General features: G+C 43.0%; 48 protein-coding genes and 1 tRNA gene (2 of these 49 running past the window's edge). 21 read left to right on the top strand and 28 right to left on the bottom strand.

Translation table 11 applies throughout. The features are described 5' to 3' along the window. Window positions 1-92, top strand: the final stretch of a protein-coding gene (locus LLW17_RS02245; protein ID WP_228228639.1) for a sulfatase. 1,585 nt of this gene lie to the left of the window's left edge; only the last 92 of its 1,677 coding nucleotides appear in the window; the start codon falls outside the window, past its left edge; it ends in the stop codon at window positions 90-92. Window positions 93-163: 71 nt separating this feature from the next. Here the strand turns inward: LLW17_RS02245 and LLW17_RS02240 are convergent, their stop codons facing one another. The 3 genes from LLW17_RS02240 to LLW17_RS02230 form a co-directional block, all read right to left on the bottom strand. Beyond that, window positions 164-1,678, bottom strand: a complete 1,515-nt coding sequence (locus LLW17_RS02240; protein WP_228228638.1) for a sulfatase family protein — start codon at window positions 1,676-1,678, stop codon at window positions 164-166. A 76-nt stretch (window positions 1,679-1,754) separates the two neighbouring features. Then, entirely contained in the window at window positions 1,755-3,245 is a 1,491-nt protein-coding gene (locus LLW17_RS02235; protein WP_228228637.1) for a RagB/SusD family nutrient uptake outer membrane protein, read from the bottom strand. 20 nt (window positions 3,246-3,265) lie between these two features. After that, window positions 3,266-6,337 (bottom strand): SusC/RagA family TonB-linked outer membrane protein, encoded by a 3,072-nt coding sequence (locus LLW17_RS02230; protein ID WP_228228636.1) that lies wholly within the window; start codon window positions 6,335-6,337, stop codon window positions 3,266-3,268. 288 nt (window positions 6,338-6,625) lie between these two features. Here LLW17_RS02230 and LLW17_RS02225 point away from each other — a divergent pair, with 288 nt between their 5' ends. The 7 genes from LLW17_RS02225 to LLW17_RS02195 are packed head-to-tail and all read left to right on the top strand — an operon-like array spanning window position 6,626 to window position 21,872. After that, complete coding sequence (locus tag LLW17_RS02225; protein WP_228228635.1) at window positions 6,626-8,002, top strand: sulfatase family protein; 1,377 nt, start codon at window positions 6,626-6,628, stop codon at window positions 8,000-8,002. A gap of 7 nt (window positions 8,003-8,009) precedes the next feature. Further along, window positions 8,010-11,297: a glycosyl hydrolase gene (locus tag LLW17_RS02220; protein WP_228228634.1), complete on the top strand. Its 3,288-nt coding sequence runs from the start codon at window positions 8,010-8,012 to the stop codon at window positions 11,295-11,297. Between the two features lie 25 nt (window positions 11,298-11,322). Beyond that, window positions 11,323-13,080 (top strand): alpha-L-rhamnosidase-related protein, encoded by a 1,758-nt coding sequence (locus LLW17_RS02215; RefSeq protein ID WP_228228633.1) that lies wholly within the window; start codon window positions 11,323-11,325, stop codon window positions 13,078-13,080. Continuing rightward, window positions 13,077-14,633: a sulfatase gene (locus LLW17_RS02210; protein WP_228228632.1), complete on the top strand. Its 1,557-nt coding sequence runs from the start codon at window positions 13,077-13,079 to the stop codon at window positions 14,631-14,633. The genes LLW17_RS02215 and LLW17_RS02210 overlap by 4 nt, the downstream gene beginning before the upstream one ends. Before the next feature lie 3 nt (window positions 14,634-14,636). Further along, the gene (locus tag LLW17_RS02205; protein WP_228228631.1) at window positions 14,637-16,115 is read left to right on the top strand and encodes a sulfatase family protein; all 1,479 of its coding nucleotides are present in this window, start codon (window positions 14,637-14,639) and stop codon (window positions 16,113-16,115) included. A gap of 2 nt (window positions 16,116-16,117) precedes the next feature. Further along, window positions 16,118-17,617: a sulfatase family protein gene (locus tag LLW17_RS02200; RefSeq protein WP_228228630.1), complete on the top strand. Its 1,500-nt coding sequence runs from the start codon at window positions 16,118-16,120 to the stop codon at window positions 17,615-17,617. A gap of 49 nt (window positions 17,618-17,666) precedes the next feature. Next, the gene (locus LLW17_RS02195; RefSeq protein WP_228228629.1) at window positions 17,667-21,872 is read left to right on the top strand and encodes a DUF5722 domain-containing protein; all 4,206 of its coding nucleotides are present in this window, start codon (window positions 17,667-17,669) and stop codon (window positions 21,870-21,872) included. A 1,636-nt stretch (window positions 21,873-23,508) separates the two neighbouring features. Here the strand turns inward: LLW17_RS02195 and LLW17_RS02190 are convergent. The 4 genes from LLW17_RS02190 to LLW17_RS02175 form a co-directional block, all read right to left on the bottom strand. Next, window positions 23,509-24,747, bottom strand: a complete 1,239-nt coding sequence (locus tag LLW17_RS02190) for a site-specific integrase (protein ID WP_228228628.1) — start codon at window positions 24,745-24,747, stop codon at window positions 23,509-23,511. A gap of 215 nt (window positions 24,748-24,962) precedes the next feature. Then, window positions 24,963-25,034, bottom strand: a tRNA-Arg gene (locus LLW17_RS02185). Window positions 25,035-25,126: 92 nt separating this feature from the next. Next, entirely contained in the window at window positions 25,127-26,263 is a 1,137-nt protein-coding gene (locus tag LLW17_RS02180; RefSeq protein WP_228228627.1) for a methionine aminotransferase, read from the bottom strand. Then, the gene (locus tag LLW17_RS02175) at window positions 26,253-26,834 is read right to left on the bottom strand and encodes a DUF3109 family protein (RefSeq protein WP_228228626.1); all 582 of its coding nucleotides are present in this window, start codon (window positions 26,832-26,834) and stop codon (window positions 26,253-26,255) included. Before LLW17_RS02175 ends, LLW17_RS02180 begins: the two co-directional genes overlap by 11 nt. Window positions 26,835-27,052: 218 nt before the next feature. On the opposite strand from LLW17_RS02175, the gene LLW17_RS02170 reads away from it, so the two are divergent. Together LLW17_RS02170 and LLW17_RS02165 are read left to right on the top strand one after the other, a co-directional pair. Then, complete coding sequence (locus tag LLW17_RS02170) at window positions 27,053-27,625, top strand: MarC family protein (RefSeq protein ID WP_228228625.1); 573 nt, start codon at window positions 27,053-27,055, stop codon at window positions 27,623-27,625. A gap of 59 nt (window positions 27,626-27,684) precedes the next feature. Continuing rightward, window positions 27,685-27,900, top strand: a complete 216-nt coding sequence (locus LLW17_RS02165; protein WP_228228624.1) for a hypothetical protein — start codon at window positions 27,685-27,687, stop codon at window positions 27,898-27,900. 6 nt (window positions 27,901-27,906) lie between these two features. Here LLW17_RS02165 and LLW17_RS02160 read toward each other — a convergent pair whose 3' ends face one another. The 4 genes from LLW17_RS02160 to LLW17_RS02145 all read right to left on the bottom strand — a co-directional run bounded on the left by LLW17_RS02160 (window position 27,907) and on the right by LLW17_RS02145 (window position 30,904). Continuing rightward, window positions 27,907-28,200 (bottom strand): hypothetical protein, encoded by a 294-nt coding sequence (locus LLW17_RS02160; protein WP_228228623.1) that lies wholly within the window; start codon window positions 28,198-28,200, stop codon window positions 27,907-27,909. Between the two features lies 1 nt (window position 28,201). After that, window positions 28,202-29,788, bottom strand: coding sequence for a S41 family peptidase (locus LLW17_RS02155; RefSeq protein ID WP_228228622.1), 1,587 nt, complete (start codon window positions 29,786-29,788; stop codon window positions 28,202-28,204). Then, complete coding sequence (locus LLW17_RS02150) at window positions 29,788-30,228, bottom strand: deoxycytidylate deaminase (protein ID WP_262908920.1); 441 nt, start codon at window positions 30,226-30,228, stop codon at window positions 29,788-29,790. Before LLW17_RS02150 ends, LLW17_RS02155 begins: the two co-directional genes overlap by 1 nt. Window positions 30,229-30,319: 91 nt before the next feature. Beyond that, window positions 30,320-30,904 (bottom strand): HupE/UreJ family protein, encoded by a 585-nt coding sequence (locus LLW17_RS02145; protein WP_228228621.1) that lies wholly within the window; start codon window positions 30,902-30,904, stop codon window positions 30,320-30,322. A gap of 133 nt (window positions 30,905-31,037) precedes the next feature. Here LLW17_RS02145 and LLW17_RS02140 point away from each other — a divergent pair, with 133 nt between their 5' ends. Together LLW17_RS02140 and LLW17_RS02135 are read left to right on the top strand one after the other, a co-directional pair. Further along, on the top strand, window positions 31,038-31,484 hold the full coding sequence (locus LLW17_RS02140; RefSeq protein WP_228228620.1) for a hypothetical protein: 447 nt from the start codon (window positions 31,038-31,040) through the stop codon (window positions 31,482-31,484). Beyond that, window positions 31,477-32,490, top strand: coding sequence for a YihY/virulence factor BrkB family protein (locus tag LLW17_RS02135; protein ID WP_228228619.1), 1,014 nt, complete (start codon window positions 31,477-31,479; stop codon window positions 32,488-32,490). Before LLW17_RS02140 ends, LLW17_RS02135 begins: the two co-directional genes overlap by 8 nt. On the opposite strand, the gene LLW17_RS02130 is transcribed toward LLW17_RS02135, so the two are convergent. Further along, window positions 32,480-33,541, bottom strand: a complete 1,062-nt coding sequence (locus LLW17_RS02130) for an endonuclease/exonuclease/phosphatase family protein (RefSeq protein WP_228228618.1) — start codon at window positions 33,539-33,541, stop codon at window positions 32,480-32,482. The genes LLW17_RS02135 and LLW17_RS02130 overlap by 11 nt on opposite strands. 86 nt (window positions 33,542-33,627) lie before the next feature. On the opposite strand from LLW17_RS02130, the gene LLW17_RS02125 reads away from it, so the two are divergent. The 8 genes from LLW17_RS02125 (at window position 33,628) to LLW17_RS02090 (ending at window position 43,695) form a co-directional block, all read left to right on the top strand. After that, window positions 33,628-36,465 carry a carboxypeptidase regulatory-like domain-containing protein gene (locus LLW17_RS02125; RefSeq protein ID WP_228228617.1) on the top strand — a complete coding sequence of 946 codons (2,838 nt, stop codon included), beginning with the start codon at window positions 33,628-33,630 and terminating at the stop codon, window positions 36,463-36,465. A 145-nt stretch (window positions 36,466-36,610) separates the two neighbouring features. Next, a complete protein-coding gene (locus LLW17_RS02120; RefSeq protein ID WP_228228616.1) occupies window positions 36,611-38,014 on the top strand; it encodes a DUF5689 domain-containing protein in 1,404 nt (467 codons plus the stop codon). 53 nt (window positions 38,015-38,067) lie between these two features. Then, window positions 38,068-38,727 (top strand): peptide deformylase, encoded by a 660-nt coding sequence (locus LLW17_RS02115; RefSeq protein WP_228228615.1) that lies wholly within the window; start codon window positions 38,068-38,070, stop codon window positions 38,725-38,727. 73 nt (window positions 38,728-38,800) lie between these two features. After that, window positions 38,801-39,340: a hypothetical protein gene (locus LLW17_RS02110; RefSeq protein ID WP_228228614.1), complete on the top strand. Its 540-nt coding sequence runs from the start codon at window positions 38,801-38,803 to the stop codon at window positions 39,338-39,340. After that, window positions 39,340-41,202 carry a sensor histidine kinase gene (locus tag LLW17_RS02105; protein ID WP_228228613.1) on the top strand — a complete coding sequence of 621 codons (1,863 nt, stop codon included), beginning with the start codon at window positions 39,340-39,342 and terminating at the stop codon, window positions 41,200-41,202. The genes LLW17_RS02110 and LLW17_RS02105 overlap by 1 nt, the downstream gene beginning before the upstream one ends. Then, the gene (locus tag LLW17_RS02100; protein WP_228228612.1) at window positions 41,199-41,825 is read left to right on the top strand and encodes a response regulator; all 627 of its coding nucleotides are present in this window, start codon (window positions 41,199-41,201) and stop codon (window positions 41,823-41,825) included. Before LLW17_RS02105 ends, LLW17_RS02100 begins: the two co-directional genes overlap by 4 nt. Before the next feature lie 87 nt (window positions 41,826-41,912). Next, entirely contained in the window at window positions 41,913-43,241 is a 1,329-nt protein-coding gene (locus LLW17_RS02095) for a DUF5723 family protein (protein ID WP_228228611.1), read from the top strand. A 133-nt stretch (window positions 43,242-43,374) separates the two neighbouring features. Beyond that, complete coding sequence (locus LLW17_RS02090; RefSeq protein ID WP_228228610.1) at window positions 43,375-43,695, top strand: DUF1456 family protein; 321 nt, start codon at window positions 43,375-43,377, stop codon at window positions 43,693-43,695. On the opposite strand, the gene LLW17_RS02085 is transcribed toward LLW17_RS02090, so the two are convergent. The 3 genes from LLW17_RS02085 to LLW17_RS02075 form a co-directional block, all read right to left on the bottom strand. Beyond that, window positions 43,692-44,639: an endonuclease/exonuclease/phosphatase family protein gene (locus LLW17_RS02085; RefSeq protein ID WP_228228609.1), complete on the bottom strand. Its 948-nt coding sequence runs from the start codon at window positions 44,637-44,639 to the stop codon at window positions 43,692-43,694. The two genes, LLW17_RS02090 and LLW17_RS02085, sit on opposite strands and share 4 nt — an antisense overlap. A gap of 839 nt (window positions 44,640-45,478) precedes the next feature. Continuing rightward, window positions 45,479-45,991 carry a hypothetical protein gene (locus LLW17_RS02080; protein WP_228228608.1) on the bottom strand — a complete coding sequence of 171 codons (513 nt, stop codon included), beginning with the start codon at window positions 45,989-45,991 and terminating at the stop codon, window positions 45,479-45,481. A 64-nt stretch (window positions 45,992-46,055) separates the two neighbouring features. Further along, window positions 46,056-46,373, bottom strand: a complete 318-nt coding sequence (locus tag LLW17_RS02075; RefSeq protein ID WP_228228607.1) for an endonuclease/exonuclease/phosphatase family protein — start codon at window positions 46,371-46,373, stop codon at window positions 46,056-46,058. A 76-nt stretch (window positions 46,374-46,449) separates the two neighbouring features. On the opposite strand from LLW17_RS02075, the gene hflX reads away from it, so the two are divergent. Continuing rightward, window positions 46,450-47,676, top strand: coding sequence for a GTPase HflX (gene hflX, locus LLW17_RS02070; protein WP_228228606.1), 1,227 nt, complete (start codon window positions 46,450-46,452; stop codon window positions 47,674-47,676). 69 nt (window positions 47,677-47,745) lie between these two features. Here hflX and LLW17_RS02065 read toward each other — a convergent pair whose 3' ends face one another. The 13 genes from LLW17_RS02065 to LLW17_RS02005 form a co-directional block, all read right to left on the bottom strand. Beyond that, window positions 47,746-48,693, bottom strand: coding sequence for a DUF3078 domain-containing protein (locus LLW17_RS02065; RefSeq protein ID WP_228228605.1), 948 nt, complete (start codon window positions 48,691-48,693; stop codon window positions 47,746-47,748). A gap of 71 nt (window positions 48,694-48,764) precedes the next feature. Next, complete coding sequence (locus tag LLW17_RS02060) at window positions 48,765-49,268, bottom strand: DUF2480 family protein (RefSeq protein ID WP_228228604.1); 504 nt, start codon at window positions 49,266-49,268, stop codon at window positions 48,765-48,767. A gap of 23 nt (window positions 49,269-49,291) precedes the next feature. Then, window positions 49,292-49,621 (bottom strand): DUF59 domain-containing protein, encoded by a 330-nt coding sequence (locus LLW17_RS02055; protein ID WP_228228603.1) that lies wholly within the window; start codon window positions 49,619-49,621, stop codon window positions 49,292-49,294. Continuing rightward, window positions 49,614-49,982 carry an SdpI family protein gene (locus tag LLW17_RS02050; protein WP_228228602.1) on the bottom strand — a complete coding sequence of 123 codons (369 nt, stop codon included), beginning with the start codon at window positions 49,980-49,982 and terminating at the stop codon, window positions 49,614-49,616. Before LLW17_RS02050 ends, LLW17_RS02055 begins: the two co-directional genes overlap by 8 nt. 2 nt (window positions 49,983-49,984) lie before the next feature. After that, window positions 49,985-50,416, bottom strand: coding sequence for a SufE family protein (locus tag LLW17_RS02045; RefSeq protein WP_228228601.1), 432 nt, complete (start codon window positions 50,414-50,416; stop codon window positions 49,985-49,987). A 36-nt stretch (window positions 50,417-50,452) separates the two neighbouring features. Then, complete coding sequence (locus tag LLW17_RS02040; RefSeq protein WP_228228600.1) at window positions 50,453-50,854, bottom strand: META domain-containing protein; 402 nt, start codon at window positions 50,852-50,854, stop codon at window positions 50,453-50,455. A gap of 64 nt (window positions 50,855-50,918) precedes the next feature. Beyond that, a complete protein-coding gene (locus LLW17_RS02035; protein WP_228228599.1) occupies window positions 50,919-52,157 on the bottom strand; it encodes an aminotransferase class V-fold PLP-dependent enzyme in 1,239 nt (412 codons plus the stop codon). Window positions 52,158-52,200: 43 nt separating this feature from the next. Next, window positions 52,201-53,514 carry a Fe-S cluster assembly protein SufD gene (gene sufD / locus LLW17_RS02030; RefSeq protein ID WP_228228598.1) on the bottom strand — a complete coding sequence of 438 codons (1,314 nt, stop codon included), beginning with the start codon at window positions 53,512-53,514 and terminating at the stop codon, window positions 52,201-52,203. Between the two features lie 37 nt (window positions 53,515-53,551). Continuing rightward, window positions 53,552-53,944 carry a four helix bundle protein gene (locus tag LLW17_RS02025; RefSeq protein ID WP_228228597.1) on the bottom strand — a complete coding sequence of 131 codons (393 nt, stop codon included), beginning with the start codon at window positions 53,942-53,944 and terminating at the stop codon, window positions 53,552-53,554. Window positions 53,945-53,980: 36 nt separating this feature from the next. Further along, window positions 53,981-54,733, bottom strand: coding sequence for a Fe-S cluster assembly ATPase SufC (gene sufC / locus LLW17_RS02020; RefSeq protein WP_228228596.1), 753 nt, complete (start codon window positions 54,731-54,733; stop codon window positions 53,981-53,983). 387 nt (window positions 54,734-55,120) lie between these two features. Then, window positions 55,121-56,005: an N-acyl homoserine lactonase family protein gene (locus tag LLW17_RS02015; RefSeq protein WP_228228595.1), complete on the bottom strand. Its 885-nt coding sequence runs from the start codon at window positions 56,003-56,005 to the stop codon at window positions 55,121-55,123. A 30-nt stretch (window positions 56,006-56,035) separates the two neighbouring features. Next, a complete protein-coding gene (sufB, locus tag LLW17_RS02010; protein WP_228228594.1) occupies window positions 56,036-57,481 on the bottom strand; it encodes a Fe-S cluster assembly protein SufB in 1,446 nt (481 codons plus the stop codon). A gap of 36 nt (window positions 57,482-57,517) precedes the next feature. After that, window positions 57,518-57,671, bottom strand: partial view of a HesB/IscA family protein gene (locus tag LLW17_RS02005; protein ID WP_228228593.1) — the 3' portion only. 176 nt of this gene lie beyond the right edge of the window; 154 of the gene's 330 nt are visible here — the last part of the coding sequence; its start codon lies beyond the right edge, outside the window; the stop codon is at window positions 57,518-57,520.

Raw genomic sequence — 57,671 nt, 5'->3', positions numbered from 1 at the left:
ATGTGGAGTCCAGATACCTTCCGCAGCTAAACCCAGATTATCAGCCCGATAAGGAAACGCGAAAAACACCTTTTAGAAATTTGATGAATTAGGCAGTCTTGAGGTTTTCGCCTTCAAACCGATATAAAAAAACCTGAAACATACATTTCAGGTTTTTTCTGGCTTAATTCATTGCCTGCTCTCGCTCGGCAAATAACTCGTACGGACTTTTAGTATAGTTGTACATCCAGGTTTCCGGTGGCCTGATCTCCGTAAATTCTTCCGCCCCATAAAAAGCATCATTATAGGTTTTCATCCAGCTACGGGTAAGTTGTTCAAGACTGTCGCGTTTTGCACGGTAGTTTTCGTCATAAAACAAATTATTGAGCTGATAGGGATCGTTGTTTCGGTCGTATAAAACATTGGTAAGCGGTATAGAGTCTTTACCTCGTCCCATCGCAAACGTAAAATCTTTGGTAACCACACCCCGCCAATTGTTGTTGTTGGCAACTCCCCTTCGGTACAACCATAAAGGCACATAGTCAACCACATCTTCCTTCCCGTTTACAAGAGCATCAGAATGATCCTTACCGTCATACTTCTGGTCTGTCTCAATATCCATAAGGCCCAAAATCGTTGGCATAATGTCCAATGCGCCAAAAAGCAGGTTGGTATCTGTACCGGCCCGTAGCTTTTTAGGAAAACGCATCAATAAAGGGATGTGATTGGAGTAATCGTGAGGATACTGCTTGGGTAAAATCGCATTGTGCGACTCCAGCATATCGCCGTGATCGGCAGAAAACAGCGTCAGGGTATTCTCGGCGATTCCCAACTCGTCAAGCTTGGCTGTTAATTGACCAAAGGCCTTATCTACGCCACTCACCATCGCCATATACCCGTGATACATACGTTTGCGGTCTGGAGTGGGTTCAATCCCGGGACGCATCTCAATACTGTCGCGATCGTAGAGAGCCATTAGTTCGTCCATCGTATCATAACGGTAATGCATTTTACCATCTTCTCCTTTAAACTTGCCCCAGTCGTGTGGAGGATGCCAGGATACAATCAACGCAAAGGGTTTAGACTTGTCTATACTGTCCAGATAAGCCAGCGCCTGGTCTGTCTGCCCATACACTTCCCATTTGTCAAAATATTCTTTCTCTCCCTGATTATTCCAGAAAAAGGCATGACCCGGTCTAAAATCTACATGGCAATTATTGGTCAGCAAGGTGTCAAAACCATAGCGCAGTTCGCCTTCCGGTACCGGCCGGTCGCGCTCACCACCCAGCAAATGCCACTTCCCTATATAGGCAGTTTGATAGCCCTGCTCCTTTAAGATTTGGGCTAAAAGTTTGGTCTTATTGGGTAACAAGGGAGCATCATTGATAAAGGCTCCGTTTTTAAGCGGTTGCATACCGCTCATAATCATCCCCCGAAAAGGCGTACAAACCGGCTGGTTTGAAAACGCATTATTAAAACGTATTCCTTCATTTGCAAAAGCATCCAGATTGGGGCTTTTGATCTGCCTGTTGCCGTAGGTTCCCAACATATCATACGAGTGTTGGTCTGACAACACAATCAACAAATTGGGCTTTTGAGCAGCAGTTGTTTCAGGGGATGGGGTTGCGTTTTGGTTTTTGCAACTCCAAACACCCACCAGGACCAAAAAAAAGAGAAAAATTCGATTCTTGAAATGCATACGATCCTATATAAAATTAAGGGGCAAGCCTCAAAAGCAATGCCCCCTGAAAATCAATAATTAGACTAAAGTTTTATTAATACCCGGGGTTTTGAGTTAAGTTAGGGTTATCATCAAGCTGACCCTGTGGAATGGGTAACAATTCCATCTTTGGATCGTAGGTGACACCAATGCGTCTTGATGCTGCATTATTAGCAATAGAAGCCTGAATATCTCCCCAGCGCTGTAAATCCCCATATTCCTGATACTCTCCTGCAAGTTCCCATTTGCGCTCCTGCTTAATTATTGCTCTTAAAGCAGCTCTATCTGTTGTAGAAACAACGGGCAAACCTGCACGATCCCTTACCAACTTTAAATAAGGAAGAGCCGCTGCTGCCTGATTGGATTCATTTAAAGCTTCTGCAAGCATCAGTAATATATCTGCATAACGCATATAAATAATATCATTATCGTGGGCAAACGGAGATACGTCATTTTGAGCATCTTTGAGTTTGCCTAAAGCCACACCACCCGGCTCTCTGTAACCTCCTTGAGGTAATTGCGGGTTGCTGGGGCTGTTATACGTGATCGACCTGCCATTAGCGTCGATATACGTGTACTGCATGGTTACATCGCGTCTCTTATCATCTGGACTAAATGAATTGTAAAAAGCAAGGGAGAAGCCAAACTGGTATTGCCCGTTTCTATTGGCAAATGGCGTGTTGGGTGGACCGGCAAAAAACGTAAGTACCGTTCCGGCAGCATCGTCTTCCACATTGGGTCTAACAAAAATCAACTCGTTATTTCGCTCATTTTCTAAAGTAAATATCGAACCAAAATCGGGCTGCAAGGCATAAACTCCAGAATCTACAACTTCCTTCAGCTTGGCCGCTGCAAGGGCATACTTATCGGTTTGTTCTAAAGGCTTACCTGCCATATGCAAGTACACTTTTCCTAGAAACCCTTTTGCTGCACCTGAAGTCGCACGACCAAAATTAGCCGCATCCCAAGTTGCAGGCAAACGCGTCTCTGCATATTGGAGATCTTCAATGATGGCTGCATAGACTTCTTCGGTAGTGTTTCTGGGCTTAAAAATTACTTCTTCAGAAAAATTGGTAGTCTCTTCCAAATAGAGGGGTACACCTCCAAACCATTTCACCAAATTAAAATAAAAGAAGGCCCGCTGAAAACGCGCTTCAGCAATTTTTTGCTCAGCAAGACTTTCTTCAAGACCTACTCCGGGTACATTGGCAATAACGGCGTTTGCTCTGTTAATACCTCTGTAAAAATTACTCCACCACACGCCGTGGGCAAGTGTGGGATTGAAGTTCAAACCTGCAAGAAAGAGTTGGTTTCCACCATTAAATCGGGTGGTTACACTCTCTCCGGGTCCTGATGTGGACATAAAGTACCATAAATCGTGATTGGCGGTATTTAATGAGGAATACACCCCAAACAGTGCCAAATCAACGTCGGCCTCGTTGCGATACAGGTTATCTGCCGAAAGAAAATCAAAAGGTGTTTCCTCTAAACTTTCACAAGCCGACAAGGTCAGAAGACCTATAAGTATTATAACTATATTTTTCATAATCGTTGTTTTTTCTTGTTCTAAAATCTAAAATTCACACCCATGGTATAACCTCTCTGTCTGGGATATACACCAAGATCTACCCCAGGAGCCAGTGTATTTCCTCCAAGCGAACTCACCTCAGGATCAATACCGCTATAATCTGTTATGGTAAACAAATTGGTTGCTGTGCCATACACCTCAATTCCAGAAAACGTATTGCTGTTTTCCATTGGAATATTATAACGCAGCGAAACGCTTTGTAAACGTATGTAACTACCATCCTCAACCATATAGTTTGCAACCGGTGGCGACTCACTATTTATAGAAGGGTATCTGATATCATTGGTAGGGTTGTCTGGTGTCCAGCGATTTAAATACCAGTCAACTGTCTGGTTTTTATAGGATTCGTTATTTTGAAATCCAGATCCCAAAACAGTACCTATGGTATTGTAAATATCATTTCCTACAGAACCCTGAATAAAAATATTGAGGTTAAAATTTTTGTAGTAGAAATCATTCACCCAGCCAAATGTATAATCAGGGTTTGGATTCCCTATAACCTGACGGTCTTCATTGGTTATAATCCCATCGGGAGCACCGTCTTCTCCTCCGCCAACGTCTTCAAACTTCCAGCTTCCCAATTGAGTTACGCCATTGCGTGGTGCAAAGAGTGGATTGCCATCAGCATCGAAATCACTTTCCTGAATAAGACCTACCGCCTTTAAACCATAGAATAGACCAAATTCTTCTCCCGGTCTGTATAAATGCCCATTGCCAAATACATTTTGTCCCAGTCCGGGCCCAAAACGATCAATGTCATTAAAAAGTTCGAGCACCGTATTTTTAATAAAGGTAACATTGAAATTACTACTCCAGCTGAAATTTTCGTTCTGAACAGGCGTAAAATCTATCGCAAATTCAAAACCTTTATTTTCAATACTACCGAAGTTTCCCTGATAAGATGGGTAACCCACCTGATCTGGCAATGGCACTACTGCAAGTAGGTCGAAGGTTTCCTTTTTAAAATAGTCTGCTGTGATGTTGACCCTGTTTTGAAACAAGCCCAGATCAATACCTATATCTGTTTGTCTTGTAGTCTCCCATTTGAGGTTAGGGTTTTCGACACTTACGGGGAATAATGCAAGATTTAAGGTCTGCCCGGTACCGTAAAAAGAGCTGCCGTAGCGAGCCAGAGACTGATAGGGAGGTAAAGATTGAGTACCTGTTTCCCCAATAGATGCTCTAAATTTTAAATTTGAAATGGTCTTGCTGTCTTTAAGAAATGCTTCTTCTGAAACTCTCCATCCCAATGCAGCCGATGGAAAATAACCCCATTTTTCGTTTTGAGCAAATCGTGATGAACCGTCTGCACGTATAGTAGCAGTTAACAAATAGCGGCTGTCAAAGGCATAATTCAATCTAAAGAAACCAGACTGAATTACACTTCTGTTGCGGCCACTTCCTATAGTAGGATCACCTGTTGCACTACCTACATCGTTAACACCTAAAGCCTCAATAGGAAAATTATTCACCCTGGAGTTGCTGGCAATATTATTGAATTCACTATACTCAACCCCTGCGGTAGCAGTGATATCATGATTTTCGGCAAAAAGATTTTTATAGGTCAAATAATTACTGGTAATGTAATCGTAGCTGCGATTTTGGCTCAATTGGGCCAAACCATTAAGATCAATACCAGCACCAACATTGGAAGGGGTATAAATATCCCGGTTATTGAAGGTAAAGTTTAAACCTCCATTAAAGGTATAGGTTAATTCTGGAGTGATTTTATAAGATAGTTCGGTACTGGCGAAAAGATCTGTTACATAATTACGGTCATCCTTGGCAGTAGCTTCCAGATACGGGTTAAAAAACTGTTGTCCTTCACCTGTAATTCCTGCATAATCTCGAGAAGGCACAATAGGCTCTGCCGTGTACGAATAGAATATAGGTCCTGCTCCTGCAGGGAAGGCTCTGGAGCTTGTGATAGCCCGGTTATTCTGAACGTGAGAACCGTTGAGACGCACTTTAATTCCCATTTTATCATTGAAAAGTTTAGTATCAAGATTGGTTCTAAAGGTACCTCTACGGTAATTGGAGCCTACTACAATACCTTTATCTTCCAAAAGGTTTGCTGAAACAAAATAACGGGTGCGCTCCTCGCCACCATTTACGTTAACGCCATATTCTGAGCGTATTCCGGTTCTAAGAATTTCATCCTGCCAATTGAAACCTGTACCGGCATATTGCTCTGGGTTGGGAAATGGTGGCGCATCATTGGGTCTTAGATCTGCAATAGCTTCATTTCTAAACTCCGCATATTGTTGTCCCTGTAAAACCTCATAGGTTTTGCGGGTTTCAGACAAAGTAATATTTTGATAAACACTCACGGTAGCTTTCCCAACCTGTCCTCTTTTGGTAGTAACCAAAATTACACCATTGGCACCTCGGGAACCGTAAATGGCTGTAGCCGAAGCATCTTTTAAAACTTCGAGGCTTTCAATGTCCTGCGGATTTAACTGAGGGGTTCCACTTAAAGGAATACCATCAACGACATATAAGGGCGAATTATCTGCTGAAAGTGAGTTGTTTCCACGAATTCGCACGCTGCTGTTAGCGCCCGGCTCTCCCGAAGAAGAAGTTACCTGAACCCCGGCACTTCTACCCTGTAGCAATTGATCAACAGTATTATAAACTGCCTTTTCAAGATCTTCGCCTTCCACAGAACTGACTGAGCCGGTTATGTCTGTACGTTTTTGAGCACCATAACCTACAACAACCACCTCCTGAAGGCTCTGCTCATCTGCGGTCATTGTGGCGTTTACAAGCTGTTGTCCATTTACAGGCAGCTCTAAAGTCTCAAAACCTACGAAAGAGAAAACCAATACGGCATTAGCTGACTGAGTCGTGATTTGATACTTACCATCAAAGTCTGTCACCACACCGTTGTTTGTCCCTTTTTCAACTACGTTTACTCCCGGAAGGACCTGGCCATCTGAAGTAGAAACCACTCCTGTAATCTGCGATTGCGCATACATGCCTGTTAAAGTGAAAGCAAAACACAAAAGCAGTGCATGCCTTGAGATTTTTTTAAGTTGTTTTAATTTCATGTTGATTGGTTTAAGAATTAACAAACCCGATTTTCAGTAGCGATAACGATTTCGGATTTTAAAACAATATTAACAACCTCGTTTACAACCTCTATCCTGTACTCTCCTGTTTGGTTTTACATTTTCTATAACAATCGATTGCATTAGCTGATTAAACTTCAACGGAAGTCTTATTTTATTTTAATTATTAAGGTATTTATAGTTCAGCCCTAAAAATGATACAGTACAGTACAGGATGATTCTTTCTGAAAAAAAGGTTCTTTTTGGACCGTATATAGTTTTTGTTTTATGAAAAAAGTTATTTCAGCCTTGCTTTTCGTTTTCCTATGCGGAATCCTAATGGCCTGCAAAACAGATTCTTTAGAAGAAAAAAAACGGCCAAATATTATCTTTCTGCTTACCGATGATCAACGCTGGGATGCTCTGGGCTTCGCCGGAAATAGCATCATTCAAACCCCACATCTCGATAGTCTGGCCAAACATGCGCTTTACTTTAAAAATGCATACGTCACCACGTCTATCTGTATGGTTAGCCGGGCAAGTATACTTACCGGGCAGTATTTGTCTAAGCACGGTATAGCTGATTTTAATACTTCCTTAGGAGCAAATGCCCTAGCCCAAACCTATCCCGCACTTCTTAAAGACTCAGGGTATTATCTGGGGTTTGTAGGCAAATTTGGTGTGGGTAATCCTAAAAAACATCCCGACACCCTATTTAATTACTGGGCAGGTTCTTCATTGAGTCAGCCCAAATATGAAATGTTTGATCAAGCAGGGGACTCCATTCATCACACAGACCTTGTGAATACGAAAATACAGGAATTTATTAAACAGGCTGCAGACAAACCTTTTTGTCTTTCGGTAAGTTTTAAAGCACCCCATGTTCAGGATGGTGATCCCAGACAATTCATTCCCAAAAAAGAATATCAGGATCTGTACAGTGCGGCACAGATTGCGTTACCTACTACCGCGGCTTCGCAGTATTACGACGCGTTGCCCTATTTTTTTAAAGACGAAAAAAACATTGCCCGGGAGCGTTGGAAACTGCGTTTTGATACCCCTGAAAAATTTCAGGAAAGTGTAAAAAATTATTACCGCCTTATAACCGGTGTTGACGATGTGGTAGGAGATCTCAATCGCCTGTTGAAAGAACAAAATCTGGAGGATAACACCATCATCATCTTTATGGGCGATAATGGGATGTATCTGGGAGAACATGGCCTTGCCGGCAAATGGTTTGCTCACGAGGAGTCTGTACGGGTCCCCTTGTTTATTTACGATCCCCGCAATGTGAATCGTGCTCAAAAGTCTGAAGATATAGCACTTAATATTGACATTGCCCCTACCATCCTGGAGTTAGCCGGTCTAAAAGTGCCTGATGCCATGCAGGGAATAAGTCTGCTTGATGCAGAAAAGCGACAATCACGCAAAGACTTTTACTATGAGCACAGTTTTATGGGTAGTCCTGCTTTACCTGTTACTACGGGTGTCCTGGATCCCAACATCAAGTACATCAAATATCCTGAATACGATTATGAAGAACTCTATGACCTAAGCATAGACCCTAACGAAACCAGCAATCAGATTAAAAATTCGGAATATGCCGATATGCTGAATGCCAAACGAAAACGATATCTTCAGCTTCAGGAAGCTGCAAAAAAATAAAATCATTATGAGAATACCCTTTGGTCAACATTCCTTTTTACGTTTTGCAGTGCTCTGCTTGATGGTACTCACGCTTCAGGCATGTGAGGATACAGCATCACCTGCTGAGGCTGAAAATTCAATAACCACCGCGCAATTGCTGCAGGATTTTAAGAATCCGCCTACAGACAAAAAGCCGTGGTTATACTGGTATTGGATAAACAATCACATTTCTGAAGAAGGAATCACCAAAGATCTGGAGGCCATGGCCGAGGTAGGTATAGGTGCTGCTTTAATTGGTAACATCTACTTGCCTAATGTAACTGAAGATGGCCAGGTCCCGGTGCTCAGCGAAGAATGGGAACGCCTTACCCGGCATGCTATCAGTGAAGGTGCTCGTCTGGGTGTTGACATTGGGTTATTTAACAGTCCGGGTTGGAGCCAGTCTGGCGGACCGTGGAACGATGCCCGTAATTCTATGCGCTATCTCAAGGCTGATGAAATTATTGTAACCGGCCCTGCTCGTTTCTCCCAAAAACTGCAAACCCCGGCTGATTTTCAGGATGTGAGCCTTTTGGCCTTTCCCAAAATGGAAACACCAGATCAGGCTCCGGTTGATTTTTCCATTTCAGCTACGCCTTCCATAACAAACCTTCAAAAAATTACAGATCGGAACACGACTACGGTCCTTTCACTTAAAGGCCTTAAAGCTTTAAACCTTGATTTTAGGTCAAAACAACCGGTCACCTTACGCAGTTTGAGCATTACACCCTCCCGCTCCACTTTTGTGATGCAGGCCAAATTGCTAGCGCAGGTTGCCGGTGATTGGGAAGAGGTGCGCAGCTTCCGCTTTGATCGTAGTAACGATATGGAAACCGTAGGTTTTATTGCATATCCACCCGTAAGCGTCTCGTTTCCGGCAGTTACCGCAACCCATTTTAAACTGGAATTGACCAATATCTCACCTACCCGAAATGCTCAGGAATACGGCATTGCTGAAGTCGCTTTACAAACACATCCGGTATTGGAATTTGCAATAGAAAAACAGCTGGGTAAAATGCACCAGACCCCGCTTCCACTAGATGATGCTTACCGTTGGCCTGCTCAGATAGAACCCGAAAGCGCATACGTTATTCAAACCATTCAGATACAGGATCTCAGCTCGAATCTGGCGTCAGACGGTACACTCACCTGGGATGTGCCCGAAGGTGAATGGACCATCCTGAGAATGGGAATGGTTCCCACAGGTGTTAAAAATGCCCCGGCTGCCGAAAATGCTTCGGGCTATGACGTAGATAAAATCAATAAAGCGGCATTAAAGCAGCATTTTGATGGCTTTATAGGCCGCATTTTAAAAGATCTGCCTGCCGCAGATAAGAAAGCCTTTAAATATGTGGTGGCAGACAGCTATGAAACCGGTGGTCAAAACTGGACCTATGATTTAGAAATTCCGTTTAAAGAAACCTATGGCTATGATCCCAAACCCTGGCTTCCGGTAATTACCGGTCGCATTGTCAATTCGGTAGAAGAATCCAATCGCTTTTTATGGGATTTAAGAAGACTGGTTGCAGACCGTGTTGCGTATGAATATGTAGGCGGAATGCGCGAACTTTGTGAAGAAAACGGCTTGCAACTGTGGCTTGAAAATTATGGCCATTGGGGTTTTCCTTCTGAATTTTTAACCTATGGCGGGCAATCGCATTTGATAGGTGGAGAATTTTGGGCGGAAGGTGACCTGGGGAGTATTGAATGTAAAGCAGCTTCCTCGGCAGCTCATATTTATGGAAAGAATCAGGTATCTGCAGAATCCTTTACCGCAGCTCAGCGCCCGTTTCAGCGGCATCCCGGCGAACTTAAAAAACGAGGAGACTGGAGTTATACCGAAGGTATAAACCACCGGGTATTCCACGTTTATATAGAACAGCCTTATCAAGACAGTATCCCCGGTGTAAACACGTGGTTTGGCACCGAATTTAACCGGCACAACACCTGGTTTACCCAATCAAAACCCTGGATTGATTATGAACGCCGGGCTCAGGTTATGCTGCAGCAAGGTTTGTATGTGGCAGATATCGCCTACTTTATTGGCGAGGACGCCCCTAAAATGACCGGCGTTACAGATCCTGAACTCCCCAAAGGCTACTCCTTTGACTACATCAATGCAGAGGTTTTGTTGCGCGATGCTACGGTAAAAGACGGGCGTATTACCTTACCCGATGGGATGTCTTACCGCATTTTGGTATTACCCAATCGCGAAACCATGCGACCTCAGCTTTTAGAAAAAATAAAGGAACTGGTTTCTCAGGGAGCCGTTATTATGGGCAATCCACCTGTAAAATCGCCAAGTCTTGAGAACTACGGTTCGGCAGATGAGCGCGTGCAGCAACTGGCCCAGGAGCTTTGGGGAAATACCGCGAATACAGATAATGCTCCCATCAGCTTTGGTAAAGGATCTGTCTTTAAAAGAGGCGATCTCGCCAGGGCTCTTCAGCAGATCAACACACCTCAGGATGTTGAACTTTCGGGCGATGTCCCGGTTTTATGGACGCACCGAACCTTGCCTGACCACGAGATTTATTTTCTTACCAATCAAAGCGATTCGACTCAAACATTCACGGCGTCTTTTCGCGTAAGCGATTTAAAACCGCAGTTTTGGGATTTGGTTACGGGTAATGCCCGCTACCTTACCCAATTCACACAGGAGGAGGGTCGTACTCAGGTGCAGCTAACTCTGGCACCAGCCGAAAGTGGATTTATCGTCTTTTCAAATGAAGAATTAGCCGCAATACAATCCCAATCCAATGCACCTGTTCAGGATATTTTAAGTCTTACCAATCCCTGGAATGTGGAGTTCAAAAATGAGAAAATAGGCATAGACACGCGTATCGAGATGGATTCTCTGGTTGACTGGACGCAACTGGAGCAGGACGATCTTCGGTATTTTTCGGGTACTGCAACCTATACGCAGACTTTTGAGTTGGATAGCCTTCCGCAATCTGGCAGCATCTTCCTAAGTCTCGAAAAAGCTGAAGTTTTTGCAAACATAAAAGTCAATGACATCTTTATCGGCGGACTGTGGACGGCGCCATGGGAATTAGATATCACAGACGCACTCAAAGCGGGAACTAACCGTCTTGAGATTGAAGTTACAAACCTTTGGGTAAACCAACTCATTGGTGACAGCCGCTTGGAAGCTGCAGACAAAAAAACCTGGACGCTAAACAATCCGTATTCTACAGCAAATAAATTGATGCCTTCCGGCCTTCAGGGACCCGTAAAACTCCGGTTGAAATACCCTAATTACCTCAAGCTCTAACAGGCCTTATTAATGCAAATTACTTATGAAACTACTCAAAATAATCCTTCCTGTTTATCTGATTTTGCTTTCGTGCAACGCACAAGCGCAACTTCCTCCTGTATTTGAAGAAGCCGCCAACACACGATTACGCACCAGCGAATTGTCTAAGGTGTATTTGACGCCCCAGCGCATAGTTTGGCAAACAGATACCACCGGCACGTATTTACAAAACACCCAACAGCTGCTGGTAAAGGGAAACGGACAGGTGGCGGTTAATGATCAAAATCTTACCCGGTTTATCAGCATAGACGATCACAAACCCGGAATTTTATTGGATTACGGCAAAGAAATTCACGGAGGGCTCAAAATCTCAATGGGCATCAGACCCGATAAGACTCCGCTGAAATTACGCGTGCGGTTTGGCGAATCGGTAGGTGAGGCCATGTCTGATATTGGTGGGGAGCAAAATGCCACCAACGAACATTCGCTGCGTGATTTTATCGTCGAGGTACCCTGGTTGGGAAGTATCGAGGTTGGTGAAACCGGTTTTCGTTTTGTAAGACTCGACGTGGTTGAAGGCGATCAAAATGCTCCAATTAAATCTATTGAAGCTGCTTTTGTATATAGAGACATTCCGTATCTGGGATCTTTTAACAGCAGTGACCCACGCCTTAATGAAATCTGGAAGGTAGGCGCATACACGGTTCACCTCAATATGCAAAGTTATCTGTGGGATGGTATAAAACGTGATCGTCTGGTTTGGGTAGGCGATATGCATCCCGAAGTGATGACTATTAATACCGTTTTTGGCCCCAATGAAGTGGTGCCCAAAAGTCTCGATCTTGCCCGGGATCAACATCCGCTACCGCAATGGATGAATACGATTAGTTCGTATTCGATGTGGTGGATTTTAATTCATAAAAACTGGTACGATTACCACGGCGACCTGGCCTACCTCAAGGAGCAGGAGACCTATATGATCAATTTGCTCGATCAGCTCAGCACGTTTATTGATGAAAATAATGCCGAAAAGCTGAACGGCGGTCGCTTTCTGGACTGGCCTACCAGCGTACAGCCCAAAGCGATTCACGCCGGGTTGCAGGCTATGATGGTAATGACTTTTGAAGCCGGAAGCGAAATCATGGAAATTTATGACAAACCCGATTTGGCTAAAAAATACACAAACGTAGCCCGGCGTCTTAAAAAACACATTCCGGAAGGAAACACCTCAAAGCAGGCTGCGGCACTGATGGCACTTGCAGATCTGGCAGATGCCAAAAAGACCAATACCGAAATTCTTAAAAAAGACGGCGTACAACGTATGTCAACCTTTTACGGGTATTATATTCTGGAAGCAATGGCAAAAGCCGAAGATTATGACGGTGCCCTTGATGTCATACGCACCTATTGGGGCGGCATGCTCGATCTGGGCGCTACCACGTTCTGGGAAGATTTTGACATTCTGGATGTAACAAACAGCAGCCGCATTGATGAGCTAACCCCGGCTGATGAAAATGATATTCACGGTGACTTTGGTGAGTTTTGTTATATAGGCTTCAGGCACAGTCTGGCTCACGGCTGGGCAAGCGGTCCCACTCCCTGGCTTACTCAATATGTCCTGGGCATACACGTGATGGATGGCGGAAACACCGTAAAAATTGAACCACACTTAGGTGATCTGGAATTTGCTGAAGGCACATTCCCGACCAAATTTGGCATTCTGCGTGTAAAACACACAGCAACCCCAGATGGAATTATCACAGACCTTGAAGCGCCAGACGGACTTAAAATTATAGAATGATGATCCCATTTCTAAAAAATACGATTCTTTCAATCTTCTTTTTTACAGCGCTGTGTTTACAGGCTCAGGCTCAGGAAAACAAACCCATGAACGTGGTTTTTATTCTAGCAGATGATCTGGGCTGGAGTGACACCACGCTTTATGGCACTACCAGTTTTTACCAGACGCCCAATATTGAAAGGCTGGCGGCAAGAGGCTTAACCTTTAATCGGGCTTATGCGGCATCGCCCTTATGCTCACCTACCCGAGCCAGTATACTCACCGGGCAAACCCCTGCGCGCAATGGTGTTACAGCCCCACAGGCGCATCTGCCTGAAGTTCGGCTCAAAGAAACCTATCCTGAAAAATCAGCTCCGGGTAAAAAAGTAATCATTCCGCAATCGGTCACAAGGCTGGATACGAGCCTGCCTACTTTAGGCAAACTGGTCAAATCAGCAGGTTATGCTACAGCTCATTTCGGAAAATGGCACTTAGGACTGGAGCCCTATACACCCCTTCAGCACGGTTTTGACCTGGACATCCCGCATTGGCAGGGACCTGGCCCGGCAGGGAGTTTTGTCGCTCCCTGGAAGTTTAAAGACTTTAAGGAAAATTATCCAAAAGAACACATCGAAGATCGCATGGCAGAAGAAGCGGTACACTGGATGCAAAAACAGGATCGTGACAAGCCTTTTTTTATGAATTATTGGCAATTTTCGGTACACGCGCCTTTTGATGCTAAAGAAACTTACATCGATTATTACCGCACTCAGGTTGATTTTGAAAACCTTCAGCATTCACCCACTTACGCGGCTATGGTTCATTCGCTTGATGATGCGGTAGGACGTTTACTGGACGAGATTGATCGTCTGGGAATAGCAGACAATACCATCATCATCTTTTTTAGTGATAATGGCGGCAATATGTACAACGGTATTGTGGAAAGCCTGCCTAACGGCGAAAAATTTCTGACTCCGCCTACCAGTAATACGCCACTCAAAGGAGGCAAAGCGACTATGTATGAAGGCGGGATACGCGTTCCCTGCGTGGTCGTATGGCCGGGCCTTACAAACCCCGGTACCACAACCGATGCGCTCATTCAATCTACCGACTTCTACCCGACGCTGGTTGAACATTTAGGCCTGGAAGTACCCGAAGATTATAGGATTGACGGCGTTAACCTTACACCGGTACTTAAAGGCGAAGCCTTTAAACGAAAGCCAGTAATCACCTACTTCCCTCACGATCCAGGAGTTCCAGACTGGTTACCACCATCTGTAGCTGTAAATGATGGAGATTGGAAGCTGATTCGCCTCTTTAAGAATGGAGCTGATTTTGAAGACGAATTTCTGCTCTTTAACCTCAAGTGGGATATCGGCGAAACCAATAACCTTGCCAGCACCTACCCGGAGAAAGTTGATGAACTCAACACCTACATCACAGAACATCTTACGGATGCCGGTACGATTATACCTCCCAAAAATCCCGCCTTCGATCCATCAATGTATGATAGTGGTTCGATCGGGAAACAAGATGGTGGCTTGCGTCATCCAACAAAAATTCAAATTGATTAGCAGATGCAGAACGGTAAATGCTTTTTCGTCTTGCTCATTTGGTTGCTGGTATTTCCCGGCATCCAAAACCCCTATCATGCGCAAGATACCCAGCCGTCCAAACCTTTAAATATCGTATTAATTCTTACAGACGACCAGAGTGCACACCTCTCGGTTTTAGGTACTCCGGGCATTAAAACTCCTCACGTGGATGCTTTGGCAAAAAAGAGTGTGCTTTTTACTAATGCTTTTGCGGTTGTGCCTTCCTGCTCTCCCAGTCGCAGCAGTATTATGACGGGGATGTATCCTCACGCAAACGGGCATTGGCGCAATACGATTACGCCCAGTCTGGCAGACCCTGATGTAGAATTTACCAAAGCCGGCACACACATTGACGAAGTAGGCATTCACGAATACCTCAAAACCCTTCCTGAAATACTACAGGAAAACGGCTACTATACCGCCATTACTCAAAAGTTTCATATGAGTCCGCCGTGGAAATTTCCCTACAACGGGCGCAGCGACGTGCATAACGATCCCGAAGCTTACAAGAGCGAAATACAAAATTTCATCACAGCCGCCGGTGGACAGCCCTTTTTCATTCAGGCGAATATTGCGGCTCCTCACAGGCCTTTTGGCTCGCATATGAAACGCTTTCCCGGGTTTTTACCCGATAAGAATGCTATCGCAGTTCCCGGGTTTCTGGCAGACACCCCGCTTATGCGTGAAGATTTACAACAGTATTACGGTTCTGTACAACTTGCAGATGCCTGCGCGGGTGCCATTTTAGAAACGCTAAAAAACAACAATCTGGATCAAAACACTTTGGTTATTTACACCAGCGATCAGGGGATGGCATATCACCGCGCTAAAGCTTCGGCATATTACGCCGGGCTTCACGTTCCCTTAATTGTAAGCGGCCCGGGAGTGATCCAAAACAAACAAACCGATGCACTGGTGTCGCTAATAGACCTTATGCCTACCCTTCTGGATTTTGCCGAACTACCCATCCCTAATCAGGTTCAGGGTAAGTCGTTATGGGGCATTTTAGCCGGAAAACAAAATGAAATCGAAGACCGGGAATATGTTTTTGGGGAACACAATTCCCACGGCCCTCCACGCGACGAGCACTATCCTAGTCGCGCGGCTTTTGATGGGCGGTACTATTACATTTTAAACCTGATGCCCGCTAAAGCCTATGTGCTTCCGGCAGACCTGAGACAGCAACAGGGCTGGGGAAATCTCAGTTATACAGCCACGCTTCAGGCAAAAGAAACCCATCCACAAGCCTATAAGCTGTTGCAAACTTTAGAATCAGGCAGACCGGCAGAAGAACTTTACGATATGCAAAATGATCCCTTTCAGCTAGAAAATCTGGCTGATTCCCAAGCCCATACTGCTATATTAAAACGCTTTCGCGAAAAAATGGCAACCTGGCGCAAAGAAACCGGAGATCTGGCAAACGACCCGCTCCAGATCAAAACCAGACAGCAAACCCGATAATTATGACGATACGCCTTTTTACCTATACCCTTCTTGCAGTAAGTCTTTTTTTCACCGGTTGTAAAGAGCAAACCACCACTCCTGCGAAAAACACAACTGCTCAATCCAAGCGTCCCAATATCATATTTATTATGGACGATCAACACCGCTGGGATGCGCTTGGGATTGTAGATTCAATTATAAAAACGCCCACGCTAGACAGTCTCGCTAAAAATGGTGTTTTCTTTCGCGAAGCGGTATGCCAGGCTCCTATGTGTGTGCCCAGCCGCAACAGCATTATGTTTGGCCTTTATCCCAATCAAACCGGGGTGTATCGCAACAGCGGTGGTGTGGCAGATTCATTATTGCCGGGTAAAACCATGGCCCAATATTTTAAAGATTCAGGATATGAAACTGCAGGTTTTGGTAAAACGCATTGGGGTAGGTACAAGACAGACACCCGTGGTTTTGAGACCCGTTATACTTCAGAAATCCCCGAAAAAGGAGGTAAAAGTATGGCCGAACTCAATCCTGAAGCTAAAGCGCGATACGACGCCGAGGTCGCCGCTATGGGGCCCGGAGAAGAAAACAATCTGGGATATCTGGGTTTTACCAGCAAACTCCCTGAGTCTGAACATCGCGATGGCTGGATCACAGACCGCGCGCTGGAGTATATTGAAAAACGGGAAGACGAGCGCCCCTTGTTTTTCTATCTGAGCTATATGAAGCCCCACGCCGGGCATAACGTACCTGAGGGTTACGAAGATTTATACGATCTTGACGAAATCACCTATGCCCAGCAACCCCCCTGGGATGAGGACTATTCTCCCCACGCTAAAGGTGTCAATCGCCGGGATCTGTATGAAGAGTACTGGAAAAATGCTACTGACGAAGATTGGAAACTTATGACCATGCGTTACTACGCCAATGTGACCTGGATAGATGATATGATGGGCAGGACCTTACGCGCTTTGCGAAAAAAAGGATTGCTGGACAACGCCATCATTGTTTATACATCAGACCACGGTGAAATGCTGGGAGAGCACTATTACCGTTTTAACAAATACAATTTATATGAAAGCAGTGTACGCGTTCCGCTTATTTTAGCCGGAAATGCCCTACCCGAAGCTGTACAAAAAGGCAGTGTTTCTAAACGCCCCACCGAAAATGTGGACATTTTACCCACCCTGCTTGAACTCGCCGGAATACCGCAAAACAAGCCATTACCGGGAAGTAATCTCCTCAAGGAGGCCACTAAACCGGCTAGTTTTTCGGCATTGCACGAGCGTGAGGGTGAAGCGGCATTTATGTGGCGTACCGAAAATCACAAACTCATTTTGGTTTTAGAACGAAAAGACAAAACCTCAGCCTACTCGCGGGACGCGATCATAACCGGTGAGTTCTATAACCTCGCTGAAGATCCCCGGGAATGGAATGACTTATACGGAAAAGCTTCGGTAACTGAATTACAGGAGCGCTATACCGATCAACTACTTACATTTCTGCAACAGATGAAACCCTAATTTGACCGCTTTGACTAATATGTTTAATTAACAAACCAAACCAATTTTTATGAAAAGACTTCTACATCTAATCCTGCTGTTTACTTTGGGTATTCCGGCAATGGTGAGCTCGCAAACGATATCGCTTGAGCTCAATCCTGGTTTGAAAAACCAGATGAACCTAACCGAGGTTTCTTCGGGAACCTATGAAATCACCACACAGGGAGCTGATCCCTGGGTGATCACCAGGCCTATTTCGGCCTACGATCCCAGCGCCGTCTATGTCATCAGTTTTGATTACATCGCTACCGAAGGTCTGGATAATTTTCAGATTTTTTACGGCAGACCCATCAGTCCGGCAACCCGTCGTATCGATTTTGGCAGCCTCGCTCCCACTACCGAGTTCACCACTTTTAAGGCTTTTATGAAGTATGAAGTGACCAACTGGGATACCTTTTACGACAGTTTACGACTCGATTTGGGGCGCAGTGCGGGGCAAACCATTACGATTACCAATCTGGTAATTCGGTCGGCTGAAGCCGGCGAAGTAGTGCCCGTGAGCCTCAATCCTGAGCAACGCAATCAAATGGCCATTACCGAAGATCCTGCAGAAACCTTCAGCATCAACACTTTAGGCAACGACCCTTACGTGTACACAGATCCCATCCCTGTTTACGATCCCGAGCAAACTGTGGTACTGAGTTTTGAATATACTTCATCCACCGGAATTGATTTTTTTGATTTGTTTTATGGCTTTCCTCCCAGCCCAGATCGACGCATTCAACTGGGATCCATTCCTGCCAGTAGCACGCCAAAAATTTATACCTTAATCCTACCTGTTGCGGCATCTGCATGGGATCAATATTACGATCAGTTGCGCTTTGATTTTGGGAGAAGCCCCGGGCAGAATATCACCGTGTCCAATCTGGTTTTACGCGAACCCACAAATGCCGAAAAACCTGCCTTAAAAGTTGAAGAACAATTTGCAATTGAACTGGATGTCAATCGTACCAGTCCGTTTTTAACTGCTACCGAATTGGCAGACGGCTCGTATCAACTCGACACCGAAGCAAATGATCCTTGGATTTTGAGCAAGCCGGTTGAAGTACGTTACGATATTGAAGAAACCTATATTCTTACTTTTGAGTATAAAGCCGAAGCTGCGTACAATGAACTTCAGGTATTCTTTGCACCTCCTTTAACCGGGCAGCAAAGCTTTACTGCAGACGTATTACCGGCAGCAGCAGACTGGACCCCCGTAACCATCAATCCCAGATTACTGGTTGACAACTTTCAGACTAAAAACTGGAACCAGTTTCGCTTTGATTTTGGGCGAAATGAAAACGAGGAAAAAAGCCTGTTTATTCGCAACATTACGCTAAGAAAGCCTACAGCCCAAGAGCTGGTTGAAGAACAAACCAGCGACAAATTTGTAAGTCGCGCCCTTGATGCAAGCTTTCAGGCGTATCTGGATACCACTTTTGAAAATGCAGTGACAGACGTTGTGATAACACAGGATCAGGTTATTGTAAGTGGTACAGCGGCTGGTACTTCGCCGCTCTTTCTTGCTGAAGCTACTGCAGATCTTTACGGCTTTGATGCCAAAGGATTGACCACGATTACGCCGGTCGAACTCGTTGACCAAACTTTTAAACTCGAGTTTCCGCGTTTTGAAGCCGCAGGTGATCATAATCGCGATCGCCTGTACTCCCGTTGGGTACTGGTTGACAGTGACGATGCTTCGGCTACCAACCTGGTTTCTAATTTAAAATGGCCGACCAATATAAGTGCTGCCGCGCTAAATAACCTTCCGGAGGACAAAGCTCGAAGCGTAAAGGGACTTGATGGTCTAACTCCCAACACCTTGCCTAATTTCTCAGACCTAACCGATCTGGATATTACCAGTATGAAAATCAATCTGCTGCTTAATGGTGTTTTCAGCCTTAATCCCAGTGCACTCACCCACGAGTTTAACGGCAAGGTTTACAACATCAACGCCAATTTTGTAGGCAATCTCGATTCAAGACTTAAGGCACTAAGTGATGCAGACATCAAAGCCTCTGTAGTTTTGCTGATTCCTATAAGTATTGCCAATCCAGATCTGGATCGCATTTTTACGCATCCTGATGCTTCACTGGGTCTTTACAGCATGGCCAACGTAACTACGCCCGAAGGAATAGAATATTACACGGCAATGATCGACTTTTTGGCACAGCGCTACAGCAGACCCGATAAGCAATTTGGCCGTCTGGATCAATGGATTATTCACAACGAGGTTGACGCGCATACCTCATGGACGCACGCCGGGCAAAAACCGGTTGATCTCTACACACAGATCTACGACAGATCGATGCGTATGGTACATTATACCATTCGCAAACACAATCCTGCAGCCAAAGTCTTCGGTTCGTACACCAAACACTTTAACAGTAAAGCGGTGAGCGATGCCAATTTTAGGTCAAAAGATGTTTTGGCAACTCTGGTTGAGCTTAGCCAAAAAGAAGGTGATTACGAGTGGGGAATAGGCTGGCATTCGTATCCTACCAATCTTTTTAATCCGTTGGTATGGAATGATGCTCCGGCGCAAACTCAGTTCAATTTTAATACCCCGCAAATCACGCCCCGCAACCTGGAGATGATTGATGCCTATGTACGTCAAAAAGAGGTGCTTTATAATGGTAAAAAGGTGCGCACTATTTTACTATCAGAAAATGGTTTTAGCTCAAATACCGAACGAAACGCTAATGCCAATGAGACCACACAGGCAGCTGCACTTGCTTATTTTTGGAAGAAAACAAATAACCGATTACCTGCCATTGAAAATATTCAATTACACCGCTGGGTAGATAACCCCAATGAAGCCGGACTTCTATTTGGCTTATGGACGGTACAGGAAGGTACTGTAGAAGGTTTTGATCAGAAAAAGGAAGGCTGGTATGTTTGGGAAGCTGCTGGCACAGCCAATGAAGACGCCTTTTTTGAACCCTATAAAGCCATTATTGGCATAGATGACTGGTCTGAAATTTACGACAGTGTAGCTACCGAAACTACACCGCATACAGTTACTATGCGTATTGAGGGTTGTAATGCTTCGCTCGATGCCCTTCTGGTTGCCTTTAACGGGGAATACAAAAAACCTCAGGAAGACGGTAGCCTTATCTTTTATAACGTAGCCTCTAATGTAGATCAGCCTTATCAAATACTGAAAGGCTCGGCTGTTCTCGATGAATCCGTGTTGCAGGTGACTAGTGATCTGGATTTAGTGATAAGTCTGGAAGCTTTTGCGGGAGTAGATTCTAGAGGAATTGCTCCAGATCAGATTGAAATAAGCTGGGCCAGCAATCTTGCCGAAACCAATGGCTATCAAATTGAAGTGAAAAGTGGCAACGATGACTTTAGCATTCTCGATCAGGTGGCTGCTGACGCAACCACTTATGTGCACCAGGGCGTACAACCGGGAACCCGTTATACGTATAGAGTTGCAGCCCTTCTGGATGATGGTCAACTTTCCTGCTATTCCGAAGAAACTGAGGTCGTGGCGCCTTTCATTATCGTGAATTACAGAGATGGAGATAAGGAAAAAACAGAAAGCAATAAGATACGCCCTCATCTCATACTTCAAAACGAATTGGATGCGTCTGTGAATATGGAACGCCTAAGCCTGCGTTATTGGTTTACAGCCGAGAACACAACGGGTATGGTATTTAAGGCTGAGCAAACCGGGATTTTCAATAAAAAAGACTTCTTCGGAAACTTTACCACACTTGCAGAAAATCGGGATGGTGCAGATCACTATCTGGAGTTGACATTTGGTGCAAATGCAAGCCTCCCTGCATTGGGTAACTCGCAGGAGCTGCGCATGAAAATCGAAAAAGAAAATCCGTCTCCATTTGATGAGCGAGACGATTATAGCTATGCAGACTTCAGCAGCTTCACACAAACCGATAAAATCACGGTATATTGGGATGGCGAGTTGATTTGGGGCGTAGAACCCGGTCCCGCAAACCCGGTAAGCAATGATGAGGATACTCAGGATTTGGGCCGAATAGCTCCAAACCCGGCCAGAGCTCAGACCATTTTGTATTGGGAAGAACCTATTGAGGCTTTTGGAGCATTTTCTATTCTGGATTATCAGGGTAATACTACTGAAGCTCAGGCTCTGCTTCAGGAAACTCAGGAATTGCAACTAAACCTGCCGGTACTTCAAACCGGTATTTACATCCTTAAAGGCTCTGTAAATGGAAAATCATTCTCCAAGCGCCTGATGATTGACTAGAATGTATGTTAAACTTAAGGCTGACAACAACTTGAAAATAGTCTGATACCGCCTTTTAATTCGAGTATAATAATAAAGATGTATATGTTTAATAAAATCTTGACTCTATTCTATGTTTTTTCTTTTCTGAATCTGCCTTTTCCTATATAGGCATATTCAATCCAATAGTATTTAGAAAAAAAACCTACAAAAGTTTAGCAGTATAGAAGAGAACTTGGAAATTTATTATATTAAATCTTTAAGAATAATTCTGGTCAAAGAATTTCAAAATGGGCTGCCTCGTATAAAAAATAATAGTATTTACGGATAAGGTAAAATTCTTTGGATAGCTGGATACGAGATTTTAGCTTTTTGAAATATCCGCAAAATCTGAAGAAATTATACAAATCTGCAATAAAGTAATATTTATAAGGTATTACAGTAAGGGCGTTTAGCATTCAGGGAGGTTAAAACTGTTTAAAAAATTAAGTCAGAGAGAATCATAGGAAATTGAATATTTCACCAAAATTTGGAGGAAGTTTAAATTCTTACTGAAAAAACTTTAAGACTACAATTGAACCGTTTAAGAAAGATTTGAAAAAGGACACTTTGAGAAACTAATAAAAAAAGTAGAGTTAACACTTTTATAGATTTAGCAAATGTTATCAGGATAGCTATTAAAATCATTCCGAACTTTGGAACACAATTTATCGGTAAAACTAAGGATTTGTTAAGTGACGAAACCCCTATTTAATGTAGGGGACTAAACCATTTACTTATTTCATCTTGAGCAAATCCTTTTTTGCTCAACTGAAATAGTATTGTAGATCAAAACGCATACAGGTTTTTGATGTTTCATTTACTTCCTCCAGAGCCGTCGCAATACCTTTTTTGATAGCTGTTACCCTCAGGATTTTAAATTAGAAAAGGGCTATAAATAGGAGGGCATAGCCGACCGGTTTATGCGCCCGACTAATTTAGAATCCTGTATTTTTTCTATCAAAAAAGGTATGCTGTAGTGAGTTTTTGAAATAGGAAATAAATCACGAAAGTTAAAGATTGTCCATTTATGGTTAGGATGTCCCGGCGAACTCAGGTCAAAAATGGCTAACATAATTTGATACAGTAAAATTGACCTTTTTGACCTGTGTTCAAGGCTTTCTGAACGAACCTCTTTCCCCGAAACTCAGTGCAGGGGAATGTGGTGAGGACTATCTAAATTTCCCTTCTTTATTCCTATTTAAATAAGATTTGTCGCAAAAATCTGCCTGTTTACAGGGCTTAAAAGTGGATTTGTCGCAAATTGTTGAAAAACAAGCAGAATTACCAAATATAAAGTGCTGAAATAAAATGAGTTATGCATCTGTAACATCGCGCAGCGTGTTACCCTCTTGCTACTCATTTTACATTCGCTACGCTACTTAAAATGGCAGCTTTTTACTTCGATGCTGTCAATTTTGTAGGAGTGATTTTAATTACCAATTCCTATTTTATTTGTGAACATATTTAATGTAGCATTTAAAAATAGTCTTTCAAATTTTACTGTACAGTTCAGGAGGTTGGCCTCCTAAACTCGTTGAAATGACACGAATGAAGCAGTCTAATTATCATCTTTTCTATGCCGGTTCCTTTATATTCTTTAAGACTCAAAAGCGCTTCAGTTTTTAGCTTCCACTCGTTCTATCTTAAGCTCTAAATAATCCATATCATCTCCTAATTTTCGCTCAACGACCTTAGCATAAATTTGTGTCGTCGATAATTTTTTATGCCCCAAAATCTTAGAAACGGTTTCTATGGGCATGCCGTTAGATAATGCTACTGTAGTAGCGAAAGTATGTCTGGCTAAATGAAAAGTAACATCCTGACTTATTTCACACAATTCAGCGATTTCTTTTAGATATTGATTAACCTTTTGATTCGAAATTTTAGGCAGTAAGGTTTGGGTGATTTCACACGCTATATCATTTTTGTATTTATCCAATATAGTAATGGCCTTCTTTAAAAGGGGAACTTTTACTGAATTGCCGTTTTTCATTCTCCGGGTTACAATCCATAGTTTTCCATTAACTCCTATTGTAAGATTATCAGACTTCAATAATACTAGATCACCATAACTTATTCCTGTATAACAACTGAAAATAAATAAATCCCTCACTCGTGAAAGTCGGTTAGATTTAAGATCAATCTTCTCAATTTTTTTAAAGTTTTCTGCCGATAAAAAAGTCCGCTCTCGAGGCTCGAGCGTAGACTTAAAATTAAGAAAGGGGTTTTTGTTGATCCATTCCAAACGATGTGCTAAAGAAACCATTTTCTTTAAACGTTGTATATGCTTCATTACCGCGTTATGCTGTAAATTTCTCTTATGAGTGTTTGATTTTGTCAACCTCAGGAAATTGTCGAACCTGATAACAAAGCTATAGTCCAATTCCTGCAGGTAATAATCTGTTCTATTGTATTCCTTTTTGATGAACCTGCGTACATAATTCTGGCTGGTTATATAGAGCCGTGAAGTATTAGGGCTTAGTTTGGAAAAGCAGGTGGTGTTGTGGTATTCAAATATATCTTCTAGGGAATAGAGTTTTCCTTCTTCTCCAAAGTATTTCTTTTTGATATTCTCAACTGTTCTAAGCTTGCCTTCAATACGTAATTCCTGATAGCATTGAAAGAGCCTTGAATATTCCTGATCCAAAAATTCATTTAATTCTAACGAAAAAGCATCTGTTCCTGTTAATCGCTGGGCCCGAGAATCCCACAAAGAGAGGATTACCTTTCGCTTTAAACTGATGTTCAGTTTCTTGTTATCAATAGATATACGGGCGTATACCGGAGCTTCTCCATTTTTGGCTCTTTGCTCATAGACCCAAAATAGGACTGAAAATGTTGAAGTAGTTCTCATGATTTGACGTGTTTAAATGAAACATGTTTGCGAAAGTCAAATCAGTGATATGTAGATAAAAGACTAAATCAATCGATAATTTTTGTTGACAAAATGTTGACGATCTGCGCGACGAAAAGCACAAATTCAATTAAAATCAAAAAATGTCAAAAAATATTAAAACGCTGTATATCATTATTTTAACGTTTATCTGATGTAGTCTAAAACCTACTTCGTAGCCTCACCAGGAATCGAACCTGGATCTAAAGTTTAGGAAACTTCTATTCTATCCGTTGAACTATGAGGCCAATTTGTATGTTACATTATTTCCCTAAAAATCTAAAGTTTAGGACCCCGACGCTTCGGGGCCTTTCTATCCATTGAACCACGAGGCCGTTTGCTAGATCGAATTTAGGATTTCTGCTGCTTTTAGCAAGTCTTTTTCTGCTTTTGCAAAACAAAACCGAAGCAAATGATCATCGCGGTGGTTTACATTAAATACCGAAACCGGTATACTCGCGAGTTTATGTTCGCGGGTTAGGCGTTTGGCAAAATCAACTGCGGGCTCATCGGTAATGGCGCTGTAATCCATGATCTGAAAGTACGCTCCTTCTGCCGGAGTATAAGTAAAACGGCTTTGATTTAATGCATTTAGAAACGTATCCCGCTTAGCCTGATAAAACTCAGATAAGCCCAAATAATGCTTCGGTTCTTCCAGGTATTGCGCCAAGGCAATTTGGGTAGGATGGTGAATGCTGAAAACCAGATTTTGATGTACTTTTCTAAATTCTCGCATCAAGTCTTTTGGCGCCAGACAATATCCCATTTTCCAACCCGTGGTGTGAAAGGTTTTTCCAAAAGAAGCCGTGATCAACGCCCGCTCGGCAATGCCGGGATAGGAAGCTGCACTCCGGTGAACTCTTCCGTCAAAAACCATATGCTCATATACCTCGTCGCTTAAAATCAAAATGTTAGTATCCCTAACAATCGCTTCTAACTGCTTTAAATCTGAATCTTTAAAGACCATTCCGCCTGGGTTATGCGGATTGTTGATGATGATCATTCGGGTTTTTGAGGTGACCGCATTGGCAACGGCATTCCAATCGATTTGTAGGTAAGGTGCTTCCAGCTGAACGGGAACCGGAGTAGCTCCCTGTAATTTGATGGTTGGTTCATAACAGTCAAAAGCAGGCTTGAGCACGATGACTTCATCTCCGGGATGTACAAATGCCGTAATCGCTACATAAAGAGCTTCCGAAGCACCTACTGTCAGATTGATTTCGTGTTCGGGATCGTAAATTTTTCCCCGTAAATCAGCAATAAGTTCGCTAATCTTTTCGCGTAAGCGTAAATGACCCGCAGGCGGCGCGTATTGATTGTAGCCGTCTCGCATAGCCTTACTCACCAAATCAATCAATACCGGGTCTGGTGAGAAACCCGGAAAACCCTGAGACAGGTTAAGCGCGTTATGCTCAACAGCAAGGCCGGTCATTTCGGCAAATATCGAAGCCTGATCGCCCGGAAGTTTACTCTGCATCCTCTTTTCTGAAATGGTCGGCCACCGCCTCAAGTTCCTCGTACCATGCTTCACCAAATTTACGGATCAGAGCATCTTTGGTAAACTTGTAAACCGGCACCTGCAGTTCTTTACCCAGTGTGCATGCATCGTCACAAATAGGCCATTTGTGGTAATTTACCGCGGTAAATCTGGAATACTCCTGCAAACGCACGGGGTATAAATGACAGGAAATGGGTTTTCTAAAATCTACCTCGCCGGCATTATACGCATCTTCGATACCGCAGGAAGCCACGCCATCTTTGGTAAAGGTAACGTAAGCGCACTCTGCACCGTTTACCAGCGGGGTCTCGAGTTCGTCAAGATCGGTTTTGATATGCGTACCCTGCTCTTCGATGGCTTTTATCCCTTCGGGTCTTAAAAACGGCTTCACCTTAGGGTAAATAGCTTTTAAAATAGCAACCTCATCGGGCTCGAGGGGCGCACCTGCTTCTCCGGCAATACAACATTCGCCTTTACAGGCTGAAAGATTACACACAAAATCCTTCTGTATGACTTCTTCTGAAACTATGGTTTTATCTATCTGAAACATGCCGCAAAGATACGTTTTAGGTGAGAATACTTATATTACTTAAGGCTTAAGTATAACCCGGTAAATACCACAACTTAACCCAAGTATAATTACCCGGAATTTATTTCAGTTTAAGTTTGACTTTACGAGACTAAGTATTTGTTAAATCTAAACCCAAAACTGATTAATATTCAAAGAAATAGCCGTAATTTTGCGCCCTCAAAAAAAGAAGCACAGGTATGAACTTCGACATTAAAGAAATCGCAACGGCAACCATGATTTTGTTTGCCATTATTGACATCATAGGCAGTATCCCTATTATCATTGGCTTACGCGAAAAAGTAGGCCACATTCAGAGTGAGAAGGCTTCTATTGTAGCGGCAGCACTTATGGTTATGTTTCTGTTTATCGGGAAAGAAATTCTGAATCTTATAGGTATTGATGTAAACTCATTTGCCGTTGCCGGGGCATTTATCATCTTCTTTATCGCCCTCGAAATGATTTTAGGAATTCAATTGTATAAAGATGATGCGCCCGAAACCGCCAGTGTGGTACCTCTGGCTTTTCCGCTTGTGGCAGGCGCAGGTACGATGACCTCCCTGCTTTCGCTTCGCGCTGAATACGAGGTTGAAAACATCATCGTTGCCATAATTATCAATATTTTATTTGTGTATCTGGTTCTGAAAGCTTCAGGAAAAATCGGAAAAATTCTGGGAAAACAGGGAATTAGCATCATACGCAAGATCTTTGGCGTAATTTTGCTGGCAATGGCGGTAAAGCTGTTTACCACAAATATTCAAGGACTATTCTAAAGATCTGAATATAAATAAGCCTTCAGCTCAACACCGCACGGAACCGCAATACGTTAACTATGAAAATTGCTCTTTATATCTTGCTGGGATTGGCCGGCGCGCTACTTATTTTTAACCTTACCAAAATTGACTATGCCGCACCCCTGGCGGGAGACAGTATGGTCGCTGTCATTTCGGTAGCAGCTTGCCTGTGTGCAGCTTTGTTACTGGTCATTTTGATGCTTTCGCGAAAAATTGCCGAAAAAAACAGAAAAGCACGTTCTGCAAAACGCTAATTGCGCCTACAGTAAGGAGACTAGTGTGGGATTGAAGAATTCATAAACAATCCCTACAACAAAAGTGGCTATAGCCAGAATAAGGAACAGCTTGTGCAGCCTTTGAAAAAAGAGGGTTCGCTTTAGCTTTCTGCGCAGTGACTTATCACTTATTTTTTTCATCTGTTCTTTTATCTCCCGTCTCGAGAGGTAAAACGGACTCACCGAAATCCCGTTTGAGATGAGGATGCCGGCACTGTTATCAAGCAAACGAAAAACAGCAGCGATGCAAAACACGAAAATAGATGCGATGATAATCATATCAACTACGGCTTAACTCCTTAATTTTAGCAATGGCAGGATCTTCATCGTTAATCAGCTTTTCATAAATAGTATTACCAAAAAGCTGTTGAGCCATCACGGCTTTAATATAACGCTTTAAATCGTTTTTGTAATCTTTTATCCGGATTTTTAAATTACGGTCATTGAGATATCCTACGAAAGCGGTCACATCTGCATCGGTAATATCGACGTCCTGCTCAAAAGTCGCATACGAAAGACTGTTGTAATACACGCGGCGTTTCTCAAGCAACTCAAAAACAAAACGCGACATAGCACCCGAGCGCAACGCGTAGATGATGGCTTCTTTCTCGTAATTGGTATCCTTCGGTATAAAAACATCAGGAATAATACCGCCGCCGCCGTACACCACTTTCCCTTTTGGGGTCACATACCTTAAACTGTCTGCCGTGCTGATGCTGTCTACACTTTGCATCTCCCCGTTTTTATAGCGTTTCAGGTAGTCTTCATAATACGCCTGATTACCTTCATCGTAAGGGCGCTGTATGCTTCTTCCGGTAGGCGTGTAATAACGGGCAATCGTAAGACGCACAGCGCTGCCGTCTCCAAGATCCATTTCACGCTGCACAAGCCCTTTACCAAAAGACCTTCTTCCCACAATAACACCGCGGTCGTTATCCTGCAGGGCACCGGCTACGATTTCACTGGCAGAGGCCGAGTTCTCGTTGATGAGTACATAAACCTGTCCCGTCTCAAAATCGCCCTCACCCGTTGCAAAGGTATTTTCAATCTTTCCGGTTTTATTTTTGGTAAATAAAATAAGCTTGTCATCTTCCAGAAATTCGTCTGCTACTTTTTCTGCTGCCGAAATATAACCTCCCGGGTTTCCGCGCAAATCAAGAACCAGTTCTTTGGCTCCCTTTCGTTTTAAATTCTGCAAGGCGGCGTGAAATTCGTCAGGCGTACTTTCCGCGAAGCGATTAACCTTGATATAGCCCAACGTATCGGTGAGCATATAGAACGCGTCAACACTCTTAAGCGGCACCACATCGCGTTTTACTTTAAAATTGAGCAGATTATCTGTTCCGGGTCTGAGCACGGTAAGATTTACAAGCGTGCCCGCCTTACCTTTGAGCTGGTTCACAACCGTATCGCTTATGACGGTTCGACCGGTAAGCGACTTCCCGTCGGCAGCTATGATGCGGTCTCCACCCCGAATGCCCACTTTTTCACTGGGACCACCGGGCAGCGCACGGGTAACGGTTATGGTATCGTTATAATCGTAAAAGCTTATACCTATACCTACAAAATCACCCTTCATACTTTCGGTGATTTCCTGAAGCTCGCTTGGAGGAATATAAACCGAGTGCGGATCGAGATTTTCTAATATTCCGTTTACCGTAACGTCAACAATACTATCTGTATTTATAGGATCTACATACTCATAATCGATGTAGTCAATGAGCCGGTTAAGCTTTTCCTTTTTTGAATTTCCGCCTAAAATCGTTGAAGATGCAGCGCCATAATTGAGTTTACTACCAATAGCGATGCCTATCACAACTGCGATGCAGAAAAAAATGGGCAGGTACTTTTTTTGATAGCCTCCCATTACGCGTCAATGTTTTCTATACACACCACATCTACTCCGGCTTTTCGTAAAAAATCAATTCCGCTGGGATCTTTATAGCCTACGTGATACACCACGCGTTTGATCCCGGCCTGATGCACCAGTTTGCTGCATTCGGGACAGGGCGAAAGCGTGATGTATAAGGTAGCTCCGTTACAGGATTGGGTGGAAGAGGCAACTTTTAAAATGGCATTTGCCTCGGCGTGAAGCACATACCATTTGGTATAGCCTTCGTCATCCTCGCAAATATTTTCAAAACCGGTAGGTGTACCGTTGTACCCGTCTGAAATGATCATTTTATCCTTTACAATAAGTGCCCCAACCTGCTTGCGCTGACAATAGGAAAGTTTAGCCCATTCCCGGGCCATACGTAAGTATGCAATATCGTATTTGAGCTGTTTGTCTTTTGTAATTGAAGGCATAAATATTTAGATACCTGCACTTCAGGTGTGCGATTCTTTGAGCTTGCGAAGATAAAAAACTTAGTCTGCTTCTCATCCCAAAAAACATAGTTTACCACGGATAATTCGCTATTAACATAGGTATTACCATCCCGATTACCACCGCTGAAATAAAAAGCATCCAGTCGCGTCTTGAAAACCGAAAAATCGTTTGTCCCAAAAATCCCAGGATAAGCACAATGAGTACAATGATAAGCTGAGCCGCTTCGATACCCAGTGCAAACTCGGCAAGCGGAAGCAATCGGCTTGATAAATGCGCGGTAAGCTGTACAAAAAACGAAGAGAATCCCAGACCGTGAATAAGGCCGAAGAACAGCGCGGTAATAAGTAACACGCCCAGTTTGTCTTTGTTGGCGCCCTTTCCGGCGGTAAACACGTTATATAATGCTGCCACAAAAATGGTGACCGGTATGAGGAACTCGATAATGTTTCGGTTTACGCTCACCACACCGTATGTTGCCAATAGTAAGGATACCGTATGACCCAGAGTAAACAGCGTTACCAGTAAAAACACACGCTTCCAGTCTTTAAATACATAAGGAACGGTGAGTACAATAAGGAAAAGCACGTGATCGTAGGCCTTGTAATCGAGTACGTGCTCGAGACCAATCTTAAAATAGAACCAGAAGTCTGACATTTAGGGGGTATTTTCAAGTTTGTCAAAACTACAATTATTTCTGAAAGTTGAACCCAAAAACGTTAAACTAAGCCTAAACGCCAGAAGTTGCTGCGGGTGCTTTCGTAATTTCGATACCTAATCTCTATACCTGGTGAGCACTCCAATACGATATTATTTCAGCCTTTTTATTCTGGTAATTTTTACCGGCTGTGGTGCCACGCCCGGATTTACCACAAGCAAAAAAACCTTACCCAACGCCCCCACCTATACCTACATAGATACGAAAGGCAACACCTACGCCATAAGCCAAAACAAATTTATTTACGATCCGGTTTCTGAAGACGATACTATTGATGGTCTTGATGATGAAGGCTACCATCAGGAAATCAACATCAGTCTCAATGATTATGCTAAAATCGCGGCAGCCTGTGATCGGCAATTTGAGGAAACTCAAAAAGAGCTTCCCGCAAATTACAACGGCAACGTGATCCCAACTCTGCTGCGCAGCTATCCTGATCGCACAGACGAACTCACGCTAAGCATCAAAGGTGTTGACGAGCTGGATTACATCTTAATACCTTACATCGGCAATGAGTAGTTTAACCGGCCGCATTACCAAAAACGCTAAAAGTCTTTTTAATTTTCTGAAGGAGACTTATGTAGCCTGGGACCGTAACGATCCTTTCGCCAAGAGCGCGATAATCGCCTATTACACGCTGTTTTCGCTGCCCTCGCTGCTGATGATTGTAACCACGATTGCCAGCACGTTTATTGGCGCCGAAGCCGTACAGGGACGTATTCACGATGAGATTGCGCGCTTTATTTCGCCCGAAGTCGCAAAATCTATTGAAGAAATCATCAGTAACGTGACCCTGCAAAACGACAACTGGATAACGCTCATCATCAGCATTGCTGCCTTAATTTACGGTGCTACCGGAGTATTCTTCCAGATGAAAAAAACGATGAATACCATCTGGAATGTGACCGAGAAAAAGCAAAACTTCAAACGTATGCTCATCAACCGGGCTATTGCTTTTGGGATGGTACTCGTTCTTGGCTTTATGTTGCTGGTCGCTTTTGTGGTCACCGTGCTGCTCAACATCTTTACCGAATACCTCAGCAACTTTGCCCCTCAGGTGACCGTGATTTTTGCTGATATTCTGAGGTTTTTGGTTTCGTTTATTTTTATCGCAAGCCTGTTTGCCGCGATGTTTAAAATTTTGCCCGATGTAAAAATGGGATATAAAACCACGATTTTAGGCGCAAGTATTACCGCAATCCTGTTTTTAATTGGTGAAAGTTTACTGGGTATTTACTTCTCGAGCAGCAATCCCGCATCGGTTTATGGGGGTGCCGCCTCTGTTGTACTGGTGTTGCTTTGGGTAAATTATACCTGTCTTATTTTGTTTTTTGGTGCCGAAATTACCGTGCAGTATGCCATCGTTAAAAAACACCGAATCGTTCCCAGTTCGCACGCCAAACTCGCCCATACCGAAGAGATGCAGGCTTTACGTAAAAAAGAAAAGCAACTGGAAGCCGATAAAAAAAAAGCGATCGAATTAGCCACCAATCCTGAAGAGGAGAAAACCAACGCTACTTCCTAACTTCCCTCACAAAACATGCATAAACCGGAAAATGATCGCTGTATCCGCCGGTATAGCTTCCGTTGGCGAAACTGCGAAAGGGATAACCTTTAAAAGGTCCCGATGGGGTTTGCAAGAATTTCCTGTTGAAAATTCCCGCTTTGTAGAAACTAAACCCGGAATAATCCTGCTCCAGCCAGGCCGCACTTATAATTATTTGGTCAAACAAATTCCAGCTGTCGCGGTAGGCCAGACTGCCCAGACCTTGTTTAGCCAATTCTTCCATCGGATTGTAAAGATCAAGCAGTCCGGTTTGCTTAATTTTACCTTTGGTTTTCAACACCTTTTTGAGGCTGGCATCTTTTGGATCGTCGTTTAGATCCCCTATACCTACAAGCTTCGCATAGGGCTCCACACTCAAAATCGAATCGATGATTTTTCGGTTTAAAGCTGCAGCAGCCTCCCTTCTGGGCCGGGTGCGCTCCTCGCCCCCACTTCGCGAAGGCCAGTGATTCACCAAAATATGCACGCGTTCGCCTGCCAAATCTCCGCTAACCAAAAGTTGGTCGCGGGTATATATACGTTTGTTGTTTTCTTCAGGATCGTAAAGCGGAAGCTCAAAAGCTTTGCTGCTTACAGGCTTAAAAAGACTTTTTCGATACAACAAAGCCACATCCACCCCACGCCGGTCGGGCGAATCGTAGTGCACAATCCCGTAATCAAAGGCTTTCAGGATGTTTTGAGTGACCAGCGCTTCCAGCACTTTTCGGTTTTCAATTTCGGCAACGCCAATAAGTGCGGGAGGATCTGTAGTCTCATCCGGACCTATTTGCCGCAGGACCTCAGCCATTTTAGCGAGTTTGTCGGCGTAGATTTCGGGTGTCCAGTGATCTTTCCCGTCAGGAGTACGGTCGTCGTCAAACGTGATCAGGTCATTTTCGGTATCAAAAAGGTTTTCCAGATTGTAGAAAGCAATCGTGACCAGTTGAAAATCGCGCTGTTCCTGGGCGTAAAGCACCTCAAAAAGGCTACAGCAAAGCAGGCTCAAAACACTTAATCGAATTTTTCGCATCGGCTAACTAAATAAGCCTTATGAAGTTACATTAATTTCTACTTTAGATTGTGTACGCCCCCGCTGAAAAATCTAATTTTTTCACTGTGTACAAATTTTTGGTTTTTGGCCTTTGTCTGTTGGGCGTTTTATGCGCTCAGGGGCAGGAATTTCGCATTCGCGGAAGTGTAAAAGATGCGACCAACGCTGCAGGAATTCCTGAAGTACGTGTGCAGCTTACCGGCACATCGATTGAAACCACAACCGATGCTTCCGGCAGTTTTGAACTTACGGGCGAATTGCCAGCGGGAGATTACAACCTAAGCTTTAGCGCTTCGGGCTATTTCAGTCTTCAGCTGCCGGTGACGCTCAATCCCGGGAGCAGTATCGAACTCGATTACATTCCGTTAGAGATCGACCTTGCTGAAGCCAATCAAAACCTCACCTTAATCAGTTTATCAGACCTGCAACTCAACAACGAAGAGCAGCGCGACGATATACTTTCGCCCCTGCTTAGCGCAACCAATGATGCCTTTGGTAATGCCGCCGCTTTTGATTTTAGCAGTACCTTTTTCAGACCGCGTGGCCTTGACAGTCAGTATAGCAGTGTGCTCATCAACGGGATTAAGCTCAACAAACTGAGCACCGGCAGACCGCAATGGAGCAACTGGGGCGGCCTTAACGATGTGATGCGCAACCGCGAATTCACTCCCGGCATCGCGCCCGGTGATTACAGTTTTGGCGGCCCGGCAGGTACGCTGCACTTTGATATGAACGCCACTTCTTTAGGTCGCGGTGGCCGGGTGTCTTATGCCCAAGCCAATCGCAGCTATACCGGGCGCATTATGGCCAGTTACAACAGCGGTTTGTCGCAAAACGGCTGGGCATATTCCACTTTGGCATCGCGCCGATTTGGTAACGAAGGGTATATTGAGGGAACGCTTTATGACGCCAATTCGTTTTTTGCAGCGGTTGAAAAACAGCTTTCCGAAAAGCACAGCCTTAACCTAACTGCCATTTACACCCCAAATCGCAGGGGTCGCAGCACAGCACTGACTCAGGAAGTGCTTGATCTCAAAGGCAATCAATACAATCCCAACTGGGGTTATCAGGATGGAAAAATACGCAATGCCCGCCTACGCGGAATTGACGAACCCCTCGTGATCCTTTCGCACCATTGGAAATTCAGTTCGCGTAATACCCTTACCACCAGTGTAGCGTATCAATGGGGAAAAACAAGCAATTCGCGTATTGACAACACCGGAAGCACCCTCGTCAAAACCGAAGACGGCACAGATACATTTCTGGGCGGTGCGCGCAACCCGGCACCCAATTATTATCAGAATCTACCCGGCTATTTCCTGCGCTTCTCCAATCCTACCGCAGCCAATTACCAGAATGCCTATCTCGCCCGCGAGGCATTTGTAGAGTATGGTCAGCTCGACTGGGATGCATTGTATCAGGCAAATCGTGTCGCTTCAGAAACCGGTCTTAATGCTGTTTACGCCATTCAGAATGATGTAAATCAGGATCAAATGCTGCAAATCGCTTCGATTTTAAATACCGATTTGTCCCAAAAGCTGAAACTCACCGGGCGGTTTTCGGCTACGCGATTAAAGAGTGAAAATTACGCCGAGCTCGACGATCTTCTAGGCGGAAGCATTTGGCTGGATATCGACAGCTTTGCCGAAGATGATGCCACAACCGGTGGAGACCTGGCGCAAAGCGACCTGCAAAACCGAAACCGTCTCGTGCAGGAAGGCGACCGCTACAAGTATAATTACAGGATACTGGCCAGCGAACTTCAGGCTTTTGTGCAACTGCAGGCCACCCTAAAACGAATAGACGCCTATGCCGCTATCGAGCTGCAACAAACCCGCTATCAACGCGAAGGCTTGTATGAAAACGGATACTATCCCGGCAACCGGTCTTTGGGCAAAAGTGATGCTGTGGCATTTTTCACGCCAAGTGCCAAGGCCGGACTTACCTATAAATTCAGTGGTAAGCACTTTGCCTTACTCAACGCCGGTTTGCTCACTCAGCCACTGCCTTATAATACCGTGTTTACCAATGCCCGGCAAAACAACGACATTATTGATGAGGCTTCCGCAGAGCAAATCACCAATCTTGATCTCAGCTACATCTACCGAAGTCCGTCGCTCAAACTCAGGCTCACCGGTTATCTCATCGATTTTAAACGGGGCAGCGAATTGTCTTTTTTCTACACAAGTTCGTTGCAGTCCCCGCAAATCGAGCAGGGAAATGCCCTCGTTCAGGAAATCACGACCGGCATCAACCGCCGCAATCTGGGAGCAGAGTTCGGAGTGGAGTTCAAAGCTTTACCCACGCTAACTTTTAAAGCTGTAGCCGCTTACGGAAACTATCAATACACTTCAGACCCACAGGTCTATTATACCACAACGCTTGCGCAGCAACCCGTCATTTTCGGCGATGGCAACGTCAAATTGAACAATTACCATGTCGCCGACGGCCCGGAGCAGGCCTATCAACTGGGGTTTGACTACCGCGATCCGGACTTTTGGTGGCTGGGCGCCAGCTTCAACCGCTTTGCAGATGCCTATATTGACGTGAGTTACTTACGGCGTTCAGACGCTTTTAGTACCGATTTTGACGGACTGCCCTTTAATGACTACGACCCCGCACAAGCCCGTGTTTTGCTTCAGCAGGAAAAAATACCACCGTACAATTTGGTAAATCTCGTGGGTGGCAAATCCTGGCGGGTGAAGGATTACACCATAGGGTTTTTCGGCCTGGTCAACAATCTTTTAAATACCCGTTATAAAACCGGCGGTTTTGAAGATTCGCGAGTGGGTGATTACCGCAGTCTGCTCGAGGAATCCAACCGGGAGTTGCCGCTTTTTGGCAACCGCTATTTTACGGGTTATGGAACCACTTTTTATGTCAATGTATATGTACGCTTTTGAAGTTTTGCTTTCGCGAAAGGCTAACAAACAAACTAAAACTTAGTAATGCTTATGAAAGCCCATAGTGGGCATTTGGCAAATAAGGGTCATTACCCGCCTAAATAATTAAATAACTGAACCCTAATTCCTGATAAAATTTAACTAGATGAAACCTATATTTTACCAGCTCATCACGCTACTTGCTTTTACGGCTTGTGTGGAAACCGAGTTTGAAGTGCCCGAATCTAACGAAAATGAAATCGTACCGGATGGTACGGCGGTGAGTATTGCCTCGGTTTTGAGCAATCTTGCGCAAAGCAGCGAACCGGTCATCAGCTATAGTGACACAGATACTTACATCACAGGCTATGTCACGAGCAGCGATGTGGCGGGAAATTTTTTTCGGGAACTCATCATTCAGGATGCTCCTGAAAATCCTACTGCCGGCATTACACTGCAGTTGAATCAAAACGCTTTGTATACCGTTTATGAACCGGGGCGAAAAGTCTACGTAAAGCTGGATGGTCTGGCGGTAGCCGAAGAAAATGGGGTGGTACAACTGGGCATTCGTGACGGGAACGGGATTACTGAAATTCCGGCTTCGCTGATTCCTAAAACGGTTTTTAGAAGTACCGAAGTTGCCGAATTGATTCCGTTGCCCGTTACAATTGCAAACTTTTCTGCCGATCTGGAAAATTTGTACATCAGCCTTGATGATGCACAGTTTAACCGTCGGGAAGTTTTGGGCGAAAGCCCTAAAACCTTTGCCGGTGATGCCAACGATGAATTTGACGGCATACGCCTGCTTGAAACCTGTGAGCCTCGCGGCACGACTTTAGTCAGCACCAGTACCTTTGCCAAATTTAAATCGGTCGCCCTTCCGGAAGGTCGCGGCAGCATCAGCGGCATTCTGTCCCGTGATTTTTACGATGATTTTTACATTTTGCGCATCAATACCGTGGAGGCGCTTTCGTTTTCCGGCGCAAACCGCTGCGACCCGGCGGAGTTGCAGTGCGGCCTCGCTGAAACCGAAGGCGGTACGGTGATCTTTAAAGACAACTTTCAGACGCAAACCCGCAATACGTTTATCACGGGCAACGGGTGGACGAACTTTATCGAATACGGCACGCAGGCCTGGGAAGCGTATACCGCGACAGGAACGAATGCCTCGCAGGGGATTTCAGCACGAATTGATTCGTATCAATCGGGCAACCCCTTGAGTGTGGGCTGGTTGATCACTCCGTCTATAGATCTTACTACATTTTCCGAAGTGCGTATCCGGTTTGAAACGAGCAGCAGTTTTGCCGATAACAGTGAGCTCGACGTACTCTTTAGCTCCGACTGGGACGGTACTACCGAGGGGATTACGCAGGCCACCTGGCTTGTATTGGAAGATGCTTTTGTGATACGCGATCAGGATTTTTTTGGCGACTGGTACAGTTCGGGGATTGTAAGGCTTTCGTGTGCAAGTGGCGAAACCGCTTACGTGGCTTTTAGATATACCGGTAGTGGTGCTGAAGCTTCAGACGGCACCTATCAGCTTGACAATATTAGCATTACGGCAGATTAAAAATCTGATACCGAGTAAAAGTGCTATTTTTAGGAAACTAAAACTCCCTGATTTTGACTAAAACTATACTCCTTTCGTTACTTATGGTTTGCTTTTTGGCCTGTGATACTAAAAAGCAACAACCTGAAATTCCGTCCCAATTCAATGCCGAACAGGTTAACCTGATTATGGCTGCAGATTCGCTTACGCCTATGCGTGTCTTTAAAATCACTAACGAAAGTGATTCCCTTTTGCTGCGCACCCCCAGCGAATATGTAAAGGTAGATCCCAAAGACACGGTGCTTCAAAACCTCATCGCCCGAATGTACGCCACGGTACGCGACAGCCTGTCTCTGGGTGCCGGCATTGCCGCGCCACAAGTGGGTGTTCTTAAAAATATCGCGTGGGTGCAGCGTTTTGATAAAGACGGTTTTCCGTTTGAAGTTATCATCAATCCCGTGATTAAACAATACTCCAGGAAAAAACAGGATTGCCCCGAAGGTTGTCTTTCTATCCCCGGCAGGCGCGATACACTTTCAAGCCGTGCCTATGCCATTATGGTAGAATACGACAAGCCTGATGCCACGCACGAAATTGAAATGGTTGAAGATTTTACCGCGGTGGTTTTTCAGCACGAAATAGATCATCTAAACGGAATCCTCTACCTCGATCACTTAAAACAGGAGGTCAAAGAGGCGCAGGGATTGATGACTATAGATACGCTGCAACATTAAATATACCGGGTATTGGGTATAGTCTCAAAAGCACCAGAATTCTATATTTCGAAAAACTATAAACCTTTCCACTATGGAAAAAATTAAAAACAACAAGAGCATTGTTTATCTAGGCGATAATTCTAACACTTTCAACCAGCTGGTTTACGCATCACAGCTCTACGGTACTTTTTTCGCCGTCTATGCAGTTATAGAAACTGAAGCTGGGACCCACAAGGAGGAACGAGAGATCAAAGATATCACCTGTCATATTATAAATTACAAGGGAGTACTCAATATAGGTCTGGAAGATGTTATCTATAATTCAGTTACAGGGCAGATTGATTTACACCTTAAAGCTTTGGGAAACATATCGAAGGAAATCAAATGTAAAAAACTGACTAAGTTTCGGAAATCGAAATCAGATACTTTAGTATTTAGACGCCGTTTAGAAAAACTTCCAAAAGGTATAAATCACGGAGTTTTTGAAATCGAAGGCTATTACCGCGATGGTCATTTTACAAAGCCGAGACCAGACTATGATGATTTGACCACTAAAGATTCTAAAACTAAAACCGCCCTATTCGCTCCTGGAGCGCGGTGTATGATGTCTGAGCTTGAAGTTTTGATCTAATGCGATTGTTGTTGCCCTGCTTTGTTATAGTTTTTAAGATCCTGACTGCGTCAGGGCAACAAACCAATCGGGATATATTAAATTCGTACTTTCAAAATCTTAAGGAGCTGGAATATGCTGCTGCGCTTTCTCAAATAGAACAGCTAGAAAACCCGGTTTATCAAACGGCTCTTGAGAATTTTGCAAATCTCACTTACGAAGGCTTTACCGGAAATGCTTCAGACTACCGTGAGATTGTTGAGTCTGCTGAAATTTCTGATCCTTTTCTGGAAAGCATGCGTCTTCTTACACGGGGTTATTATGCGTTCTATTTTGCTTCAGACCGCACTGCGGCCTATCCTTATTTTTATTCAGCCTTAAAACTGGCAGATCAAACCGGCTATAAGCCTTTACAACAACAGGTACTGCTCGCGATATTGCAGTATTTTCATCACGAAATCGCCCGAAATAACAATAACTACGACATTTTTTTAAATAGGTACCGCGATCTTATAGAAGATGTGCACGATACCGTTCTTCACAAAATCTATGAATTGATTTTTTACTCTTCGGAGATCGACATCAAGTCTGTTTATTATAAAAATGCTTCCGTTTTAGAGGAGTTTATCCCAAAGCTTGAGGCCAACTGCAAGTTATTGCCCAAACTATATCTTGAAATTGCATTGTACCATGAACTTCAGGAAAATTATCAAAAATCAGAATTCTACTATCAAAAAGTAATTGAAGCGTCGGGTGATTTGCCCTATTATCTGGATAGTCGGTTTTCTGCAATTACTAAACTGGCCTATTTAAAACACAGGCAGGGCAATTCTGCTTCCGCACTAGAAAAATTGAAAGAGGCTTCTTGCTGCTACAATCCGCAGGACTCACTGAAAAACAGGTTTTTTGTTGAATATTACCGCTCTCTCTTTTATGAAGGTATGGGTGAAGATTCTCTCGCTTTGGCACATTACAAAACCTACGTAGAAGCCGGACACAATATCAACTTCAGGGATAATTCGCTCGAGATTTCAAGACTTCAGGTAGAACTCGAAACCGAAAAAAAAGCGAATGATCTGATCATTGAAAAACAAAACAAAAAGCGCTTTCTATTCATTGCGATAACATTAGGCTCATTATTGCTTATTGCCCTGATAATTGGCTCCTTAATTCTTAAAAACAGTCAAAAGAAGCGCAAACTGGCAGAACAGCAAAAAGACCTGGAGCGGCAAAAAGTATCTAATCTGTTAAAAGATCAGGAACTCGCCAGTATAGACGCCATGATTGAAGGTCAGGAAATAGAACGCGCCCGTATAGCCGGTGAACTTCATGATGATCTTGGGGCTTTAATGACAAATGTACGTATGCACTTTGAAGCCCTTAAAAACGCTCCTTCAGAAGATCTGTATCAAAAAACCAATACACTGCTTGATGAGGCTTATGCTAAAGTACGCACCATTGCACACGCCAAGAACAGTGGGGTGATTGCCAATCAGGGATTACTTAAAGCCCTTAAAGATTTGGCGCACAAAATCTCGCAGTTAAACGGGCTTCAAATAGATGTACAGGCCCACGGAATGGACACCCGCCTCGAAAACAGTCTTGAATTAAGCCTCTTTCGCATCATCCAGGAACTTATCACTAATGTGATCAAACACGCTCAGGCCAAAACGCTCACCATACATCTTGTAAACCATGGCGACTCACTCAATATTATGGTTGAAGATGATGGCGTGGGCTTTGATCCCAGACAAATCAGCAAACGCAGTGAAGGTATGGGTATAAACGCCATTGATAAACGCGTAGCCCATCTCAACGGAACTTTAGAAATAGAATCTGAACCCGGTCAAGGAACTTCTGTAATTATAGACTTACCCTTATGATTAAATTAGCAATAGGAGAAGATCATCAATCGCTTATAGACGGCATCAGCTTACTACTGGCCGAGCAGGAAGAAATCAAGTTGGTTTGCACCGCAAATGACGGGGAGGATCTGGTTACTCAGGTACTTAAATACCAGCCAGATGTGGTCATAACCGATATCCGAATGCCAAAAATGGACGGCATTGAAGCCACAAAACATATTAAAAATCAACTTCCGGATACCGGTGTGATCGCCTTTAGCATGTTTGATCAGACCGAAGCCATTAAGCAAATGCTCGATGCCGGCGCTTCGGGCTATGTACTTAAAAATTCAAGCCTTGAAACCCTAAAACAGGCCATTCAAAGAGTAGCTTCAGGAGAAACCTATTTTGATTCTCAAATCGACCTAAGTCTTATTGAGGCTGAAAACAACGCTTCCGAAAAAGGCGGACTACTTACCAAACGCCAGGTTGAAATTCTGCGGTACATCGCCCTGGGTAAAACTTCCCGTGAAATTGCAGACGAACTTTTTATAGGTGTACACACTGTAGATACGCATCGTAAAAATATGATGCGCATTCTGGAGCTAAAGGGAAAGGGCGAACTTTTGCGCTATGCTCTGGAGCGCAAGTATGACTTTTAAAATTCTTAATATTATCCTAAAATACCAGATATTGGGTATTTTTAGCTCAGATACAAACCTTTAATTTTGAATTACATACCTAAGCTTATGAAACAAAAATTATTTTTTCTGGCGATTTTTAGTATTTTTTTATCTACAAACCTCATAGCGCAAAATTATATAGGCCACCGTATAGATAACTATTCGGGCATTCACGGGGTCATGTATAATCCTGCAAATGTATTTGATTCACGAATGCGTGCAGATATCAATTTAGTTTCGGCCGGGGTAAGCTTTGGCAACGATTATGCAGGCATCAGTTCAAGCAGCCTTAATGCAAACGACGATGGATTTGATTTTGAAGAAGATGCTGATTTAAATCCTACAAATTCTAACAATTTCTATTCAAATGTAGACGTAATGGGACCTTCGTTTATGTTTAACCTGAATCCAAAAAGTAGTATGGGTCTGATCACACGTGTACGTGGTATTTACAATTTACATAATGCAAACGGTGAACTTTTTCAACGCATCGCAGACGATTTTGATTCTGAAGAAGATTTTACTTTTGACCTTAACAACCTTAACGGAACATTGCACGCCTATGCCGAAGTAGGTTTAGTCTACGGAAGAGTATTAATGGACAAAGAATCTCACTTTCTTAAAGGAGGAGTAACTTTAAAGTATTTAGCCGGTGGTGGCGGTGCATTTTTTAATTCTTCAAATCTTACGGGCCAGTATTCCTCTACCAATGCAAATGTTACGGTAAACGGAAACGTAAACTACGGGCAAACAACAGATGAAGAGGATTTTGACTTTACAGATACCTCTTCAGGTTTTGGGGCAGATTTTGGAGTGGTTTATGAATGGCGACCCGATAACGCTAATCTGGGCAATCGTGGTCTCAATAAGTACAAACTTAAATTAGGGCTTTCGGTTACAGATTTAGGTTCTATAAATTATGATGAAAGCACTATAGGCAACTATTCTGCTACTAACGCAGTCATTACTGAAGCTGAGTTTAATGAGAAAGGTATTGATGAAATATTACGCGACAATTTTGATGGTCAGGAGACCGTAGAAACTGCACAAATCAGTTTGCCCACAGCAATGCATATTGCAGCAGATTACCATCTCAAAAATAAATTTTATTTGAACCTGCAAACCTCACTATCACTGGTTTCGCCTGAATCCCAACAAGCCAGTAGAATTGCTAATATAGCAACACTTTCGCCTCGTTTTGAAAGTAAATGGTTTAGTGCTTACATGCCATTAAGTATGAGACAGTATGATGGTTTTGCCTGGGGATTTGGGCTTAGAGCAGGGCCTTTGACTTTAGGCTCAAGTACGATTCTTACAAATTTAATTTCTGAAAGCTCTAAAGGAGCAGATGTATATGTAGGCCTTAAAGTGCCCATATATCAACGAAGCAGATAATCTCTATAAGCGTCTCTTCAAACAACCCGTATTTATTAGCCGACCTAAAAACTCCTCTGAAAATGAGGAGTTTTTTATTTCTACCTTTACCCGGTAATCTGAAATCGATAATACAAGCTAAATACATTAAGTCATGGCCTTATCTAACAATGATATTTTTAAAAAACTACGTGTCGCCCTTAAATTGCGGGATGATGATATTGTAAAAATTTGTGCCCTGGTTGATTTTGCGGTGACCAAAAGTGAACTTGGCGCTATTTTCAGAAATGAAAATCATCCCAAATACGTGGAATGTGGCGACCAGTTTTTACGGAATTTCCTTAATGGTCTCGTCATTCATATGCGTGGCCCGATGCCCGAAAAAAAACCAAAAGCCGATAAACCGACCCTTAAAAAAGACGGGGGCAAGAAAACACCATCAAAGAAAAAAAGCAACCCCAAGAAGGCAGATTAATTTTCTTTTTTGAACACCACATATACCGGAAAGTGGTCGCTTGCGCCGCCCAGATAATTATCACCGGCATAGGTGCGTAAGGGATTGCCTTTAAAACGGCCCTCCTGTTCCTTTAGATATTCGGGGTTGTAGATGACCGACTTTACATATTCCAAAGGGTTGTCGTATGCTTTCATCCAGTTGGGTGAAAGGATAATCTGGTCAAACAAATACCAGTCTCCGCGGTGGGTTAACGAACCTGCGTAGCGGGTAAGCAGGAAAATCATCGGATTGTAAAAATCAGTCGACACCAAATACTCGCGCACCGCTTCACTTTGTGGATCATCATTGAAATCACCCATAATCAGGATTCGGGCTTCAGGATGCCGCGCGTTGATTTCGGCTATAATTTCCCGGTTTCGTTTTGCAGCCGCGATGCGTTTGGGATTAGAAAGTTCAACCCCTTCCCGGCGGGACGGCCAGTGATTGACCAAAATAAAAACTTCGATGGCATCCAGCTTTCCGTGAACGTATAAAATATCACGGGTGTAATCGCGCAGACCCTCAACATTGGATATATGAAGGCTGTAGCTTCGGCTTTCAAAAACTTCAAAAACATCCTTCCGGTACAACAGCGCCGTATCAATACCCCGCTCGTCCGGCGAATTGTGATGTACAAAATTGTAATGCAGATGCTGTAAAGCTTCGGTAGTAACCAGATCGCGCAGAACTTTTTTATTTTCGACCTCTGCCACACCCAAAATAGCCGGTGCGCTGCCTGTTTCAGCCCTTCCAATTTTAGCAATAACCCGAGACAACTTAGTAAGCTTTTCCGCATAGCGCGAAGCATTCCAGCCTAATTCCCCTTTTGGAGTAAACGCATCATCCAAAATATTGGGATCGTTGATGGTATCAAACAGGTTTTCGAGGTTGTAAAAGGCGATACTGAGTTTATTTTGAGGCATAGCCCGAGACTAAAGTTTATAAGTTAATTTAAAAATAGGCGTTCTTGGCTGAATAAAGGTGCGCTGGTCTTTAATTAGAAAATGACGATATGTATTTTGTGAAAATATGCTAAAGATTAGGCTTAAACTCCAACTGACAGTGTAGTGTAGAAATCTTTGTATTTGGCGGTAATGGCGAAGATAAAAACGGTCGATTTCCGTAAGGAAATGAAGTATAATTCTAAATCAGCTCCTGAGGAGCTATGAAAGAGGTAAAACTTTTTCTAAAGCCAAAGCCTTTTATTTTTCACTTTTGAAAGCAATAAAATAGTATTTCATAAAAAAGGCTGAAGCTCACTTACCTTAAAGGAAAAATCGGCTAAATATTATTTTAATCTTATAATAAATACACACATAGTGGAGTATTATTGAGTAATTGGAAAAGTTCTGCTTATAATAACAGTTAAAATTGGTAATATAAATCCGATTGAAACTAGCCAATTAGTGAAAAAATGTTCGAAAAAATTAATTTTCCTTATACCTATATATCTAACTTCTAATATGATGAAAGTAAGATATGTCCAAAAATAAAAGTACATTAAGTAATAGGCTACCAGATGACCAAGATCATCAATCCTAAAAATTAACGCAAGGATTAGGGCTCCAAAGAAATTAATACCTCTAAAAAATTCGGTGATTTTAAATTTATTTGGGGTGCTTTCTTTCATTCTTATAACTCAGTATTTCTAATACCATTAATTCAAAAAATCGCTAATACCTATCACTTGTTAATCTATTTCCGAAAACGTGCTTTTTGCTATTGCCGGCACTAGCCAGCAAGCCTGTGGGTCTTCATAGCATTAAAGTATATAATAAAACTTTTTTTTAAATAGGAAACTTGCGTCTCCTATTGGTTTATTTATATAATGAAAACTATGATTCATTGCGGCAGTTAAAATTGCTTCGACCTCAGATGAGCTTAAAGAAACTAAATTAGTTGGAAAGCGTAAAGAACAAGACAATACAGTATTCCCTATTTGATCAATAATGTAAGTAATACTAAAACGACTCTGCCTCGATCTATTGTTTCTTAAAAAATTAAAAGTACTGCTAGTAAATGTTTGTTGAAAAGAACTTAAATTAAAACCACTCCCCGATTTATATTTAGTATCTGTATTAGAGTCAGAAATCATTCTCATCAAGCTATAAGGTTGATCTGAAAACTGGTTAAACATCTGATTATGATTACTTGTATTAAATATTGTGTAAGCTCCATCAGATATAGTTTCTATTGGTGTTTCCTGTGCATTAAAGCTTTGAGAATAGATTAGAACAAGAAATGACACAAGATTAGTGCAAAACGGTATTTTCATATTTCAGCTTTTTCTAAGCAATTGTTTTCTTTAGCTTTATTATATAACTTCAAAATAGCAATATCTATGTCCCATCCGGAGAATTGTAATGTACAAAATCATAATTCAGATGCTGTAAAGCTTCGGTAGTAACGAGATCGCGCAGTACTTTTCTATATTCGACCTCTGCTACCCCCAGAATAGCAGGCGCGCTACCGGTTTCAGCCTTTCCGATTTTAACAATAACCTGAGACAACTTATTGAGTTTTTCCGCGTAGCGCGAAGAATTCCAGCCCAATTCTCCTTTTGGAGTAAACGCATCATCCAGAATATTGGGATCGTTAATGGTATCAAACAGGTTTTCGAGGTTGTAAAAGGCGATACTGAGTTTATTTTGAGGCATTCGGTTCTTTTTTGAATGGCTTAATTTAAGAAACCCTTAGCTTCTAAATCCGTACCTTTGCAACTTACTTGCATATATGATTGAAGAAACTAATATAGAATACGAAAAGACCGTTCTCATAGGTCTGATCACCCAATACCAGGATGAGGAAAAGTCTAAAGAATATCTGGACGAACTCGAATTTTTGGCTTACACTGCCGGCGGGGAAGTGCTTAGACGCTTTACTCAAAAATTAGATACACCTAATCCCAAAACCTTTATTGGTACGGGTAAGATGGAAGAAGTGCGTGCGTATGTAGATCAATACGAAGTAGGCACGGCGATTTTTGATGACGAACTCAGCCCTGCGCAGCAAAAGAATATCGAAAAGATCCTCAAGTGTAAGGTTATTGATCGTACTAACCTGATCCTTGATATTTTCGCACAGCGGGCGCAAACCAGCTACGCACGCACACAGGTAGAACTGGCGCAGTATGAGTATTTGCTGCCTCGTTTGGCCGGTATGTGGACTCACCTGGAACGTCAGCGTGGGGGTATAGGGATGCGTGGTCCGGGTGAAACCGAGATCGAGACTGACCGCCGTATTGTACGCGACCGCATCTCGCTTTTAAAGAAGAAACTCGAAAAAATAGATAAGCAGCAGGCCATACAACGTGGTAATCGCGGGGCTTTGGTACGTGTAGCTTTGGTAGGTTATACCAATGTGGGTAAATCTACTTTGATGAACACTATAAGTAAGAGTGAAGTTTTTGCAGAAAACAAACTCTTCGCGACGCTTGATACCACCGTTAGAAAAGTGGTGATACGCAACTTGCCGTTCCTGTTGAGCGACACGGTAGGATTTATACGCAAGTTGCCTACGCAACTGGTAGAATCTTTTAAAAGTACGCTAGACGAAGTGCGTGAGGCTGATTTACTGTTACACGTGGTAGATATTTCGCATCCGCAGTTTGAAGACCATATCGCTTCGGTTAATCAAATTATGGATGAGATTGAAGGAGGCGACAAGCCTACACTAATGGTCTTTAATAAAATTGACGCCTTCACCCACAAAACTATTGAGGAAGACGATCTGGTGACCGAGCGTACCGAAGAACATTTTACACTTGAGGACTGGAAACAGACCTGGATGTCTCGAGCAAACGGAGATGCCATTTTTATTTCGGCCTTAAACAAAGACAATATGGATGCCTTTCGCAAGAAGGTTTACGAGCGGGTACGGGAGATACACATCACCCGGTTCCCGTATAACAATTTCCTGTATCCGGAATACGATTTGTATACTGGTGAAGAGGAGGAATAATTCCACACAAAATAAAAAAAGCCCGATAGTATTGACCTATCGGGCTTTTTCATTTTTATACAGTTTGTTTTAGAAGGAATACGTAAGTCCTAGCAAATAGTAGGATTGCAATTGTCTATCCAGATTATCAAAAGTGGGTTCTGTCCCAGCCATATCATTTTCCATCCAATTATCTCTTGCAAAATCCAGATTTTCCTGCTTGTTGCCACGCAGACCTACTTCAAAACCTACTCCAATCTGATTAAACAGTTTGTAGTTAAAACTGTTAATCCAGGTAAAGTTTGAGTAATCATTACTTTTATAGCTTTGAAAGGCTGAAAGGTTGGATTTAAAAGCAATTTTACCAATCTGACGGGTATAATCGGCTACTATTTTAGCACCCAGAGAAGACTCGTATACCGTTTCACCAGTGCTAAATACAAAGTTGTAGTTGAGCGGATGCACCACCACTACCAAATTCGTAATCGGTGTCCAGGTCATACCCACCCCAAGATCCAGATAACCGGGATCATTAAAATTATCTAAAATGGTTGTTCGATACTCACCTAAGGTAGACACCGCGAGCTTTTCGCTTAATTTATAACCGTAAAGCGAGGTGACATTAAAAACATCGGTCGCATTGCGGAAGCTGTCGTCGTCAGTCGGATCATCGCGATCGTCGTATTTTACCCAGCCGAGGTTAAGGTTTAGGGCATTTCGCCAAAAGTACTTAGCCTCTTTTTTGTTAGCAAACGCATTCATAGTCGCAGCGATATTGGCCGAAGAAACATTAGGCGTCCCTTGAGAATACCAGCTGTTGAAGCGGCTGAAGTTTGCCCCTACAGTACCGAAGGCACCAAATTTCCAGCCCGGAAGATTATCAATTTGTGACTGAAGCGCGCTGACTTCTTTCTGAAGTTTTGCGATCTCGGCCTTTTTAGGAGCCATCTCTTCACGCAATTCTTCTTCGGTTTTTTCCTGCGCCTGAGCATAGCCAAAGCTCAGTAGTGCCAGTGCAAATACAACTAGTCTTTTCATAAATTTTGAGTGTTGGTTTAAGAGGCAAATATAAATAAGCCCCATAAATTATGGGGCATTTACTTTAAAAGCTATTTAGACTTGTACAACGGCACTGAGGAGCAGGCCTCGCCAAACATGAGGCTCTTTACGATCCCCTGTAGTTTTTGGGTAAGTAATATGTATGCATTTTGGGGTACCGGCTTGTTTGAACATCCTTTTACTATGACATACTCATCCTGATAGGCGGTAACGTCCAGCGTCTGAATTTGCTCGGTATATAAAATGGTTTCCAATTCTTCAAGACTGCCTACAACCACTTTTTTAGCAACGGGTTGTAAATAGGTTGTAACCAGCATATAGGCCCAGGCGGGTACAATGGCATTGGTACTGCAATGCAACGCAACGTAAGCGTCGTTATAAGCAGACCAGTCGTAGTTTTTTAGGCTCTCGCGAAAGTCTTTCTCACGCAGAATAAATCCTTCGGTCAACCATTGGGAAATGTCTATTTGTTCACGTTTACCGGCAGGGTATAAATCCTCCAGATTGAAGGTTTTTAACTTGCTGTTGGCTACGCGGTTTACAATTTCTTCCATATCCGATTCCGGAATTTTTCAGATTAGAGTAAGCCCAATTCCAATTTGGCCTCGTCGCTCATCAAGTCCTGACTCCATGGTGGGTCAAAAGTGATTTCGACCTCACAATCTTTAACCATATCAATGGTTTTAACCTTCTCCTCTACTTCCACCGGAAGCGTTTCAGCCACGGGACAGTTAGGTGTGGTAAGGGTCATCAGGATTTTGGTCTCGTAATCTTCGTTTACAAAAACATCGTAAATCAATCCCAATTCATAAATATCTACCGGGATTTCAGGATCGTAGATAGTTTTAAGTACGCGCACGACTTTTTCGCCGAGTTCCTGTGTGTTTATTTCTTTAGCTTCACTCATGGTTATTGTCTTTAAATTTTTTGTCGATAGCTTTTTGAGTCCTTACGAAAAGGTAAATTACAGCAAGCAGTATAAAACCCAAACCCGCAAAAACAGCTTCTTTTCCGTAAGTATTAAAAATCCCGGCAAAGGCTGATATTCCTGCCAAAATAATCAAAAAAATACCCGCTTCAATCATTCGCAAAGCCGAAAATTTCTGGGCAAAATCCCAGTGCTGCTTACTTTTCATCGATTTTGCGGTTCGGTAGCCGTATAAATAATTGATATGTTTCGGCGGAAACCGGTATAGAACGACAGCTGTACTAACAAATACGAGTCCGCAAAGACCTGTAGTAAGTGTAAAGCCATTATCCCAATACATGTTTAACTGTTTTCGGCTTTAGCCTTATAGGCTACAGCATATAGTTTAATTTGTTTGATCATACTCACCAAACCGTTTGCACGGGTGGGTGATAAATGCTCTTTAAGCCCTATTTTATCAATAAACGAGGTGTCTGCATCTAAAATTTCCTGTGGCGGCTGACCGGAAAACGACCGGATTAAAATAGCAATAATACCTTTAGTTATAATGGCATCACTATCTGCGGTAAACTCAATTTTATCCTCATTGAGATCTGCATGAACCCACACTTTACTTTGGCAGCCTTTAATGATGTATTCGTCGGTCTTGTATTTTTCGTCTATAAGCGGGAGCGATTTGCCCAACTCGATCATGTACTCATAACGTTGCATCCAGTCGTCAAACATCTCAAACTCCTCAACTATTTCCTGTTGTATTTCGGGAATACTTTTCATTCTGTTTTTACTTAAAGATCTGTTTAATACAGATTATTAATCTTCGCTGGCCGAGAGTAAAACCTCTTCTTCAGCATTGTATAAGGTAAGCTTACCGCGTTTCAACGTATAGCTGCTGGCATTTTGCAAAGCCTGAAAAAAGTTATACTCAAGCGTGGTACCTTCGGGACACATCATTTTAGTGGACACAGCAGGCGAAAATTTGATATTCTTACCACTCACCACGTAAGTAGAGCTGTACGAGTTACAAACCCCTTTCCCATTAAGCTGTCCGTTTTCGGCATTAAAGTTAAGGGTGATTTCCTTAACCGCTACCGAATCCCTTTTGATGGTCTGAACCTCGAAACTGCCCTGTGGGCCTAAACTATTTTTATCGGTTGATTTACATGCAGCTATTACTGTGCATATTAGAATCAATGTTGGCCAAATTGCTTTCATACTAGATTGTTTTGTTACGAAATTACTCGTAATCATTTAAATAGTATACTTAGAAAACTTAAAATTATACCAACATATTGCGGGCACGCTCAACTCCGGCAATCAGAGTATCGATCTCATCTTTAGTGTTGTAAAAAGCAAATGACGCCCGTACCGTTCCGGGAATTTTATAAAAATCCATAATGGGCTGTGCACAATGATGCCCGGTACGTACCGCAATACCCAGTTTGTCGAGTATGGTTCCCATATCGTAAGGGTGTACGCCTTTAATATTAAAAGAAATGACCGCTGTTTTATTTGGAATATCCCCGTAAATACGCAAACCATCAATCGCCTTTAACCGGCTTGTAGCATACTCGAGCAACTCGTGCTCGTACTCTGCAATTTGATCGAAGCCTATCGCATTCATATAATCTAAAGCCGCACCAAACGCAATTCCTCCGCAAATATTGGGCGTACCGGCTTCAAATTTATGAGGCAGACCGGCATAAGTAGTTTTTTCAAAAGTAACCTGATCTATCATCTCACCGCCTCCCTGATAGGGCGGCAGTTTGGTAAGCCATTCCTCTTTTCCGTAAAGCATTCCCACTCCGGTGGGTCCACACATTTTATGAGCCGAAACCACATAAAAATCTACGTCAAGAGCCTGTAAATCTGCTTTGATATGCGGTGCTGCCTGAGCCCCGTCAACCAAAACGGCCCCTCCCACATTGTGGGTCTTGCTAATTAGTTCTTCAATGGGGTTTACAGTACCTAAAGCATTACTTACGTGATTGACAAAAACCAGTTTGGTCTTTTCTGAAAGTAATCTGTCAAAGGCCTGCATATCCAGTGTTCCATTTTCGAGCATTGGGATGACCTTAAGCTGCGCCCCGGTTTTTTCGCAAAGCATTTGCCAGGGTACAATATTAGAATGATGCTCCAATGCCGAAACGATCACCTCGTCTCCGGCTTCTAATATCGAAGCAAAGCCCGAAGCTACCATATTAATCCCGTGCGTAGTTCCCGAAGTAAACAGAGTCTGGTACGCATTAGGAATATTAAAATGCTTCTGAATCTTGATTCGCGCCTGTTCATAAGCATCTGTAGCCTCCTGAGACAGCGCGTGTACACCACGGTGAATATTGGCGTTATAGCGGCTGTAGTAATCTACAATAACATCTATAACCTGCTGTGGGGTTTGCGATGTTGCCGCATTATCAAAATAAACCAAAGGCTTATCGTTCACCTTTCGCTTCAGAATGGGAAAATCTGCTCTGATTTTTTCCACATCAAAATGTAAAGAGGTATCTACGGAAGCCATTTGAGTAGTTTTTATAGTTAAAAGCGATTCGGGTCTGGTTTATTTAGACCTCAAATCCCAGGTTTACTCCCAATTTGTTAGCGATAAGCTTGGTAATACGTGATTTTAACTGGGGGATTTTAACGCTCTCCAATACGTTATTGGCAAAGGCATACATCAACAATGCACGACCTTCTTTCTCGCCAATCCCGCGCGTTTTCATGTAAAACAACGCATCCTCGTCAAGCTGACCTATCGTACAACCGTGAGAACAACGCACATCATCAGCAAAAATCTCGAGCTGAGGCTTGGAATTGATCGAAGCTTTGTCGCTCACTAAAATATTATTGTTAGACTGATAAGCATTGATTTTTTGGGCGATCGAGTCAACGATTACTTTCCCATTAAAAACACCGGTAGATCTATCGTCAAAAATTCCCTTATAATCCTGATGACTCTCACAATTGGGCTGCTTGTGATGCACCAGTGTATTGTGATCCACGTGCTGCTTATCTTCTATGATCGTAACACCTTTAAGTATCGAATTGTTGTGCTCCCCGTTCTGATAGAAATTCAAGTTATTACGGGTGAGTTTTCCACCAAAAGAAAAGGTATGCACCGCCACCTCAGACGATGTCTGCTGGTCTATGTGCGTGTTGTCAATTAAAGACGCCTGTTCTTTATCGTTTTGAATTTTATAGTAATCTACTCGGGCATGATTGCCTGCGTAGATCTCTGTAACCGAATTGGTAAATACCGGGTTGCTGTTTAAGCTTTGATGACGCTCAATGATTTGAACTTCGGCATTTTCTTCAACCACAACCAGATTGCGCGGTTGCAACATCAGGTTTGACTCAACGCCGGTAGCAAAGTGTACAATCTGAATAGGTTTGCTTACCGCTTTACCTTTGGGTACATAGATGTAGGCACCTTCGCGGGCGAAAGCCGTGTTTAAGGAAGTAAGACTATCCTTTTTAAGGATTTTATCGAAATACTTGTCGATTACAGACTTGTACTTAGGCTTGGTAAGAGCAGCACTCAACAGGCATACATCTACACCATCGTGTGTGGTTTCTGATAAATACGAACTGTATTTACCATCTATAAACACGATTTTATACGTATCGATATCATTCAGAAAGAATTTCTTGACATCTCTAAACTCTACCGCATCATCATTGCGCCCCACCAGGCTGTAGTCTTCTTTTACCAGACTGTTGAGCGAAGTATATTTCCAATTTTCATCTTTCCGGGTAGGAAAACCTTTTTCTTCAAAAACTTTAATTGCAGCGTCCTTGATATCGTGAATGCTGTTATCAAAATCCTGATTTTCCTGAAAAGTCAGATAAGATGAAAGTAATTTATCTTTTAAACTCATGTTTCTTGATTCAATATTCAAAGTTCAAAATTTCAGATTAGCTCTGAAATTTAGTCCCTTTGAGTTCTGATTTGTTTAGATAAGCAATGAATCCAGCTATTTGCTTACTCAAGGATTCACACTTTAATGTCAATCTATTTAATTCTTGTTCCTCAATGTATTGCCAGTCAAAAACGCGATACAACTGAGATCTTGTTTCACCTGCGGAAGCTTTTGCAACAGATAGAAATTGTCTGAATTCCAAATTACCATTTCTCTCAAAACCTTCTGCTATGTTGTCCATAATACTTCCTGAAGAACCTACAATCTGATCTCTCAACTTGTAATTTTCCTTAAGGCCGGTAGTTTGGACAATTGAAACAATTTCTTTTGCTAAAACCCGAGCTTCCTGCCAAATTTGTAAATCTTCAAATCGCTTTACAGTTGCCATCACTCCAATTTTAGACTTTGAATTTTAAATTTTGAACTACACTGTGGTCTCCGCTTTTACCCAGTCGTAACCTTTTTCTTCAAGTTCAAGAGCCAGTTCCTTACCGCCGGATTTTACGATTTTACCGTTTACCAAAACGTGAACAAAATCGGGTACAATGTACTCCAGTAAACGCTGGTAGTGTGTAATCACGATTACCGCATTGTCGCTGCTGCGCAACTTATTTACTCCATTAGAAACAATACGCAGGGCATCGATATCCAGACCGGAATCGGTCTCATCCAGAATAGCCAGTTTAGGCTCTAGCATCGCCATTTGAAAAATCTCATTTCGCTTTTTCTCACCTCCCGAAAAACCTTCGTTTAAGGAACGTGATAAAAATTTGCGGTCAATCTCAAGTAATTCAGATTTCTCTCTGATTTTCTTAAGCATTTCGCTGGCAGGCATGTCTTCAAGACCCTTTGCTTTACGCGTCTGATTGATTGCAGTCTTGATAAAGTTGGTCACCGAAACGCCGGGAATTTCTACCGGATACTGAAAAGACAGGAACACCCCTTTATGAGCGCGCTCGTCTGCGTCCATTTCCAGAATAGATTCTCCTTCAAAAAGTATATCGCCATCGGTAACTTCGTATTCTTCCTTACCCGCAATAACCGAAGACAAGGTACTCTTACCGGAACCATTAGGTCCCATTATCGCGTGAACCTCACCGGCATTGACTTTAAGGTCTATACCGCGTAAAATATCTTTATCTTCTATACCTGCGTTTAGATTTTTTATCTCTAACATATTCTCAATTCTTTGGGCTAGAAAAGCCCGCGTTATTTACTTTACTATTTCAAGGCGCGGCAAACCCGACTTTTCGGGGTAGCTTACAGCCAGTATTTCTTTTACTTTGACCACCGTATCTCAAGCTTCCACTTTAGGTGTATTAGAAACAATGATCACTTTTAAAATCACCTGAACAAAATCTTCAGGATTTTCTTTATAGCTGATGCCTGTGTGATTAGCTCATTTAGCCTTTCATCCGGCACAACAGGCTAAATTGATTCTTCAACCTTCAGCAGTGCGGCATCTTCATAACAAATGAACTCCCGGCTACCTGTTATGATTTAAGCTTTTAAGAACAACTTACTACGCTTAAACTCAAAACAAACTCCGGAACACACTTCGCAATTACTTGAGCGATTGGGAAGCCGTGGTCATCGCATTAAAATCATCCAGGTCGTGCTGAATCCACACTTTGGCATTCTTCTCTTTCACAAAAGCTTCAAAAGCTTTGATTGTTTCTTCAGACTGCGGGATATCGTAGTTAAACTGAGGCACGATAGCATCTTCGCGATTTTGCTCAAAATGATAGGTGTCTCCGGTTAAAACTAAAGGTCCGGTCTCAGGTAAATCAACAAACAAAGCATTATGACCTGCGGTATGACCCGGCATGTATTTGATAACAACACTACCGTCTCCAAAGACGTCATAGTCTTTATTAGCAATGATTTCTTTATTTTTTAAAGCCGAAAATGTATCAGGATTGTAAAATGAATTCCCCTTAATTTCTTCACTATTCAGGAAATCATCTTCACTTTGCTGAATAAGCCATTTCGCACCTGCAAAATGATTAGCGGCACCGGTATGATCAAAATGAATGTGTGAAAATGCGATCATATCTACATCTTCCGCACTTAAACCAATACTTTTCAACTGCGTTGTGATGCTGTCTTTACGCGAGATCGTAAAAGCACCACCTTCCGGAGTGTAATCTCCCTGACCAACCAGCATTTCCGGAAGACCGCTATCCCATAACAAGATTCCGTTAGGGTGTTTGATCACGTAAAATGCATCTGCAAGCTGCTTGCTTTCGCCTTTATAGGTATCTCCCTGAGCAAAAAGATTCAGATTATTTGCCATGATACTACCACCGTCAAAAGCATAAAGCTCTACAGCCGGTTTTGCAGGTTCTTCAACAACTACCTCTTCGGTATTTTCTTCTTTCTTAGTTTCTTTACAACCAACGACTAATAAAGCAGCCAGTGCAAAAAATGTAATTTTCCTGATAAGCATATTTTTTGGTTTGTGGTTAATGTTTTGGTTTTAGCCTACTGAACCTTCCAGCGAAATCTCCAGAAGCTTTTGAGCTTCTACTGCAAATTCCATTGGCAGTTTGTTTAACACCTCTTTGCTAAAGCCATTTACAATCAGAGCGATTGCTTTTTCGGTATCTATACCCCGCTGGTTACAGTAGAAAATCTGGTCTTCGCCAATTTTACTGGTAGTCGCTTCGTGTTCTACCCGTGCCGATTTGTTATTGGCTTCAATATAGGGGAAGGTATGAGCCCCACATTTATTGCCCATAAGTAACGAGTCACATTGTGAAAAGTTACGGGCATTTTGTGCCCTGCTGTTGATCTGAACCAGACCGCGATAGCTGTTTTGACTTTGACCGGCAGAAATACCTTTGGAAATAATAGTACTTCGGGTGTTTTTACCCAGGTGCACCATTTTAGTACCGGTATCTGCCTGCTGAAAATTGTTGGTAACCGCAATGGAATAAAATTCGCCAATTGAGTTATCTCCTTTCAAAATACAGCTGGGGTATTTCCAGGTTACGGCACTACCCGTCTCAACCTGAGTCCAGGAAATTTTGGCATTCTTCTCGCAAAGTCCGCGTTTGGTCACAAAATTATAAACCCCTCCTTTACCCTGATCATTACCGGGATACCAGTTTTGAACAGTAGAATATTTAATCTCTGCTCCGTCAAGCGCAATAAGTTCTACAACCGCTGCGTGCAATTGATTCTCGTCTCGCGAAGGCGCTGTACAGCCCTCCAGATAACTCACATAACTATCCTCATCGGCTACCACGAGTGTACGCTCAAACTGACCGGTACCGGCCTGATTGATACGGAAATATGTAGAAAGCTCCATCGGGCAACGCACTCCTTTCGGGATGTAGCAGAACGAACCGTCACTAAATACCGCACTGTTTAAAGCCGCATAGAAATTATCTTTCTGCGGAACTACAGAGCCGATATACTTCTTAATCAATTCAGGATGCTCTTTTATCGCTTCAGAAATTGAGCAAAAGATAATTCCTTTTTCAGCCAGTGTTTTTTTGAAAGTTGTAGTTACCGAAACGGAGTCCATCACCACGTCAACCGCAACACCGGCAAGCTTTTTCTGCTCGTCCAGTGAGATCCCCAAACGCTTGAAGGTATCTAGCAACTCGGGATCAACCTCATCAAGGCTGTCGTATTTCGGTTTTTTTGAGGGTGCGGAATAGTACGAAATATCCTGAAAATTAGGTTTCGTGTAATGTACATTAGCCCACTCCGGCTCTTCCATTGTTTGCCAATACCTGAAAGCCTCCAGACGCCAGTTTGTCATCCATTCGGGCTCTCCTTTTTTTAAGGAAATAGCTTTTACAATTTCTTCATTAAGTCCCACGGGGAATGTATCAGACTCGATGTCTGTATAAAACCCGTACTTATATTCTTTGGTCGCTAATTCTTTTTCTAAGTCGTCTTCTGTATACGCCATATATCTTTTCTAAACTGTTGAAAACAGGTAAAACTATTAAAGTGAGAAACTTTCACCACAACCACAGGTGCGTTGTGCGTTGGGGTTATTAAAAACGAAACCTTTTCCGTTTAAACCACCACTATATTCGAGAGTAGTACCTATGAGATACAGAAAGCTGCGTTTGTCAACAATGAGTTTAACCCCGTTA

Source organism: Leeuwenhoekiella parthenopeia (assembly GCF_020782115.1).
Classification (GTDB): Bacteria; Bacteroidota; Bacteroidia; order Flavobacteriales; family Flavobacteriaceae; genus Leeuwenhoekiella; species Leeuwenhoekiella parthenopeia.
Note: the sequence above shows the minus strand (reverse complement) of the source record. Positions and strands in the feature narration are given on the sequence as shown.

Bases quoted from the DNA above. Each gene is read 5' to 3' on its own strand.
- LLW17_RS02165 (WP_228228624.1), top strand. From the start codon at position 27,685: ATGAAAATTGCTCTTTATATCTTGCTGGGATTGGCCGGCGCGCTACTT.
- LLW17_RS02175 (WP_228228626.1), bottom strand. From the start codon at position 26,834: ATGTTTCAGATAGATAAAACCATAGTTTCAGAAGAAGTCATACAGAAG.
- LLW17_RS02065 (WP_228228605.1), bottom strand. From the start codon at position 48,693: ATGAAAAGACTAGTTGTATTTGCACTGGCACTACTGAGCTTTGGCTAT.
- LLW17_RS02085 (WP_228228609.1), bottom strand. From the start codon at position 44,639: ATGCCTCAAAATAAACTCAGTATCGCCTTTTACAACCTCGAAAACCTG.
- LLW17_RS02235 (WP_228228637.1), bottom strand. From the start codon at position 3,245: ATGAAAAATATAGTTATAATACTTATAGGTCTTCTGACCTTGTCGGCT.
- LLW17_RS02225 (WP_228228635.1), top strand. From the start codon at position 6,626: ATGAAAAAAGTTATTTCAGCCTTGCTTTTCGTTTTCCTATGCGGAATC.
- LLW17_RS02045 (WP_228228601.1), bottom strand. From the start codon at position 50,416: ATGAAAAGTATTCCCGAAATACAACAGGAAATAGTTGAGGAGTTTGAG.
- LLW17_RS02220 (WP_228228634.1), top strand. From the start codon at position 8,010: ATGAGAATACCCTTTGGTCAACATTCCTTTTTACGTTTTGCAGTGCTC.
- LLW17_RS02160 (WP_228228623.1), bottom strand. From the start codon at position 28,200: ATGATTATCATCGCATCTATTTTCGTGTTTTGCATCGCTGCTGTTTTT.
- LLW17_RS02095 (WP_228228611.1), top strand. From the start codon at position 41,913: ATGAAACAAAAATTATTTTTTCTGGCGATTTTTAGTATTTTTTTATCT.
- LLW17_RS02040 (WP_228228600.1), bottom strand. From the start codon at position 50,854: ATGAAAGCAATTTGGCCAACATTGATTCTAATATGCACAGTAATAGCT.
- LLW17_RS02195 (WP_228228629.1), top strand. From the start codon at position 17,667: ATGAAAAGACTTCTACATCTAATCCTGCTGTTTACTTTGGGTATTCCG.
- LLW17_RS02205 (WP_228228631.1), top strand. From the start codon at position 14,637: ATGCAGAACGGTAAATGCTTTTTCGTCTTGCTCATTTGGTTGCTGGTA.
- LLW17_RS02210 (WP_228228632.1), top strand. From the start codon at position 13,077: ATGATGATCCCATTTCTAAAAAATACGATTCTTTCAATCTTCTTTTTT.
- LLW17_RS02230 (WP_228228636.1), bottom strand. From the start codon at position 6,337: ATGAAATTAAAACAACTTAAAAAAATCTCAAGGCATGCACTGCTTTTG.
- LLW17_RS02200 (WP_228228630.1), top strand. From the start codon at position 16,118: ATGACGATACGCCTTTTTACCTATACCCTTCTTGCAGTAAGTCTTTTT.
- LLW17_RS02135 (WP_228228619.1), top strand. From the start codon at position 31,477: ATGAGTAGTTTAACCGGCCGCATTACCAAAAACGCTAAAAGTCTTTTT.
- LLW17_RS02155 (WP_228228622.1), bottom strand. From the start codon at position 29,788: ATGGGAGGCTATCAAAAAAAGTACCTGCCCATTTTTTTCTGCATCGCA.
- LLW17_RS02050 (WP_228228602.1), bottom strand. From the start codon at position 49,982: ATGTATTGGGATAATGGCTTTACACTTACTACAGGTCTTTGCGGACTC.
- LLW17_RS02180 (WP_228228627.1), bottom strand. From the start codon at position 26,263: ATGCAGAGTAAACTTCCGGGCGATCAGGCTTCGATATTTGCCGAAATG.
- LLW17_RS02130 (WP_228228618.1), bottom strand. From the start codon at position 33,541: ATGCGAAAAATTCGATTAAGTGTTTTGAGCCTGCTTTGCTGTAGCCTT.
- LLW17_RS02120 (WP_228228616.1), top strand. From the start codon at position 36,611: ATGAAACCTATATTTTACCAGCTCATCACGCTACTTGCTTTTACGGCT.
- LLW17_RS02145 (WP_228228621.1), bottom strand. From the start codon at position 30,904: ATGTCAGACTTCTGGTTCTATTTTAAGATTGGTCTCGAGCACGTACTC.
- LLW17_RS02105 (WP_228228613.1), top strand. From the start codon at position 39,340: ATGCGATTGTTGTTGCCCTGCTTTGTTATAGTTTTTAAGATCCTGACT.
- LLW17_RS02035 (WP_228228599.1), bottom strand. From the start codon at position 52,157: ATGGCTTCCGTAGATACCTCTTTACATTTTGATGTGGAAAAAATCAGA.
- LLW17_RS02110 (WP_228228614.1), top strand. From the start codon at position 38,801: ATGGAAAAAATTAAAAACAACAAGAGCATTGTTTATCTAGGCGATAAT.
- LLW17_RS02240 (WP_228228638.1), bottom strand. From the start codon at position 1,678: ATGCATTTCAAGAATCGAATTTTTCTCTTTTTTTTGGTCCTGGTGGGT.
- LLW17_RS02215 (WP_228228633.1), top strand. From the start codon at position 11,323: ATGAAACTACTCAAAATAATCCTTCCTGTTTATCTGATTTTGCTTTCG.
- LLW17_RS02080 (WP_228228608.1), bottom strand. From the start codon at position 45,991: ATGAAAATACCGTTTTGCACTAATCTTGTGTCATTTCTTGTTCTAATC.
- sufB (WP_228228594.1), bottom strand. From the start codon at position 57,481: ATGGCGTATACAGAAGACGACTTAGAAAAAGAATTAGCGACCAAAGAA.
- LLW17_RS02015 (WP_228228595.1), bottom strand. From the start codon at position 56,005: ATGCTTATCAGGAAAATTACATTTTTTGCACTGGCTGCTTTATTAGTC.
- LLW17_RS02075 (WP_228228607.1), bottom strand. From the start codon at position 46,373: ATGCCTCAAAATAAACTCAGTATCGCCTTTTACAACCTCGAAAACCTG.
- LLW17_RS02190 (WP_228228628.1), bottom strand. From the start codon at position 24,747: ATGAGAACTACTTCAACATTTTCAGTCCTATTTTGGGTCTATGAGCAA.
- LLW17_RS02100 (WP_228228612.1), top strand. From the start codon at position 41,199: ATGATTAAATTAGCAATAGGAGAAGATCATCAATCGCTTATAGACGGC.
- LLW17_RS02060 (WP_228228604.1), bottom strand. From the start codon at position 49,268: ATGGAAGAAATTGTAAACCGCGTAGCCAACAGCAAGTTAAAAACCTTC.
- LLW17_RS02055 (WP_228228603.1), bottom strand. From the start codon at position 49,621: ATGAGTGAAGCTAAAGAAATAAACACACAGGAACTCGGCGAAAAAGTC.
- hflX (WP_228228606.1), top strand. From the start codon at position 46,450: ATGATTGAAGAAACTAATATAGAATACGAAAAGACCGTTCTCATAGGT.
- LLW17_RS02150 (WP_262908920.1), bottom strand. From the start codon at position 30,228: ATGCCTTCAATTACAAAAGACAAACAGCTCAAATACGATATTGCATAC.
- sufD (WP_228228598.1), bottom strand. From the start codon at position 53,514: ATGAGTTTAAAAGATAAATTACTTTCATCTTATCTGACTTTTCAGGAA.
- LLW17_RS02025 (WP_228228597.1), bottom strand. From the start codon at position 53,944: ATGGCAACTGTAAAGCGATTTGAAGATTTACAAATTTGGCAGGAAGCT.
- sufC (WP_228228596.1), bottom strand. From the start codon at position 54,733: ATGTTAGAGATAAAAAATCTAAACGCAGGTATAGAAGATAAAGATATT.
- LLW17_RS02090 (WP_228228610.1), top strand. From the start codon at position 43,375: ATGGCCTTATCTAACAATGATATTTTTAAAAAACTACGTGTCGCCCTT.
- LLW17_RS02170 (WP_228228625.1), top strand. From the start codon at position 27,053: ATGAACTTCGACATTAAAGAAATCGCAACGGCAACCATGATTTTGTTT.